Genomic DNA, 55,069 nt, shown 5'->3' on the forward strand with positions numbered 1-55,069 from the left:
CCGAGCTTCGAGACGCCGGCGGAGATCCGCATGGCGAAGACGCTCGGCGCCGATCTCGTCGGCATGTCGACCGTGCCGGAGGTCATCCTGGCGCGGCGCCACGACATCCGGGTGGCCGCGCTCTCCATCGTCACCAATATGGGCGCCGGCCTGCATGGCGGAGCTCCGCATCACAGCGAGACGCGCGACGTCGCCGCGATGGCCTCGCGCTCCCTGCGCCGCCTGATACGCGGCTTCCTTTCGGAGCTTTGAGATGTCGGACGACAATCACGCCAGCGGGGCGCTGGCCAGGCGGGCCCTCGCGCTGCTCGACCTCACTGTTCTCGCCGATGACGCGACGGCGGACGGCGCCCGCGATCTGTGCCGCCGCGCCGTCTCCGGCCCGGTGCCGGTGGCCGCGGTCTGCCTCTGGCCGCGCTTCGTCGCGGTGGCGCGCGAGGCACTCGGCGACAGCCCGGTCAGGATCGCAACGGTGGTCAATTTCCCGGATGGAGACACGCCGATCGCGCCGGTGATCCGGGAGACCGAGGCGGCGCTGCAAGCCGGCGCCGACGAGATCGACCTCGTCCTGCCCTGGCGTGCGGTGCTCGCTGGGCAGGTGACGGCGGCGGCCGCGATGGTCCGCAACGTCAGGATGCGCTGCGGCGACAAGCTGCTGAAGGTCATCCTGGAGACCGGCGAATACCCCGATCTCGACAAGGTCCGGATCGCCGCGGAGCTGGCCATCGCCTCGGGTGCCGACTTCATCAAGACCTCGACCGGCAAAACCGCCCATTCCGCCAGCATCCCTGCGGCCCGGATGATGCTCAGCGTCATCGCCATGACGGCCCGTCCGGTCGGATTGAAGCCCTCCGGCGGCATCCGCACGCTCGCCGATGCCAGGGGCTATCTCGACCTTGCCGATGCGACGATGGGTGCGGGCTGGGCGACGCCGCAGCGCTTCCGCTTCGGCGCGAGCGGCCTCTACGGCGCCCTGGTTGCCGCGATCGCCGGCGGCGACGCCGCCGGCCCGAAGGCGGGAACCTATTGATGCGGCTCACGCAGGAGATCATCGCGGCCAAGCGCGACGGCGGCGAATTGCCGGACGCCGACATCCGCCAGCTCATCGCCGGGCTGACCGACGGCTCGGTCAGCGAGGGGCAGGCGGCGGCCTTCGCCATGGCCGTGTTCTTCAGGGACATGACCGTGAAGGAGCGGGTGGCGCTGACGCTCGCCATGCGCGATTCCGGCACGGTGCTGAACTGGGACGATCTGCCGGGCCCGGCTCTCGACAAGCATTCGACCGGCGGCGTCGGCGACACGGTGAGCCTGCCGCTCGCGGCCGCCGTCGCGGCCTGTGGCGGCTATGTGCCGATGATCTCCGGCCGCGGCCTCGGCCATACCGGCGGCACGCTCGACAAGCTCGACGCCGTGCCCGGCTATGTCACGCAGCCCGACACCACGCTGTTCCGCAAGGTGGTGCGCGAGGCGGGCTGCGCCATCATCGGCCAGACCGCCGATCTGGCGCCTGCCGACAAGCGCCTCTACGCCATCCGCGACGTCACGGCGACGGTCGAATCGCTGCCGCTGATCACCGCCTCGATCCTGTCCAAGAAGCTCGCGGCCGGCCTGCACGGCCTTGCCATGGATGTGAAGTTCGGCTCCGGCGCCTTCCTGCCCGAGCCGGCGAAGGCGCGCGCGCTGGCGCAGGCGCTCGTCGGCGTCGCCAACGATGCCGGCCTGCCGACCACGGCGCTGCTCACTGCTATGGACGAGCCTCTGGCGAGCGCCGCCGGCAATGCGCTCGAGGTCGCCTATGCGCTCGATCACCTGACCGGCCGCCGCCGCGAGCCGCGCTTCCATGAGGTCACCGTCGCGCTCGGCGCCGAGATGCTGCTGCTCGGCGGCCTGGCGGCGGATCTGGAACAGGCCCGCGGCCGGATCGAGCAGGCTTTCGCCTCGGGCGCTGCGGCGGAACGCTTCGCCCGCATGGTCGTGGCGCTCGGCGGCCCGGCCGACCTGCTCGATGCGCCGGCAAAGCATCTTGCCGCGGCGCCGCTGGTGAAGCCGGTCTTCGCGGCTGCGGCGGGCGAGGTCTCTGGCATCGACACGCGCGCCCTGGGCCTCGCGGTCGTCGCACTTGGCGGCGGCCGGGTGCGGCCGCAGGACGGCATCGACCATGCCGTGGGCCTCACGGAAATGGCCGGCATCGGTGACGCCGTCGGGCCGGACCGGCCGCTCGCCATCGTCCATGCGCGCAGCGAGGACGCTGTCCTTGCGGCGAGCGAGCGCTTGCGCAAGGCCTATCGGATCGGAGAGGGTGCGGCACGGGGCGAACTGGTCGCCGCGCGGATCACGGAAAGAACACGGGCATGAGTCTGCTTCTGGCCATGACGGGCTGGCATGTCGAGGATTGGCGCGCGCGCTTCCAGGCGCTGCTGCCGGAGATGCCGATCGTGGTGCTGGGCGAGCCCTTCGACCGCCGCGCCGTGCATTACGTCGCGAGCTGGAAGCACCCGGCCGGCAGCCTGACCGGTCTGCCCAATCTCGCCGCGATCTTCTCGCTCGGCGCCGGCGTGGATTTTCTCTTCGCCGACGACAAGCTGCCGGAAGTGCCGATCGCACGCGTGGTCGACCCCGACCTGACGACGCGGATGAGCGAATATGTCGTGCTGCATTGCCTGATGTATCTGCGCCAGCAGCACCGCTACATGCGCCAGCAGCAGGCGAAGCTCTGGGAGGACGACCGCAACCAGCCGGCGGCGCGCTCCGTGCGCGTCGGCATCATGGGTCTGGGCGAGCTCGGCCTCGACGCGGCGGCCAAGCTCAAGCTCATCGGTTTCGATGTGGCCGGCTGGAGCCGCTCGCCGAAGAGCGCGGAGGGCTTGCAGACCTTCTCCGGCGAGGACGGGCTGAAGGCGTTCCTGGCCCGGACCGACATCCTCGTCAGCCTGGTGCCGCTGACGCCGCAGACGCGCGGCATCCTCAATGCCGAGCTGTTCGCCGGGCTCGCCCGGGACGGCCGGCTCGGCGGGCCGTTCCTGATCAATCCCGGCCGCGGCGGGCTCCAGGTCGCGGACGACATCGTCGCCGCGCTCGATGCCGGCACGCTCAAGGGCGCGACGCTCGACGTCTTCGAGACCGAGCCGCTGCCGGTGGAGTCGCCGCTCTGGAGCCATCCGGGCGTGACCATCACGCCCCACAACGCCGCGATGTCCGAGCCGGAGGCCATCGCCTCGCTGGTCGCGGCGCAGATCAGGCGTCTGGAGGCGGGCGAGCCGCTGCTGCACGCGGTCGATCCGGCGCGCGGATACTGAACGCGGCACGGCTTCACCGAACCGTCGTCCGGCTGTTGTCGGCCTGCCATCCGGGCGCGCGAAGCGGGCTGACCTCGTTCAGCCCGGAGTATCCCATGCGCGCCTCGCTCGCCGTCGCCCTGCTTCTGTCGTCGACCATGCTCGCCGGGGCCGAGACCCCGCAGAAGGAGTTTCCCGCCAAGTTCCTCGGCCAGGCGCTGCTGCCGGCGGCGACGATCATCCCGGCCCCGGCCGATGCTCCCGCCGACCTCAGGGTCTCCGGCAAATTCGTCACGCCGGGCAAGCGCGTCGAGGCGGTCGGCTCGGTGACGGGCACTTCGGGCGGCCGACCGACGGGCCTGTCGACGCCCTTCGCCGGCCAGCCGGTGCAGGGCTTCTCAGGCATCCGCTCGCTGGGCAATGGCGAGTTCCTCGTGCTGACCGACAACGGCTTCGGCGCCAAGGCGAACTCGCCGGATGCGATGCTGTTCTTCCACCGCCTCAGGGCCGATTTCGAGAAGGGCGTGATCGAGCGTCTCTCGACCACCTTCCTGCGCGACCCCGACAAGAAGATTCCCTTCCGCATCGTCCATGAGGGCACACAGCAACGCTATCTGACGGGCGCGGATTTCGACCCCGAGTCGATCCAACCGATCGGCGGCAAGTACTGGATCGGCGAGGAGTTCGGCCCCTACCTCATCCGGGTCGACGCCGACGGCAAGGTCGAAGCGGTGTTCGAGACGCAGGTCGACGGCAAGCCGGCCCGCTCGCCCGACCACTATGCGGTGACGACGCCTGGCGCGCCCGAACAATCCGTCGTCTTCAACATCCGCCGCTCCAACGGCTTCGAGGGCATGGCCCAGTCGCCGGATGGCCGCTTCCTTTACCCGCTGCTCGAAGGACCATTCTGGAACGCCGAGGCCAGGACCTATGAGGAGCGGGATGGCAAGGCCGTGTTGCGCATCCTCGAATTCGACGTCGCCAATGAAAAATGGACCGGCCGGTCCTGGTTCTTCCCGCTCGAGCAGAAGGGCAACGCCATCGGCGACTTCAACATGATCGATGCCACGACGGCGCTGGTCATCGAGCGGGACAATGGCGAGGGGACCGCCGACAGGGCCTGCCCGGCCGGCCAGAAGGGCCCGGACTGCTTCCACGATCTCGCCCGGTTCAAGCGCATCGTGAAGATCGAGATGACCGACGCCAATGTCGGCAAGCCGGTGCGCAGGATCGGCTATGTCGACCTGATGAAGATCGCCGATCCCGACGGCAAGGCGAAGCAGGGCAGCAAGGACGGCGTCTTCACCTTCCCCTTCTTCACCATCGAGAATGTCGATGTGGTCGACCGGGCGAACGGCGTGATCGTCGTCGGCAACGACAACAACCTCCCCTTTTCCTCCTCGCGCGATCCGAAGAAGGCCGATGACGACGAACTCGTCCTGCTGTCCGTAAAGGAACTGCTCGACGCGAAGTGAGTGCGCTCCTTTCTGGAGGACGGGCTTGGAACCGGCGGCCGGCTCTGCCTGGCCGTCAGGTGTTGCCGGTCTGTTCTTGAAGGGGTGCCGCGTCGGGCGTATAATGATGGTGACCAAGCGCCTCGTGCGCGAGGCGCAGTGGTTGGATGATCGTCACCGATGGAGGTGATCATGATGACCGCGAAGATGAAGGCCGGACGGACGCAGGACTGGCTTAACCTGATCCTCGTCGCGCTGCTGTTCTTCTCGCCCTGGTTCATGGGCTATGCCGACGATGTCATGCCGACGCGCAACGCCTGGATTGTCGGCGTGGTGCTCGCCTTGATCGCGGTCGCCGCGATCTCGGCCTTCGCCGAATGGGAAGAGTGGCTGACCCTGGCGCTCGGGCTATGGCTGGTGGCCTCGCCCTGGATGCTCGGCTTCACGACCCATCTCCCCGCCTTCTGGAGCCATGTCGCCGTCGGTCTGCTGACCGCGGGGATTTCGGCCTGGGCGGTGTGGGACTACCGGCACGAGCCGCACGCGACGGCCTGAGAGCGTCGCTCTCGTTGCGGCTCCGGCGCGGCCTAGTTGCGGAGCGCGCCGGGGCCGGCGACCGCCGCCGGCGGGCATTTGCCCGAAATGATCATGCCCAGGACCTCGTCCTGGGTGACGTCCGCCGTGCGGGCCGTGCCGACGACCCTGCCGTTCTTCATCACGGTGACGCGGTCGGCGAGGTCGAAGACATCGTGCAGGTCGTGGCTGATCAGGAAGATGCCGATGCCCTGCTTCTTGAGCTGCAGGATCAGTTCCGCCACCTGCTTCGTCTCGGCCGGGCCGAGCGCCGCGGTGGGCTCGTCCATGATCAGCACGCGCGCGTTGAAATAGATCGCCCGGGCGATGGCGACCGACTGGCGCTGCCCGCCGGAGAGCGCCTTCACCGGCTCCTTGAAGCGGCGGAAATGCGGGTTGAGGCGGCCCATCACCTTGCGGGTCTCCGACTCCATCGTCGCGTCGTCCAGCGTGCCCCAGCCCGTGAGGAGTTCGCGTCCGAGGAAGATGTTGGCGGCGGCATCGACATTGTCGGCGAGCGCCAGCGTCTGGTAGATCGTCTCGATGCCGTGGCGCTTGGCGTCGCGCGGGCTTGCGATCGCGACCTCCCGGCCATCGACCCGGATCATGCCCGCATCGGCCTTGTAGGCACCCGACAGGATCTTGATCAGCGTCGACTTGCCGGCCCCGTTATGCCCGAGCAGGCCGACGACCTCGCCCGGCATCAGGTCGAGGCTCGCGCCGTCGACCGCCTTGATGCCGCCAAAGGCGATCGAGATGTCGCGCATCTCGATCAGCGGCGCGCCCCGGTCGGCAAGGGGTTCGGCGAGACCAGCCGGTTCCGCGATGCTCATCGCTCTCTCCAAGATATCGGCCCGAAAAGTGGAACCCACTTTTCGGAGAATGCCGATGACCGATAAGGGGCCAGATCGCCGGACATGGCGGCCTAGCCCAGCCGCTTGCGGTAGAGGCCGTCGAGCCAGACCGCGATGACGAGCACGATGCCGACGACGATGTTCTGCAGCGGCGCATCGACGCCGATCAGCACCATGCCCGATTGCAGCGACTGCATCACCAGCGCCCCGAGCATCGCGCCGACGATGGTGCCGACGCCGCCCGCCAGCGAGGTGCCGCCGATCACCGCCGCGGCGATGACATAGAGCTCGTCGAGCGTGCCGGCGGCATTCGTCGCAGCGTTGAGCCGCGCGGTCGAAATGCAGGCGGAGATGCCGGCCAGCGCCCCCATCAGCCCGAAGACCAGCATCAGCACCTTTCGGGTATTCACGCCCGAGAGCTGCGCTGCTTCGGGATTGCCGCCGATGGCGAAGACATAGCGGCCGAAGCGCAGGCGGTTGGCGAGGAAGGTCATGGCGATGCCGACCGCCAGCGCCACCAGCACCGGCACCGCAAGGCCGTGGCCGATGGTCAGCCCGCCTTCCGGCCAGGTGCCGCCCTTCGCCTCGACCAGGCGCCGGGCGATGCCGGCCGGCAATGCGTAGGAATTCGCCATCGTCACCGTCGCGATGACCGCTCCGCAACCGATCGCGGCGATCAGGATCTCGGCCCAGAGCGGGCGCAGCGCGAAGCCGAAGCGCTTGCGCCGTCTGCGGATCAGCGCGGCGGCGGCGCAGATCGCCAGGCAGGCCGCGATGCCGATGGCCCAGGAGGCGGTCGTGCCGATCGCGCCCTCGACGCCGCCGCCGAGCGGGCGGAAGCGCGAATCCATCGGCGCGATCGTCTGGCCCTGCGTCACCCACCAGGCGGCGCCGCGCCAGATCAGGAGCCCGCCCAGCGTGACGATGAAGGAGGGGATGGCGAGATAGGCGATCAGCGCGCCCTGCAGCAGGCCGACGAGCCCGCCGAGGCAGACCGCGACCAGCAGGCTGACGATCCAGGTCGCCGGATGCTCGAAGCCCCAGATGCCCGGCAGCAGCCGGACCTGCACGAGCCCGACCACCATGCCGACGAAGCCGAGCATGGAACCGACCGAAAGGTCGATGTTGCGTGTCACGATGACGAGCACCATGCCGCAGGCCATCACGGCGATGGAGGCGGTCTGGACCAGGAGGTTCCAGAGATTGCGCGAGGACAGGAAGGCGCCGTCCGAGAGCCAGTCGAAGCCGAGCCAGATCACGGCGAGCGCCGCGACCATGCCGATCATGCGCGGATCGAACTCGATCTCGCGCAGACGGTCGGCGAGGCTGCGGCGCTCCAGCGCCGGGCTTGCCGGCGCAGGGACCGTTTCAGTCACAGGCCTTGACCTTGCCCGGCGCGACGCCCTGGCAGACCGCCGATTTCGGTGCCCAGCCGGCATCGATCACGACGTTGAGGTTCTCCTTCGTCACCGGCACCGGCGTCAGGAACAAGGCCGTCATCTTCTGCTTGGACGGCCCCTTGTCCCAGGCCACCGACTTCGGGATCTCGTTGAGCTTGGCGCCGCCGGCAAGCTTGAGCGCGATCTCCGCGGCGTTGCGCCCGAGCTCGCGCGCATCCTTCCAGATCGTCACGGTCTGGGTGCCGAGCGCGATGCGGTTCAGCGCCGCCCGATCGGCATCCTGGCCGGAGACCGGCACCGAGCCGGCCAGGCCCTGCGCATCGAGCGCCGCGATGGCGCCGCCGGCCGTTCCGTCATTGGCGGCGATCACCGCGTCGACCTTGTTCTGGTTGCGCGTCAGGATCTGCTCCATGTTGCGCTGGGCGTTGGCCGGCAGCCAGCCATCGGTGAAGGCTTCGCCGACATTCTTGATCTTGCCGCCGTCGATGGCCGGCTTCAGCACCTCGATCGAACCGTGGTAGAGGAAATTGGCGTTGGGATCCTGGCTCGAGCCCTTGATGAAGACATAGTTGCCCTGGGGCTTCACCTTCTCGATGGCCCGCGCCATCATCCGGCCGACCTCGACATTGTCGAAGGTCAGATAGAACACCTTCGGGTTCTCGATGAGCCGGTCGTAGCCCACGACCGCGATCCCCTCGTTCACCGCCTTCTCGACGGCGGGGCGGATCGCCTGGGCGTCCTGCGCCAGGATGATCAGCGCCTTGGCGCCGCGCGCGATCAGGCTCTCGACATCGGTGAGCTGCTTGGCGGGCGAGGATTGCGCATCGGCCGACAGATAGGTGCCGCCGGCCTTCTCGATCGCGGCCTTGATCGCAGCCTCGTCCGTCTTCCAGCGCTCCTCCTGGAAGTTCGACCAGCTGACCCCGACGACCGGGCCCTTCGACTGGGCGAAGGCGCTGGCGTGAAGGGAAAGGGCGGCGATGGCGATGCCCGCCGCAACGACGAAACGCTTCATCTCGATGACCTCCTGAGCTTCCTCTGCCGCAGACTCTCAGGCTTCTCCGAGCCCCAAAGGCGTCCGGCTTCCGAAGCTCAGCCCAGCCTTCACAGGCTGTCAAGCAGACGAAGGGAGGGCTCTCGCAGCGTCAGGCCGAGCTCAGACCACGCGCTTGTCCGGCGAATCGCAGAGGTCGTTCTGGATGCAGCGCCCGCATTCGGGCCGGAGCGCCTTGCAGGTGTAGCGCCCGTGCAGGATCAGCCAGTGATGGGCATGGCGGCCGAATTCCGGGGGGATCGCCTTCTCGAGGCCGAGCTCGACCTGCAGCACGTTCTTGCCGGGCGCTATCCGCAGCCGGTTCGCGACCCGGAAGACATGGGTGTCGACGGCGTGGGTGATCTGGCCGAAGGCGATGTTGAGCACGACATTCGCCGTCTTGCGGCCGACGCCCGGCAGGCTCTCCAGCGCCTCGCGCGTCGTCGGCACCTGCCCGCCGAATTCGGCGATCAGCTTCTCGCTGAGCGCGATCACGTTCTTCGCCTTGTTGCGATAGAGCCCGATCGTCTTGATGGCGTCGCGGACCTTGTCCTCGCCGAGCGCCAGCATCTTCTGCGGCGTGTCGGCGATGGCGAAGAGCGGGCGCGTCGCCTTGTTGACGCCGGCATCGGTCGCCTGCGCCGAAAGCACCACGGCGACCAGCAGCGTGAACGCGTTGACCGATTCCAGCTCGCCCTTGGGCTCCGGGTTCGCGGCCCGGAAACGCTCGAAGATCTCGCGGATCTCGGCCGGCTTGCGGGCGCGCGGCCGAGGTCCCGCCAATGTGATGCGCTTGGCTGCGGCGACCTTGCGCGGGGCACTGTTCTGCTGGTCCATCACGGCGTTATAATCTGCCAATGGACCTCGACAAGAGCCCCGCCGACGACAGGAGCGACGCCGCCAGGCGCCCGGTCTTCGACGCGACCATCACGCCGCATCGCTCGCTCGGCCAGCAGGGCTTCCGCATCGTGATGACGCTGGTCTGCCTGGCGAGCGTGGTGTCCTCGATCCCCTTCGTGGTGCTTGGCGCCTGGCCGGTGGCCGGCTTCTTCGGCATCGACGTGCTGGCGCTGTTCATCGCCTTCCACGTCAATTTTCGCCATGCCCGCGCCTTCGAGCGCATCGTGGTGACGCCGTTGGAGATCCTGCTGCGCAAGGTCTCGCATCACGGCCGGGAGAAGGTCTGGCGCTCCAACCCGGCCTGGACCCGGCTCGAGAGGCAGACCGACGAGGATTACGGCCTGCTCGGCCTCACCCTCGTCTCGCGCGGCCGGAGCGTCGCGGTGGCGGCCGCGCTCTCGCCGCAGGAGCGGGCAAGCTTCGCCGATGCCCTCGGCACGGCGCTGGCGAGCGCGCGCCGCGGTGTGGATTACGATCCGCTTCGATGAGGTTCGGCTGCCCGTTCTTGCCAGCTTTCGGGTGGGAGCGGCATGGTGCGCGCCCTAGATTCGCATCATGACGATGGATGCGAGGTTAGCCATGAACGCCCAGGCTCCGATGAAAACGGCGATGACTCCGACGCGCTTCTCGAATGCGGTGTTGGCGCGCGCCGCCGAGGCGATGCCGTCCGAGGCGGATTTTCCCGCGGTCGTGCCGGGCTCCGATTACGATACGGTGCGGCGCATCCTCGCCTTCATCACCCATAACTGGCGCGAGCAGCCGACGATCGAGGCGATCGCGGAAGCCGCCGGGGCGACACCGACCGATGTCCATCACCTCTTCCGGCGTTGGTGCGGGCTCACTCCCAAGGCCTTCCTGCAGGCGATCACGCTGGACCATGCCAAGGGCCTGCTCGCCTCCTCGGCCAGCATCCTCGACACGGCGCTCGAGGTCGGCCTCTCCGGTCCCGGCCGGCTGCACGATCTCTTCGTCACCCACGAGGCGATGTCGCCGGGCGAATGGAAGCTCGGCGGCGAGGGGCTGAAGCTCTCCTATGGCTTCCATGGCTCGCCCTTCGGCGAGGCGCTGGTCGTGGTGACGGATCGCGGCCTCGCCGGCCTCGGCTGGGTCTCCAACAGCGTCGACGGCGGCAAGGTCGTCGGCGGCCGCGCCGAGGCGCTGGCCGACATGATGCGCCGCTGGCCCCATGCCGACTACCACTACGATCCGGCCCTGACGGCGCCCTATGCCGGCCGCATCTTCGACCCCCGGGCCTGGTCGGCCGAGACGCCGCTGCGGGTGGTGCTGATCGGCACGGATTTCGAGGTCCGCGTCTGGGAGACGCTGCTGCGGATTCCGGTCGGCTGCGCCACCACCTATGGCGACGTCGCCAACCATATCGGCAGGCCCACTGCGGCGCGCGCCGTCGGCATGGCGGTGGGCAAGAACCCGATCTCCTTCGTGGTGCCGTGCCACCGCGTCATCGGCAAGTCGGGCGCGCTCACCGGCTACCATTGGGGGCTGACCCGCAAGCGCGCCATCCTCGGCTGGGAGGCCGGGCAGGCCGCAGCCGGCTGAGACCGTCTACGGCCGCAGATACATCTCCCAGCAGGGCGCCAGTGCAATCCGCTCGCGCCCTGCGAGCGCACCGGCGAAATGCTGGCGAATGGCCTCGCGGGCGGTGGTGAGCGGGCAGGTCGGCGCCAGGATCGCGTCGACCTGGCGCAGCTGCGCCAGCGTATCGGGTTCGAGATCGGGCGTGCTGCGGCCGGGGTCGACGCCGACCGGCACGGCGGTGGGCGGGGTCCGTTCGAGCAGGAGGTTCATCGGATCGACGAAGTCGAGGGTGAACAGGCTGGCGAGCCGGCGCCGGTTCGCGGCTTCCCAGGCCTTGATCGCACTGATCCCCTGCTGGGCCTCCAGCATCCAGCTCGCCTGGTAGTCGATCTCCGAATACAGGATGTAGGACGGCAGCTGGCCCCTGCGGACGAGGTCGCGATAGCTGTCTGGGAAGGCGGCGTAGTGCTCGAGCATCGCCGCGGCGCGCGCGGCGATCTCCGGCTTCACGCCGACGCGGCCGAGCGGTCCGAGATCGGGCACGGGGAGCCCGGCATAGCCCGGAGCGGCCAGGCCGGCGCGTGCGCCGCGCTCGATGCAGATCACCGCCGAAGGCAGCGCAGTCGCCAGGATCAGCAGCAGCACGGCCGGTCGCAGGCCGTCACCGGTCTTTCGCCACCAGGCGAGGAGAAGCGGCAGCAGGATCGGCCACAGGCCGATGAATTCGAGCGAGCCGGTGTTCTGCGTCTCGAAGAAGGCGAGCGCGGCGAAGCCCGCGAGCATCCAGCCGAGCGGTCCGTCTGCAAGGAGGCGCCACCCGGCGGCGGTCCGCGGCAGCCCGTCGCGCCAGGCGATGAAGGCGAGCAGGCCGATCAGGGCGAGCGCGGGGGCGATGACGTTGAACTTGACGGAGGCGACCGTGAGGAAGCGGGGCAGCAGCGTGCCGGTGTTGAGGCCGAGCAGCGTCAGGATGTCCGCGACATAGGCCGAGGTGATCCCCGTTGCGGCTTCCAGCAGGCCGAGCGCGACGATCACGGCCGCGGCTGCTGCGGCGCCGTCGCGCAGGCGCAGCCTGCCGCTCACCGTCGCGTAGCCCACCAGCAGCGTGCCGGCGACGGCGCCGGTGACCTTCGTCAGGAACAGCGCCAGCATCAGGACCGCCACGAGCGCGATCCGCAGGCCTCGCCGCTGCGCGAAGAGCAGCGTCGCGATCAGCAGGTAGAGCAGCAGCGCGACATGGCGGTTGTAGAAGCCGTAGCCGTCGAACCCGGGCGACGGGTAGAGCGAATGGAGGTTGATCGGCAGGGCCGCGAACAGCAGGAACGGCAGGACGAGCGCGAGCGCCTGCGGTCGCGAGCGCCGCGCGACGTGGCCGGCCAGCAGCGCCAGTACCGGCAGCATGACCGGCAGGAGCGCCCAGTTCACCAGCAGCATCGGCTGGGCCTGTGGAAACAGCTGCTTCAGGCCCGCGGTCAGGTAGAATCCGAGTGGCCCGACGGGAGCAAAGAAATCGATGCTCGGCACCTGGCCGAGATCGATCCGCCAGGCGGCATCGAGATAGACGACGGTATCCCAGGCGTTCGCGCCGAGCGGGAGGCGCAGCGGCAGCTCCAGGGCGAGGGCGGCTGCCGCGGCGAAGGCCGCGATCCACGCTCCGGAAGACAGCAGCAGTCGCCCGGCCACCCTGCCGCTTCGCGTCCGGGAATGTCTCCCGATCTCGCTCATCACCACGCCGAACCCTCCTGGTTCGGCCCGTCCTATGCCAGAGAAACCTTACCAGCAGCCTGACGCGGTCGCCGCAATGCCAGCCGCTAGAGCAGCCCGCGCTTTGCGAGGTGGCGCATCAGATGCGAGGTGCCGTAGGTCCAGGGCTCGCATTCGTCGGTGCGCTTCATGCGATTGACGAGGCTGCCGAGCTCGGGCGCGGCGATGGTGACGATATCCCCGTATTTGTGGGTGAAGCCGCCGCCCGGCGCATCGCGATCCTTGATCGGCGCGAACATGGTGCCGAGATAGAGCGCCGCGCCATCGGGGTACTGATGATGCGGGCCGATCATCTGCGCCGCGAGGTCGGCCGGGTCGCGGCTGATCCTCGCGATGGACGACGAGCCTTCCAGGGTGAACCCGTCCTCTCCCTGCACCATCAGCGTCACGGTCGTGCGGCGGACATGGTCGAGCGTGAAGCTGCCGTCGAAGAAACGGATGAACGGCCCGACGGTAGCTGCCGCGTTGTTGTCCTTGGCCTTGCCGAGCAGCAGCGCCGAGCGGCCCTCGACATCGCGCAGGTTGACGTCGTTGCCGAGCGTCGCGCCGACGATCGCGCCGGTCGAGGCGACGATCAGCACGACCTCGGGCTCCGGATTGTTCCAGCTCGAAGCCGGATGCAACCCCGCATCGGCCCCGCTGCCGACCGTCGACATCGCCGGCGCCTTGGTGAAGATCTCGGCATCGGGGCCGATGCCGACCTCGAGATACTGGCTCCACGCGCCCTGCTTGATCAGCACTTCCTTGAGATGCATGGCCTCCGGGGAGCCCGGCTTCAGCTTGGAGAGGTCGTCGCCGATCAGCTTGCCGATTTCGCTCCGGATCGTCGCGGCTGCGGCCGGGTTGCCCCGCGCCTTCTCCTCGATCACGCGCTCCAGCATCGAGACGGCGAAGGTGACCCCGGCCGCCTTCACCGCCTGCAGATCGAGCGGCGAGAGCAGCCATGGCCGGCTGCGATCGCGCCCCTCGACCGGCGTGTTGGCCAGCACCTCGGCGAGGGAGGCGATCGCCTCGCCCTCGACCGCCCGCAGGGCCTTGGCCGGATCGGTCGATTCGCAGAGGTCGCGGCTGGTGGGGAAATGCGTGGTGACGTCGATCACCTGCCCGTCGCGCACCGTGACGATCGCCGGTCCGCCGTGATCGGGGCGCCAGACTCGACCGGCCAGCACGGCGGCGCCGGCATCCTGCGGCAGGGTGGAGGCGACGGAGAGAGCGAAGTCAGGCATGGCATTGTCCGGAAGCGAGATCGTCAGGACCGGGAGAACAGCCGCTTATGCGCGAATGCGCAAGCCGGTTCGCGACCATAGGCGGATTGCGGCTCCTGTCATCGATTTGTCATTGAACTGTCGCCCGGGCTTCATGCTAGCTTGCGCACCAACGACAAGAACCGCGGCGGAGCCCGCCCGCGGAAGGGAGATCAGTCGATGACCATGAAATCGCGTATTTTGATGTCGGTCGCCGCGTTTGCGCTTGCGGGTGCTTCGCCGGCTTTGGCCCAGACCGAGATCCAGTGGTGGCATGCGCTGACCGGCGCGAACAACGACGTCGTCGTCAAGCTGGCCGAGGACTTCAACGCCTCGCAGAAGGACTACAAGGTCGTCCCGGTCTACAAGGGATCCTATCCCGACACGCTGAACGCCGGCATCGCCGCCTTCCGCGCCGGCCAGGCGCCGCACATCCTGCAGGTCTTCGAGGTCGGCACCGGCACGATGATGTCGGCCAAGGGCGCGATCAAGCCGGTCTACGAGATGATGAAGGAAGCCGGCGAGAAATTCGATCCGAACGCCTATCTGCCGGCGATCACCGGCTACTACTCGACGGCGAAGGGCGAGATGCTCTCGATGCCGTTCAACTCCTCCTCGATGGTGATGTGGTACAACAAGGACGCCTTCAAGAAGGCCGGCCTCGACCCCGCCAAGCCGCCGAAGACCTGGCCCGAGGTGTTCGAGGACGCCAAGAAGCTCAAGGCTGCGGGTTACGACAAGTGCGGCTTCTCGAACGCCTGGGCGACCTGGGCCAACATCGAGCAGTTCGGCGCCTGGCACAACATCCCGCTGTCGACCAAGGTCAACGGCATGGCCGGCTTCGATGCCGTCCTGAACTTCAACAAGAGCCCGGCCTTCCTCAAGCACTGGACCAATCTGGTCAATCTGCAGAAGGACAAGACCTACGACTATTCCGGCCGCACCAACAACGGCGAGGGTCGCTTCACCTCCGGCGAATGCCCGATCTTCCTGACCTCCTCGGGCTTCTTCGGCAACGTCAAGGCCAACGCCAAGTTCGACTGGGGCAACGCCCCGATGCCGTATTATCCCGATGTGCAGGGCGCGCCGCAGAACTCGATCATCGGCGGTGCCTCGCTCTGGGTGATGGGTGGAAAGTCGGCTAAGGAATACAAGGGCGTCGCCAAGTTCTTCACCTTCCTGTCCGATGTCGACCGCCAGGTGAAGCTGCACACCGAGTCCGGCTACCTGCCGATCACCAAGGCGGCCTATGAGAAGGTCAAGGCGTCCGGCTTCTACAAGGACAAGCCCTATCTCGAGACCCCGATCCTCGAGCTGACCAACAAGGCTCCGACCGACAATTCGAAGGGCCTGCGCTATGGCAGCCTCGTCCAGATCCGCGACATCTGGTCGGAGGAACTGGAGGCGGCGCTGAACGGCCAGAAGTCGCCGCAGGCGGCGCTGGACGCGGCCGTCGAGCGCGGCAACCAGATGCTGCGCCAGTTCGAGCGCACCGCGGCTAAGTGAGACGAGGCGAGTGACGGGATGGCGAATGGTGAGTAGGAGAAGATCGATGCTTCCGAAATCCATTCGCCATTCGCCGCTCGCCATTCGCCCATGACGAAGAATGCCTATTTCAAGGGGCTGACGATCCCCTACCTGCTGCTCCTGCCGCAGCTCGCGATCACCGTCGTGTTCTTCTACTGGCCGGCGAGCCAGGCTGTCTGGCAGAGCTTCCTGCTGGAAGATGCCTTCGGCACCTCGACCCAGTTCGTCTGGTTCGAGAACTACCAGACCCTGTTTGCGGACCCGGGTTATCTCAAGGCGTTCATCAACACCGTCGTCTTCTCCAGCTTCGTCTGCGTGCTGTCGCTGTCGATTGCGCTGCTCTTCGCGGTGATGGCGGACCGCCAGATCCGCGGCGCCGAGATCTACAAGACGCTGCTGATCTGGCCCTATGCCGTCGCTCCGGCCATCGCCGGCGTGCTCTGGCTCTTCATGTTCGACCCGTCTCTCGGCATGCTGGCGCGCGGCCTGCAGTCGCTCGGCATCGGCTGGAATCCGCGCCTCAACGGCAACCACGCCATGCTGCTGGTCATCCTGGCCGCGACCTGGAAACAGATCAGCTACAACTTCCTGTTCTTCCTCGCCGGTCTGCAATCGATCCCGAAGAGCGTCATCGAGGCGGCCGTGATCGACGGAGCCCGGCCGATGCGGCGCTTCTGGACCATCGTCTTCCCGCTGCTCTCGCCGACGACCTTCTTCCTGCTTGTCGTCAACATCGTCTACGTCTTCTTCGATACCTTCGGCATCATCGACGCGGTGACCGGCGGCGGCCCGTCGGGCGCGACCGAGACATTGGTCTACAAGGTCTTCTCCGACGGCAAGGGCGGCTCCGACCTTGGCGGCTCGGCGGCCCAGTCGGTCGTGCTGCTGGTGATGGTCATCGCCATGACCGCGATCCAGTTCCGCTTCATCGAGCGCAAGGTGAGCTACTGATGGCGTCCGTGCTCTGGCAGGACCTGACCGCCGAGGAACTGCGCGGCAAGGCGGCGAGGGACGCGATCGTCGTGCTGCCTGTCGCCTCGGTGGAGCAGCACGGCCCGCATCTGCCCGTCGGGGTCGACACGGTGCTGTGCAGCGGCGTCTGCAAGGCCGCGGCCGAGCGCGCGGAGGATGTCGAGCTCGTCGTCGCACCGACCCTGTGGTGCGGCATGGCCGAGCACCACATGGCCTTCGGCGGCACCTTCACCTTCGACATCCCGACCTATCGCGCCGTGCTGCTCGCGCTCCTGAAGAGCATCGAGCGTCACGGCTTCCACCGCGTGCTGATCGTCAACGGCCATGGCGGCAACATCGCTGCGCTGACCGCCTTCCTGCCCGATTTCGCCCGCGAGACCCGGCTGCATGTCGAGGCGACGACCTATTTCATGCTGGCCGAGGCGGCACTCGGCCCGCTGCTCGAAGACCAGAAGGGCGTGCAGCATGCCTGCGAGGTCGAGACCTCGATGATGATGGTGCTGGCGCCGGGCTCGGTGCGCGAGCCGCGCCTCGCCGGCGCATTCGGAGCGTTGGACCGCGCTCCACGCCGACAGCTCGTCTCGCGCCATCGCTCCTTCCATGAGATGACCGAGACGGGCGTGGTCGGCGATGCGCGCCGCGCCAGTGCCGAGAAGGGGCGCGCCTGCCTCGATGCCTGCGCCGAGGCGCTGGCCGGGCTCCTGCGCGAGATGGGGAGGGCCTGATGGTCGAGGACCGCCGCCTGGGCGATGCGATCGCCTATGTCATCCTGACGATCGGCGTGCTGATCGTCGCCTTCCCGGTCTGGCTGACCTTCGTCGCCTCGACCTGGGATGCCGCGACCGTGATCAACGGCCAGATGCCGCTCTATCCGGGGCCGTATTTCTTCGAGAACTACAACCGCATCCTGTTCGTCGGCACCTCGAGCACCACGCGCGAGCCGGTGATCCACATGATGCTGAACTCCTTCATCATGGCGATGGCGATCGCATTGGGGAAGATCTTCATTTCGGTGCTCTCGGCCTATGCGGTGGTCTATTATCGCTTCCCGTTCCGGATGGCGGCGTTCTGGATCATCTTCATCACGCTGATGCTTCCGGTCGAGGTCCGCATCTTCCCGACCTTCAAGATCGTCTCCGATCTCAGGATGCTCGACACCTACCAGGGTCTGGCCATTCCGCTGATCGCCTCCGCGACCGGCACGCTGCTCTTCCGGCAGTTCTTCATGACGATCCCCGACGAGCTGCTGGAGGCCTCGAAGATCGACGGCGCCGGGCCGTTCAAGTTCTTCAGGGACACGCTGATCCCGCTCTCGATGACCACGATCGCGGCGCTCTTCGTCATCCAGTTCATCTATGGCTGGAACCAGTATCTCTGGCCGCTGCTGGTGACGACGAAGGACTCGATGCAGACCATCGTCATCGCCATCAAGAAGATGATCGTCACCGCCGACGCGCTGACCGAATGGCAGCTCGCCATGGCCACCGCCATGCTCGCGATGTTGCCGCCCGTCTTCGTCGTCATCGCCATGCAGAGGCTCTTCGTGAAGGGCCTGGTGGAGACGGAGAAGTAAGTCAGGCAATGGGCAGTCGGCAGTAGGCAGTCGAACGCCCGCCAAGAACCGACTGCCTACTGCCCGTTGCCCACTGCCGAGGATTGAATGGCCCAGGTCACCCTATCGAACGTCAAGAAGGTCTATGCCGGCGGCGTCGAGGCCGTGAAGGGCGTTTCCTTCGACATCCCCGACGGCGGCTTCTGCGTGCTCGTCGGCCCTTCCGGCTGCGGCAAGTCCACGCTGCTGCGCATGGTCGCTGGCCTTGAGACGATCTCGTCGGGCGAGGTCGCGATCGGCAGCCGCGTCGTCAACCAGGTCGAGCCGGCCGACCGCGACATCGCCATGGTGTTCCAGAACTATGCGCTCTACCCGCATATGAACATCTACGACAACATGGCCTATGGCCTGCGCAACCGCGGCACACCGAAAGACGAGATCGACAAGCGCGTCAAGGAAGCGGCGCGCATCCTCGCCATCGAGCCCTATCTGGAGCGCCGGCCGCGCCAGCTCTCGGGTGGCCAGCGCCAGCGCGTCGCCATGGGCCGCGCCATCGTGCGCAAGCCGCAGGTCTTCCTCTTCGACGAGCCGCTCTCCAACCTCGACGCCAAGCTGCGCGTCCAGATGCGCGTGGAGATCAAGAAGCTGCAGCGCTCGCTCGGCGTCACCGCGATCTACGTGACGCACGACCAGGTCGAGGCGATGACGCTCTCCGACAAGCTGGTGGTGATGAATGCCGGGCAGGTCGAGCAGATCGGCCTGCCGGCCGAAGTCTATCGCAAGCCGGCGAGCAAGTTCGTCGCGACCTTCATCGGCTCCCCGCCGATGAACATTCTGCCCGGCGTCGTCGACGGCCACGGCATCGTCGCGCTGGGTGACACGGTCCTGCAGGCGCATGACCTGCGCGACGACCTGCCGGTGCAGACGCCTGTGGAAGTCGGATTGCGGCCCGAGGATGTCGAGATCGTCTCCGACGACGATGCCGGTTCGCTGCCCTTCGATGTCGAGTTCATCGAGGAGCTCGGCGCCACGCAGCTCTTCCACGGCAAGCTCGCCGGCCAGCCCTTCGTCATGCAGGCGGCGACAGGGGATGTTCCGGCGCAGGAAGGCCGGCTCTGGATCACGGTCGATCCCGACAAGGTCCATGTCTTCGACCCGAAGACGGGGGCCAGGCTGGGGAAGGACTGAGCCTCAGGCCGCCAGGTCGGCCACCACCGCGTCGAGCAGCAATGCGCCATCGGGCGTGGCCGCGAGCCGGCCGTCGGCGCGCTCCATCAGCAGCTTCTCGCCGATCAGGCTGGCGACTCGCCTGGCGTTGAGCTCGCGCCCGGCCAGCGCCTTGAACACGGCCGGGTCGATGCCTTCGACGAGGCGAAGCCCCATCAGCAGGTATTCGTCGCCCTGCGCTTCCTCGCCCAGCCGTTCGTCCTCGACCAGTGCTTGGCCATTGGCCTCGACCTGTTCCAGCCAGACCTCCGGCCGCTTCTCGGTCGAATGCGCCATGCGGCCTTCAGCCGTCACCAGCCTTCCATGGGCGCCGGGGCCGACGCCGGCATATTCGCCATAGTGCCAGTAGACCAGGTTGTGCCGGCACTCGGCGCCGGGCCGTGCATGGTTCGAGATCTCGTAGACCGGCAGGCCGTGCCTCGCCGTCACCTCCTGCGTCGTCTCGTAGAGCGCGGCGCCGGCATCGTGATCGGGGATAGCGAGCTTGCCGGCGCGGAACAGCCTCTCGAAGGCGGTGCCGGGCTCGATCGTGAGCTGGTAGAGCGAAAGATGCTCCGCCGCATGGCTGATCGCCAGCTCCAGCTCGGCGCGCCAAAGCGCCGGCGTCTGCGCCGGCGAGCGGGCATAGATCAGGTCGAAGGAATAGCGCTCGAAATATTGCCGGGCGATAGCCACTGCCGCCAGCGCCTCCTCGGCCGAATGCATCCGGCCGAGCGCCTTGAGATCGGCGTCGTTCAGCGCCTGCACGCCGAGCGAGACGCGGTTGACGCCGGCCGCGCGGAAATCGCGGAAGCGGCCGGCCTCGACGCTGGTCGGGTTGGCCTCCAGCGTCACCTCGCAATTCGGGTCGACCGCCCAGTGCTCGCCGATGGCGTCGAGGATCGCGCCGACGGTCCGGCCTTCCATCAGCGAGGGCGTGCCGCCGCCGAAGAAAATCGAGGAGACGGTCCGTCCCGGCACCAGCGCCGCGCGATGCGCGATCTCGCGGCGGAAGGCGGCGATATAGCGCTGCTGGTCCGGCGGCTGCAGCCGGACATGGGAGTTGAAGTCGCAATAGGGGCATTTGGCCAAGCAGAACGGCCAGTGCACATAGACGGCGAAGCCCGCATCCGCCGTCGGATGCAGGATGGAAGGCCGCTCGACGAGGGCGGCCCGGGCGCTCACGCCGGTTTCCTCAGGCAGGCTGCGGCCAGCGCCTGGAAGGCGCGGGCGCGATGCGAGAGCGCGCCCGCGGGATGGCTCCAGTCGCTGCCGTGCTTCTCCTCGCTGCCCATCTCGCCGAAGGTCCGATCATGCCCGTCCGGCTGGAAGATCGGGTCGTAGCCGAAGCCGCTCGCGCCCCGCGCCTGTTCGGTGATGGTGCCGAAGACGCGGCCTTCGAACAGCTCCTGGTGCCCGTCTGGCCAGGCGATCACCAGCGCCGAGACGAAATGCGCCCGGCGCTGCTCGGGCTTGAGGGCGCCGCGCTTGGCAAGCTCGATCTGCACGCGGGCGATCGCCGGCGCGAAATCCTTGCCGGGCCCGGCCCAGTTGGCCGAGAACAGGCCCGGCGCGCCGTCGAGCGCATCGATGCAGACGCCGGAATCGTCGGAGAGTGCCGGCAGGCCGCTCGCCTGGGTGGCGGCGACGGCCTTGATCGCCGCGTTCTCGGAGAACATGGTGCCGTCCTCGACCGGCTCGGGCAGGCCGAGCTCCCCGGCCGAGACGAGCTCGACGCCGTAGGGCGCCAGCAATTCGCGCATCTCCCGCAGCTTGCCCTGGTTGTGGGTCGCGATCACGACCTTGCCGGTGAGGAGGCGATGTCCGCTCATCGTCAGGCCACCGCGGCCTTCTGCAGCGTCACCAGCCTGGACACGCCGTCCTTGGCGAGCTTGAGCAGCGAGAGCAGCTCCTCTTCTGAAAAGGGCGCCCCCTCGGCCGTGCCCTGTACCTCGACGAGGCCGCCGGAGCCGGTGATGACGAAATTCGCGTCGGTCTGTGCGCCGGAATCCTCGACATAGTCGAGATCGATCACGGGCTGGCCCGCGACGATGCCGCAGGAGACGGCCGCGACATGGTCCTTCAGCGGGTTGGTGCCCTTGAGCAGGTTGCGGCCTTCCATCCACTTCAACGCGTCGTGCAGGGCGACCCAGGCGCCGGTGATCGAGGCCGTGCGCGTGCCGCCATCGGCCTGCAGGACGTCGCAGTCGACGACGATCTGGCGCTCGCCGATCGCGGTCAGGTCCACGACGGCGCGCAGGCTCCGGCCGACGAGGCGCTGGATCTCCTGCGTGCGGCCGGACGGCTTGCCGGAGGTGACCTCGCGGCGGGTGCGCTCATGCGTGGCGCGCGGCAGCATCGAATACTCGGCGGTGACCCAGCCCTTGCCGGTGCCGCGCAGCCACGGCGGCCCCTTTTCCTCGACGGTCGCGGCGCAGAGCACCTTCGTCTCGCCGAAGGTCACCATGCAGGAGCCTTCGGCATAGCGCACCACGCCGCGTTCGAGCGTGACCTTGCGCATCTCGTCGGCGGCGCGTTTGGAGGGTCGCATGAAACTGTCCTGTGTGTCGGGAAGAGGCGGCTTGTAGGCCCTCGCAGCCCGCCCGGCAAGGCGCGGGGCATCCGCCCCCTTGATCCGCGCACCCGGCATGACGACAATAGGGAAGTGCGCCGTTTTCGCAGCCGAGGTTCATGAGCGCCCATACGCCCCGCCCCGAGACGACGAGCAGCCTGGTCGAGATCGACCAGCGCTCGCGCGAGATCTTTCGCCAGATCGTCGACGGCTATCTGACGACCGGCGAGCCGGTCGGCTCGCGCAACATCGCCCGGCTGCTGCCGATGGCGCTCTCGCCGGCGACGGTGCGCAACGTCATGACCGATCTCGAGCTCGCCGGGCTGATCTATGCGCCGCACACCTCGGCCGGCCGCCTGCCCACGGAACGCGGCCTGCGCTTCTTTGTCGATGCGATGATGGAGGTCGGCAACCTGACTTCCGAGGAGCGCGCCCGCATCGAGGCGCAGATCCGCGCCGGAGCGACCCATCGCAATCTGGATCAGACGCTGACGGAAGCCTCTACGTTGCTTTCCGGCCTCTCGCGCGGCGCCGGCGTCGTCGTCACGACCAAGGCCGATCCGCGGCTGAAGCACATCGAATTCGTCCGGCTCGACCCCGCCCGCGCCCTCGTCGTGCTCGTCTCGGAGGACGGCGCCGTCGAGAACCGCCTGCTCGCCTTGCCGCCGGGCCTGCCGGCCTCGGCGCTGACCGAGGCCGCGAACTTCCTCAACGCCCGCATTTTCGGCAAGACGCTGGGGGATCTGCGCGGCGAGATCGCGGCGCAGCGCGCCCGGATGGAGCGCGAGCTCGACGCCTTGACCGCCCGCCTCGTCGAAAGCGGCATCGCCACCTCCTCGGGGCCGAGCAGCGACCGCCACCTGATCGTCCGCGGCCAGGCCAATCTGCTCGACGATCTGAAGGCGCAGGAGGATCTCGAGCGCATCCGCATGCTCTTCGGCGATCTGGAGACGCAGACGGACGTGATCGATCTGCTCTCCCGGGCCGAGGAAGGCGACGGGGTGCGCATCTTCATCGGATCCGAGAACAAGCTGTTCTCGATGTCGGGCTCCTCGATGGTGGCGGCGCCCTTCCGCGATGCCGAGCAGCGCATCGTCGGGGTGGTGGGCATCATCGGCCCGACGCGGCTGAACTATGCCCGCATCGTGCCGATGGTCGATTACACCGCCAAGGTGGTCGGCCGCCTCCTCGACGGCAGCCGCTAGGCCCGAGTTGGCTTTAGGGCCGTAAGCGGCTATCGAGCGGGCAAGGCAACCGTTTTCCGCACGTCAGGTCCGACCCATGTCCGAGCAGCTTCCCGACCGTCTCTCCGTGAATCCGGACAGCCCGTTCTACGACGCCGAGGTGCTGGCGCGCGACATCGGCATCCGCTTCAAGGGCGTCGAGAAGACCAATGTCGAGGAATATTGCGTCTCCGAAGGCTGGGTGAAGGTCGCGGCCGGCGCCGCCAAGGACCGCTTCGGCCGGCAGATGACGATCACGCTGAAGGGCCCGGTCGAGCCCTATATCCGCGGCGAAGAAGCCAAGGAAGGCTGAGACCCTGCCGGCTCACGCCGGCCCAAGGTCCTTGTAGAAGAAGGTCGAGCCGCAGGCGGCGCCGTCCGGCATCAGCGCGAAGCGCGGGATGGTGCCCACCTCGGTCCAGCCCAGCCGGTCGTAGAGCCGGCGCGCCGCGCCATGCTCGTCCGTGTCGAGCACCAGGAGGTCGCGGCCGTTCTCCCGCGCGATCGCCTCGGCTCGCCGCATCAGCGCCTCACCGATGCCCTGCCGGCGCGCGCGCGAATGCACCAGCACCTTGGCGATCTCGGCCCGGTGCGGCTGGTTCGGCTTGCTGATCAGGTGGAGCTGGGCCGTGCCGACGATGCCGTCGCCGGTACGTGCGATCAGCAGGATGACCTGCCCGCTTGCGACACCAGCCGCAGTATCGCGCCAGAAGCGCTCGTAATCGGCTGCCGTGTTCCAGTTCATGAAGCCGACCGAGGCGCCGTTGGCGACGCAGTCGCGCAGGATCTCGGCCAACTCCGGGAGCGCGGTTTCGGCGGCAGCGGCGTCGAGGCTTTCGATGGCAAAGGCTTGTGTCGTGGTCGGCGCGTTCATGCGGCGTGTCCTGGAAAGGTGCCGCTCCCCGCGGCGAGGATGACGGCGTAGCGGACGGGCGCAGCGCCCGGATTGCGGTAGGTGATCGGGCCGCGCAGATGCATCTGCAGGCAGTCGCCTTCGGCGAGCTCGTGGCGAATGCCCTCCACCGTCAGGTCGAGACGGCCGCGAAGGACCCAGATCTGCTGGTCGAGGGACGGCGCGCCGGTGGCGCTGTCGAGACGGACCTCGGCGCCTGCCGGCAGCTCGACCTCGACGATCTCGAAGCCGGAGCCGGTGCCGCGCGGCGAGACGTTGCGGCGCAGGTATCCGCTGGCCGGATCGCGCCACGCCGGCTGCTCCGCACGTCGCGCCAGCGGCCCCGTTCCGGCGTCCTCCTCCAGCAAGGCCGAGAGCGAAAGCCCGAGGCCGGAGCCGAGCCTGACCAGCACCGTTGCCGTCGGGCTCGATTCGCCGCGCTCGATCCGGGAGATCATCGCCCGGCTGACCCCGGCCCGTCGCGCGAGGTCGTCCAGCGTCAGCCCGTGGCGCTGGCGGGCCGCCTTGAGCCGCTCCCCGAGCCGCCGGTCGATATCGATATCGGTCTCGAAATCCATAGAAAGAGAATTATTCTTATATATTGGAAATTGCAAGGGCGGCGATGCCATCGTAAGCGGACCCGGCCGCGCCGGGATCGGGCACTGGTTCGTCGCGCCGGCGGGAAAAGCATTCGGGAACCGCGCCGGAACGGGCCTGCCGCTTGGCGCCACGCGGCTTCACTGCTATGGCGCGCGCATGAGCACCCGCACCATCGACAATATTCGCAACTTTTCGATCGTGGCCCATATCGACCACGGCAAGTCGACGCTGGCCGACCGGCTGATCCAGCAGACCGGCACCGTCGCCGCCCGCGACATGAGCGAGCAGATCCTCGACTCGATGGATATCGAGAAGGAGCGCGGCATCACCATCAAGGCCCAGACGGTGCGGCTGGATTACAAGGCCAAGGACGGCAAGGACTACGTCCTGAACCTGATGGACACGCCCGGCCATGTCGACTTCGCCTATGAGGTCTCGCGCTCGCTGGCGGCCTGCGAAGGCTCGCTGCTGGTGGTCGACGCCTCGCAGGGCGTCGAGGCGCAGACGCTGGCGAACGTCTATCAGGCGCTCGACGCCAACCACGAGATCGTCACCGTCCTCAACAAGATCGACCTGCCGGCGGCCGAGCCGGAGCGCATCAAGCAGCAGATCGAGGACGTGATCGGGCTCGATGCCTCCGAGGCCGTGCCGATCTCGGCCAAGACCGGCCTCAATATCGAGGGCGTGCTCGAGGCGATCGTCGAGAAGCTGCCCGCGCCGAAAGGCGATCCCGACGCGCCGCTCAAGGCGATGCTGGTCGACAGCTGGTACGACACCTATCTCGGCGTCGTCGTCCTCGTGCGCATCATCGACGGCGTGCTCAAGAAGGGCATGACCATCCGGATGATGCGGGCCAACGCCTCCTACGGCGTCGACCGCGTCGGCGTGTTCAAGCCCAAGATGCTGGAAGTGAAGCAGCTCGGGCCCGGGGAGGTCGGATTCTTCACCGCCTCGATCAAGGAGGTCGCGGATACCGCCGTCGGCGACACCATCACCGACGAGAAGAAGCCGATCGCCGAGCCGCTGCCGGGCTTCAAGCCGGTGGTGCCGGTGGTGTTCTGCGGCATCTTCCCGGTCGATGCCGCCGATTTCGAGGATCTGCGCAGCGCCATGGCCAAGCTGCGCCTGAACGACGCCTCGTTCTCCTATGAGATGGAGACCTCGGCGGCGCTCGGGTTCGGTTTCCGCTGCGGCTTCCTCGGCCTTCTCCACCTGGAGATCATCCAGGAGCGGCTGGAGCGCGAGTTCAATCTCAACCTGATCTCGACGGCGCCCTCGGTCGTCTACCGCCTGCGCCTGCGCGACGGCTCGACGCTCGAGCTGCACAACCCGGCCGACATGCCGGACGTGATGAAGATCGAGGCGATCGAGGAGCCCTGGATCCGCGCCACCATCTTCACGCCGGACGAGTATCTCGGCTCGGTGCTGAAGCTCTGCCAGGACCGCCGCGGCCTGCAGATCGATCTCGGCTATGTCGGCTCGCGCGCCAAGGTGGTCTATGACCTGCCGCTCAACGAGGTCGTCTTCGACTTCTACGATCGCCTGAAGTCGATCTCGAAGGGCTATGCCTCCTTCGACTACCAGATCACCGATTATCGCGAGGGCGACCTCGTGCGCATGTCGGTGCTGGTTAATGCCGAGCCCGTCGACGCGCTGTCGATGCTGGTCCACCGGACGCGAGCCGAGTCGCGCGGCCGCGCCATGTGCGAGAAGCTCAAGGAGCTGATCCCGCCGCACATGTTCCAGATCCCGGTCCAGGCGGCGATCGGCGGCAAGATCATCGCCCGCGAGACCATCCGCGCGCTGCGCAAGGACGTCACCGCCAAGTGCTATGGCGGCGACGCCACCCGCAAGCGCAAGCTTCTCGAGAAGCAGAAGGAAGGCAAGAAGAAGATGCGGCAGTTCGGCAAGGTCGAAATCCCGCAGGAAGCCTTCATCGCCGCCCTCAAGATGGACGATTGACGGCAGCCGTCCCCGCGGCCCTCGGCCGCCGGGAGCCCAGGTTGCGCCGGCCTGCGCTCAGATCGGTTCGGCGCCGAGCTTCGCTTGCCAATGGCCGAGGCGTTCCTTGAGGATGCGGTCGCGGATATAGGCGAGGCTTTCCTCCTCCAGCCGTTCCAGCTCCTCCAGACGAAACGCCTCCGGCCCATGCGCGTCCCAGGCTGCCTGCAGCCCGTAATGCGTGTGGCTGCGATGGCGCAGGGTGAAGCGCAGGCGGTTCTCGATGCTGGCGAGATCGGGCGCGCGGCCGACCCAGCTTTGGCCGCTCGATTCGCAGCGCAGCAGGTAGATGCCCGCGACGGTCTTGCGTTCCTTGTAGGCGGCAACGGCCGCTCGTCTCTCGTCGTTTCGCATCGCTGCCGCCGTTCCGTGTCCGCTCCCGAGGATCATTATAATCCGGGTAAAAATTCTTCAAGCTATTTTATCCGGGCAATTTCTTTCCGCCGCGAATGGTGTCGTCGGCAGCTGCGGCGGCGGCGGCCGGTTGGCCTGCCTCCGCGCTTGATCCGCGCGGCGGCCTGTCGGAATGTCCTGCCATGAGCGAAAGCGAACCGGTTCTTCTCTTTGGCGATCTGTCCGGCAAGACCGCGCTGGTGACGGGGGCGTCCGGCGGCCTCGGGCTGCATTTCGCCCGGCTGCTGGCGCGCTACGGCGTCGCGGTGACGCTCGCCGCGCGGCGCAAGGCCGCGCTCGACAGCGCCTGCGCCGCCATCGCCGATGCCGGAGGCGACGTGCAGGGCCTGGCGCTCGACGTCGCCGATGCCGGCTCCGTCCGCCAGGCGCTTCACGGCCGCTCCTTCGACATCCTGGTCAACAATGCCGGGGTCAGCGGCGCGGCACGCGCGGCTGACCTTTCCGAGAGCGAATGGGATCAGGTCCTCGATACCAATCTCAAGGGCGTCTTCCTGGTGGCACAGGCTGTCGCGCAGGGCATGCGCGCCTCGGGCCGGGGCGGAGCGATCGTCAATATCGCCTCGATCCTCGGTCACCGCGTCGCCGGCGGCGTCAGCGCCTATGCCGCCTCCAAGGCGGGGGTGATCCAGCTCACCAAGGCTCTGGCACTGGAATGGGCCCGTGACGGCATCCGGGTCAACGCGCTCTGCCCCGGCTACATCGAAACCGACATCAACCGGGAATTCTTCGCGACCGAGCCGGGGCAACAGCTGATCCGCCGCATCCCCCAGCGCCGCCTGGGCCAGCCTGAAGAACTCGACGGGGCGCTGCTCCTGCTCGCTTCGCAGGCCGGCAGCTATATCACCGGCTCGACCATCGCGGTCGATGGCGGCCACCTGGTCTCGTCGCTTTAGGGCAGACGGCCCGGCGCTAGGCGGCCCGGTCGAAGCTGTCGGTGCGGGCGAGGTCCCAGTTGCGGCGGTAGAAGCTGTGCTGGCAACGTCCGTCCGTCAATTCGCCGGGCTCCAGGAAGACGTGGAGATCCGAGAACAGCCTGATCTCGGTGGTGCTGACGCGGCGCACGAGATGGTGCGGGCCGAGTTCCGACGGGTGGCTCAGGCCCGCCGCAGCCAGCATGTCCGCGAGCGCATGCACCGTGTTGGCGTGGAAGCGGTGGACGCGCTGCGCCTTGTCCGGCACCACCAGCGCGCGCTGGCGCACGGCATCCTGCGTGGCGACGCCGGTGGGGCAGCGATTGGTGTTGCAGGACAGCGATTGCACGCAGCCCAGCGCGAACATGAAGCCGCGCGCCGCATTGGCCCAGTCGGCGCCGATGGCGAGTACGCTGGCGATGTCGAAGGCGCTGACGATGCGGCCGGCGGCGCCGATCCTGACCTTGTCGCGCAGGCCCGCGCCGGTCAGCACATTGTGGACGAAGAGCAGGCCTTCGCGCATCGGCAGGCCGATATGGTCGCTGAACTCGACCGGGGCGGCGCCGGTGCCGCCCTCGGCACCGTCGACGACGATGAAATCGGGCACCACGCCGCTTTCCAGCATCGCCTTGACGATGCCCATGAATTCCCAGGGGTGGCCGAGGCAGAGCTTGAATCCGACCGGCTTGCCGCCGGAAAGGTCACGCAATTGCGCGATGAAGCCCATCATCTCCAGCGGCGTCGAAAAGGCGCTGTGGCTCGGCGGCGAGATGCAGTCGCGCCCCACCGGCACGCCGCGCGTCGCGGCGATTTCCGGCGTCACCTTCGCCCCCGGCAGGATGCCGCCATGGCCGGGCTTGGCGCCCTGGCTGAGCTTGATCTCGATCATCTTGACCTGCGGCTCCTGCGCCTGCCGGGCGAAGCGATCCGGGTCGAAGCGGCCCTTGTCGTCGCGGCAGCCGAAATAGCCGCTCGCGACCTCCCAGACGATGTCGCCGCCGCCCTCGCGGTGATAGGGGCTGATGCTGCCCTCGCCGGTGTCGTGGCTGAATCGGCCCAGGCGCGCTCCGGTATTGAGCGCCCGGATGGCATTGGCCGAGAGCGAGCCGAAGCTCATCGCCGAGATGTTGAACACCGAGGCGGAATAGGGCTGCGCGCATTGCTCGTTGCCGATGCTGATGCGAAAGCCCGCCGGGTCCGAGGTCGGCACCGGCCGGGTCGAATGGCCGATGAACTCGTAACCGTCGCGATAGACGTCGAGCAGCGTGCCGAAGGGGTGGTCGCCGGCGAGGTCCTTGGCGCGGCGGTAGACCAGCGAGCGCTGCGAGCGCGAGAACGGCGCCGCTTCCTCGTCCGCCTCGAACAGGTACTGGCGCAGCTCCGGCCGGACGAGCTCGGCAAGCCAGCGGATATGCCCGATCACCGGATAGTTGCGGCGGATCGAGTGCTCCGGCTGGCTCAGATCCCACAGGCCCAGCAGCGAGAGCAGCACCGCAAGGCTCGCCGGTAGCCAGACCCAGCCATGGCGAAAGGCGAGGGGGACGAGGATCAGGGCCGCCAGGACGCACAGGACGAGCGTCGTGAAGCGGCTCAGGCGCAAGGTCATCGGGAAGCCTCAAGGCAGGGTCGAACGCTTCCGGTTTAGAGCATGGCGAGGCTGGCGGTGCCAGAGGCGGGGGCTCGATGCTCAGTCTGGCGACGGGTTCGTCAGTACCGCAGGAACCCGATTGAGAACCACGGGATTGCGGCGACGACGATGAGACCGACGAGGAGGGCGAGCATGTAGCCCCAGATGTATTTGAGGCCGTCGTCGGGATTGATCTTGGAGATGGCGCAGGCGCCGTAGTAGCCGACGCCGAAGGGCGGGGCGAAGAGGCCGATGCCCATGGCGAAGATCACGACCATGGCGTAGTGGACCTCGTGGATGCCGGCGGCCTTGGCGATGGGGAAGACGAGCGGGCCGAACAGCACCATGGCGGGGATGCCCTCGAGCACGGAGCCGAGCACGGTGAAGGCGAGGATCGAGATGCCGAGGAAGCCCCAATGGCCGCCGGGCACCGAGGCCATGGCCTGGGCGAGGTCGCGCGAGAAGCCGGACTGGGTCAGGCCCCAGGCCATGGCGGTGGCGGCGCCGATGATGAAGATGATCGCGCCGGTCAGCGACGCGGTCTCGACCAGCATTCTGGGCAGGCGGCGCCAGTCGAACTGGCGGTAGAGGAAGAGCCCGGCCAGGACCGCATAGGCGATGCCGATGGTCGAGACCTCGGTCGCCGTGGCGACGCCCTCGACCACCGCGGCACGGATGACGAAGGGGAGCGCGATGGCCGGCGCCGCGATCAGCGCGAGCCGGGCGATGACGCGCTTGGGCTGGCGCGCGACATGGCTGAGGTCTTCGCCGCGATAGCGCCACCAGACGACGCAGCACAGCGCCGCGCCGAGCACCACGGCCGGCAGCATGCCGCCGGTGAACAGGGCGGCGATCGAGACCCCGGTGACCGAGCCGATGGTGATCAGCACGATCGAGGGCGGGATGGTCTCGGTCTGGGCGCCGGTGGCGGAGAGCAGCGCCACCAGATCGCCCGGCTTGGCGCCGCGCTTCTGCATCTCGGGGAAGAGCACCGGGGCGATCGCGGCCATGTCGGCGACCTTGGAGCCGGAGATGCCGGAGACCAGGTACATCGCGCCGATCAGCACATAGGAGAGCCCGCCGCGGACATGGCCGAGCAGCGAGGCGAGGAACTGGATCATCGCCTTGGCCATGCCGGTCATCTCGATCAGGGCGCCGAGGAAGATGAACAGCGGCACGGCGAGCAGGATGAGATGGCTCATGCCCTCGTCGAGACGCCCGACCATGACCAGCATCGGGGTCGAGGTGGTGAGCGCGAGATAGCCGAAGGTGGCGAGCGCGAAGGAAAACGCGATCGGCACGCCGGAAAAGACGTTGAGCGCGACGACCCCGACGAAGAACACGATCAGGTTGAGCTTGCCGAGCGGCTTCAGCATCGGTCCGGCCAGCCAGAACAGGCCGATCAGCAGCGCGGTCAGGGCGGCGGCGGCGAGCACCGGCTTCCAGGCGCCGAAGCGGACGAGGCGCAAGAGCGCGACGACGAGCATCAGGCCGATGCCGATCGGCAGCGCCGCGGCGCGCCAGGCATTGGAGATCTCCAGCGCCGGGGTGACGATGAAGCTCTCCTCCTGGGCGTAGTCGAGCGCATGCGGCAGGATCATCACCAGGAAGGCGATCGCCGCCGTGATCGCGACCGCCTCGAGCAGCAGCCGCGTCCGCGGCGAAACCCGCGTCACCAGCCCGGTCATCCGCATGTGCTCGCCGCGCTGCAGCGCCAGCACGGCCCCCAGCATCGACAGCCACAGGAACAGGATCGAGGCCAGTTCGTCAGACCACACCAGAGGCGCATGGAAGACATACCGCGCCGCGACCCCCGCCCCGAGGATCACAACCTCCGAAACGACGAGAACGGCCGCGACGAACGAGACGAGGAAGCCGACGATGCGCTCGAGGCCGCTCGCCATTCGTCCGAAGGCGGTCGCGGAAAGATCGGCCGGCGTGGCCAGGCTGGCGCCGTGAGCATCCATTGAGACGTTTCCGATTGTCGTGTTTTGAGTCCTTATAGGCTGGCCGGCGTCCCGGCGACTAGCCGTAACGTCGAGTACTCCGATTGCGCATGGGCGCACCTCGCCCGGGCGTGGCTCCGCCTTCGCCGGCGCCCGTCCGGCAGCCCTGCCGGGTTGCATTCCCGGAAACAAAGAGAGAACATAGGGGCATGTCACTCGCCGAAGCAGCCCTCAACCCGCCGCCTGCCCGGCCGGACGTCACCCGCGCCGTCTGCCGTGGCGCGAGCCGGCATCTGCGCGAGCGCGGCTACGCTATCGTCAAGGAAATGACCTTCGCCAATGGCCGGCGCGGCGACATCGTCGCGCTGTCGCCGGCGGGCGAGCTCTGGGTGGTCGAGGTCAAGTCGGGCCTCGCCGACTACCGGGTCGACGGCAAATGGCCGGATTACCGCGACTATTGCGACGGCTTCCTGTTCGCGGTGGCGCCGGAATTCCCGCAGGAGGTCCTGCCGGAGGATGTCGGGCTGATCGTCGCCGACGCCTATGGCGGCGAATTGCTGCGCGAGCCGCCCCGGCATCCGCTCGCGCCGGCGCGCCGCAAGATGCTGACCATCGCCTTCGCCAAGCTTGCGGCCGGGCGGCTGGCGCTGCTCGAGGACCCGCCCGGCCTATGAAGCCGTCGCGGGCATGGCCGTCTGCGCCTCCTGGCGGACCGTCGCCGGGCGGCCCAGATCGGCCTCTGCCACCAGAAAGTCGATGAAGGCGCGCACGCGCGCCGGCAGCTTGCCGCCATGGCCGACATAGACGGCGTGGATCTCCTCGACATCGCCGGGGTTGAAGGGCTCCAGCACGGGCACGAGCCGCCCCGCAGCGATGTCGGGGCCGATATGGAACAGCGCGAGCCGCGTGAGCCCTTGCCCGGCAAGCGCGAGTTCGCGCGCGCTTTCGCCGTCGCCGACGGTGGCGCGTCCATGCGCCGGGAGCTCGTGGCGCCGGCCATCGATCAGGAACGGCCAGCTGTCGCTGTGGCGGATGAAGTTGAAGGTCACGAGGTCATGCCCTGAGAGATCGTCCGGATGAGCCGGCGCCGGGCGGCGCCTCAGATAGGCCGGCGCGGCGACGATCGCCATGCGGCTTTCCCCGAGCTTGCGCGCCATGAGTTGGGACGGGCGCATCGGCCCGACCCGGATCGCGACGTCGGCGCGCTCGTCCATCAGGTCGATCACGGCGTCGCTCAAGGTGATGTCGAGCTCGACGCCCGGATGGGCCCGGGTGAAGCGCGGCACCAGCGGCAGCAGGTGGTGCCGGCCGAACGGCACATTGGTGTTGACCCTGAGCCGTCCGCGCGGGATCTGGCAGGCGGCGACCGCGCGCTCGGCCTCGTCCAGATCGGCGAGCACGCGCAAGGCATGCATGTGGAAGGTGGTGCCTTCCTCCGTCAGCATGAACTTGCGCGTCGAGCGGACGATCAGGCGCACGCCGAGCCGCGCCTCCAGCCGCGCCACCAGCTTGCTCACTGCCGAGGGCGTCATCCTGAGGGCCCGGGCGGCCGGCGAGAAGCCGCCGAGCGCGACGACGCGCGCGAACACCTCCATCTCGCCGGAGCGGTTGATCTCGGAACGGGGCATGGTGAGTTGATCTCACAAATGATGGTCCGTCCGGCATACTAATTCACAGCCGCATCAGCCGCTATCTCCGGGGCCGATTTCGTACCCGGAGGCTTCCATGCCCATTGCCCTCTATGCCCTGACCGTCGGTGCCTTCGGCATCGGCGTCACCGAATTCGTCATCATGGGCCTGCTCCTGCAGGTCTCGGGCGACCTCGGCGTCTCCATTCCGGTCGCCGGCCTGCTGATGACCGGCTATGCGCTCGGCGTCTTCGTCGGCGCACCCGTCCTGACCATCGCGACGCGCAGCCTGCCGCGCAAGACGACGCTGCTCGTGCTGATGGCGATCTTCACCCTTGGCAATCTGGCCGCCGCATTGGCGCCGAGCTTCGCCTGGCTGATGACGGCGCGCATCGTCACCGCCCTGGCGCACGGCACCTTCTTCGGCGTCGGCTCGCTGGTGGCGACGAGCCTCGTCGCGCCCGAGCGCAAGGCGTCCGCGATCGCGATCATGTTCACCGGCCTGACCCTCGCGACCTTGCTGGGCGTGCCCTTCGGGTCCTGGCTCGGTCTCGCCTACGGCTGGCGTTCGACCTTCTGGGCCGTCACCGCCATCGGTATCGTCGCCTTCCTGGTGCTGGCGACGCTGGTTCCGTCCGACAGGGAGCGCATCGAGCCGGCGCCGATCGCCGAGGAACTCAAGGTCCTCGCCCGGCCGCAGGTCCAGCTGGGACTGGTCATGACCGTGCTCGGCTTCGGCGGCATCTTCGCGATCTTCACCTTCATCCAGCCGATCCTCATCGAGCTCGCCGGCTTCAGCGAGGCGGCGGTCTCGCCGGTCCTGCTCGTCTTCGGCGCGGGCCTCGTCGTCGGCAACCTGCTCGGCGGCCGCTGGGCCGACCGCAGCCTGGCGCCGGCGCTGATCGGCACCCTCGTGCTGATGACGCTGGCGATGTTTGCTTCGGGCTTCGCCTTCCACAGCCAGGCCGGTGCCGTCGTAGCGGCCTTCATGCTGGGCGCGGCGGCCTTCGCCACGGTCCCGCCGCTGCAGATGTGGGTGCTCCAGCAGGCCGGCGGCGCCGGCCAGGGCCTGGCCTCCAGCCTGAACATCGCCGCCTTCAATCTCGGCAATGCCCTCGGCGCCTGGCTTGGCGGGCTCGTGATCACGCAGGGCCTTGGCCTGGGCGCCATCCCGCCGGTCGCCGCGCTGGTGCCGCTCGTCGCATTGGGTCTGGCGGCATTCGCGGTGAAGCTGGAGCGCCGGACGGTGCGGGCCGCCTGCGCCTGACGGTCGCGATCAAACAAAAAACCTGCCGGACGGCCGGTCCGGCAGGTTTTCGCTTGTCGTGATGACGGGTTCAGCGCGGCGCGCGCTTGGCCAGGATACGCTGCAGCGTGCGCCGGTGCATGCCCAGGCGCCGTGCCGTCTCGGAGACGTTGCGGTTGCAGAGCTCGTAGACGCGCTGGATGTGCTCCCAGCGCACCCGGTCGGCCGACATCGGTTTTTCCGGCGGCGAGGGGCGCGCGTCGCGAGCGGCTGCGAGCGCGGCGTGGATCTCGTCGGCATCGGCCGGCTTGGCGAGGAAATCGAAGGCGCCGAGCTTCACGGCGCTGACGGCCGTCGCGATGTTGCCGTAGCCGGTCAGCACGACGCCACGGGCGTCCGGGCGGCGTTCCTTCAGCCTGGCGATGACGTCGAGCCCGTTGCCGTCGCCCAGCCTGAGATCGATCACGGCGAAGGCCGGTGCCGCTTCCTCGAGCGCGGCGAGCCCGGCCGCGACGCTGTCGGCGGTCCGCACGCTGTAACCCCGGCCTTCCATGGCGCGGGCGAGACGGGTCAGGAACGGCTTGTCGTCGTCGACCAGCAGCAGGGACATGTCCTCGCCCGTTCCGGGTCTGTTGCTCGCACTGTCGACGCCTTGCATTGCCATCTCCTTGCCGCTTGTCCATGCGCGCTGCGGTTGCGCGGATTCGAAGGTTCAAGACGACGCCGGCATGGCCGCCGCCGCTCAACCTCGTTCATGTAATGCCGACGACGCGCTTTCGGTACCCCCGATGACGGGCAGGTCGGCCTCGAAGACCTCGCGCGGCCAGACGATGCGGATCGATGCCCCGCTGTCGGGCGCCGGGCGGTTCGAGAATTCGAGCGAGGCGCCGCCGCGTTCGAGCAGCGTCTTGGCGATGAAGAGCCCGAGGCCGAGCCCACCGCCGGCCCGGTTCTCGGCCGAACCGCGTGACAGATAGGGCTCGCCGGCCCGCATCAGCACGTCGGGCGGGAAACCCGGCCCGTCATCGGCGATGGTCAGCGTGACCTGGCTGCTGCTCCATCCGGCCTGGATCGAAACTGTTGAGCGGGCGAAGTCCACGGCGTTGTCTACGATATTGCCGAGGCCGTAGATCATGCCCGGATTGCGCCGGCAGACCGGCTCGGGCTTCTCGCCCCGCATACTGATCTCGAACGGCACGCCGAAGGGCCGCTGCGGGCCGGCCGCTTCCTCGATCAGCAGGCGCAGCGTCAATTGGTCGAGCGGGCCGGCATCCTCGTCCTGCAGGCTGGAAAGCTTTGCGAGGATGCCGCGGCAGCGCTCCACCTGTTCGCGCAGCAGGGCGATGTCCTCGGCCATCTCGCCCTCGGGCGGCGCGAGCCGGGTGAGTTCGCGCGCGACGAGCGCGATGGTGCCGAGCGGCGTGCCGAGTTCATGCGCAGCCGCCGCCGCGAGTCCGTCGAGCTGCGAGAGATGCTGCTCGCGCGCCAGCACCAGCTCGGTCGCCGCCAGCGCGTCGGAGAGATCGCGCGCCTCCTTGGCGACGCGCCAGGCGTAGATGCCGGTGAAGGCGAGGCCCAGCACGAGCGCGACCCAGTTTCCGAGCTGGTAGTAGAACGGCAGCACCGGCCGGTCGGGCCCGGCCCAGGGCAGCGGCAGGTGAAAGCGGCTGAGCAGGGTCGCGAGCGCCGCGGCAAGCAGTCCCAGAGCGAGTGTGCGTTGCGGCGGCAGGGCCGTCGCCGAGATCAGCACCGGGGCGAGGAACAGGAGGGCGAAGGGGTTCTGCAGCCCTCCGGTCATGTAGAGCAGGGCGGCGAGCTGGACGATGTCGAAGGCGAGCAACGCGGTGGCGGGGCCGTCCTTCAGGCGGTGGCTCAGCGGAAAGCGCACGCGCAGCGCGATGTTGAGCCAGGCCGAGATGGCGATGACGCCGAAGCACCAGCCGAAGGGCAGGAGGAAGCCGAGGCCGAAATGGACGCCGGCGACGGCGACGCTCTGCCCGGCAATGGCCAGCCAGCGCAGCCGCACCAGGGTGTCGAGCCGCAGATGCCGGCTCGCGCGCGCCGGGGCCGGCGCCGTCAGGTCCAAAGTCGTCACCGTGCCCAAGCCCTTGCGATCACAGGTATTCCGCAGTCGTGCCGCGGGCCGCGCGGGAGGTTTTCGTCGTCGCCCGTCCACATGTCAGAGAATCTTAGCCTTTAGCCGGGTTGAATGAGAACAAAATCAACTTAAGGTGCGTAGCTCGCTGCGGCGCACCAACACATGCTGCGCCGCCAGAGGACATTGAAATCGTATGTACGGGGCCGCCATGTCGTTTGCCTACCATGCCTACGAAGCGGTTCACATGATGGTGGGCCCGATGCGGGGCGTCTCGGACGCGGTCCAGCTCGCGTTCAAGAACCCGGCCAATCCGCTCACCTATACGCCGCTCGGGCGCACGGTCGCGGCGTCCTGCGAGCTGTTCGAGCGCATGACGCGCCGCTACGGCAAGCCGGCCTTCGGCCTGCACGAGACCACGATCAACGGCGTCAAGGTCCCTGTCGAGGAGCGTGTCGTCTGGGAGCGGCCTTTCTGCCGGCTGGTCTATTTCGACCGCAAGATTCCCGGCCGGCGCAAGCCGCAGCCGAAGGTGTTGCTCGTCGCGCCGATGTCCGGCCACTACGCCACGCTGCTGCGCGGCACGGTTGAGGCCTTCCTGCCCGGTCACGAGGTCTACATCACCGACTGGGTCGATGCGCGTCTCGTGCCGCTCTCGGAAGGGCGGTTCGATCTCGATGACTACATGGACTACGTCATCGACATGCTGCACACCCTCGGCCCCGACACGCATGTCATGGCGGTGTGCCAGCCGGCCGTCCCCGTGATCGCCGCGATCGCGCGGATGGAGGCGGAAGGCGACGACAGCGCGCCGCGATCGATGACGCTGATGGGCGGGCCGATCGATACCCGCCGCTCGCCGACCGCCGTCAACCAGCTCGCCATGGAGCGCGGCATCGACTGGTTCCGGCGCAACTGCATCACCGTCGTGCCCCTTCCGCATCTGGGAGCCTTCCGCCAGGTCTATCCCGGCTTCATGCAGCTCTCCGGCTTCATGGCCATGAACATGGACCGCCACGTCACCGCGCATTACGAGATGTTCAAGCACCTCGTCTCCGGCGACGGCGATTCCGCCGAGAGGCATCGCGACTTCTACGACGAATACCTCGCGGTCATGGACATGACGGCGGAGTTCTACCTGCAGACGATCGAGACGGTCTTCGTCAAGCATGCCCTGCCGAAGGGGGAGATGACGCATCGCGGCAAGCCGGTCGACCTCACCGCCGTCCGCCGCGTCGCGCTGATGACGGTCGAGGGCGAGCTCGACGATATCTCCGGTGTCGGCCAGACCAAGGCCGCGCATGATCTCTGCGTCAACATCCCGGCCGACAAGCGGGTGCACTACCTTCAGCCCAAGGTCGGCCATTACGGCGTGTTCAACGGCTCGCGCTTCCGCGCCGAGATCCAGCCGCGCATCTCGGACTTCATGGTCAGCCTCGACATGGAGGCCGCCAAGGGCCGCCGTGGCGAAAGCGCCCAGGAGCAGCGCAAGGCCCTGAAGGTCGTCGGCTGAGGCCCCGGCGCGGCGGCCGGGCCTCTTTCCCGCCGCCCGCGAATCCCGCACAATCGCGCCCGCATGCGCATCTCCCTGTTCAAGCGCCAGCCGGACCCCGACCGCCTCGAGGTGGTCCATGCCGGCCGGCGCTATCCCGTCCTGGTGAAGCGGCGCGCCAATGCGCGGCGGATGACCCTGCGCGTGTCGCAGGCGACCGGCGAGGTCACGCTGACCCTGCCGGAGCGGGTCGATTTCGCCGCCGGTCGGAGCTTCGCCGAGAATCACGGCGGCTGGATCGCGGCGCGCATCGCGAAGCGCCCGATGGCCGTGCCGTTCGAGCCGGGGCAGATGGTCCCGCTGCGTGGCGCGCCGCACCGCATCGTCCACTGGTCGAAGGCGCGCGGCCTCACCCAGGCGACGACGGACAGGGATGGTGCCCCGATCATCGCCGTTGCTGGTGAGGGCGCCCATGTCCCGCGCCGGGTGAAGGATTTCCTGAAACGGCTTGCGCTCGAGGATCTGGAGCAGGCGGTACGCCGGCATACCGCCAATCTCGGCATCCCCGCGCGCAGGATCACGATCCGCGACACGACGAGCCGCTGGGGTTCCTGCTCCTCGCAGGGCCATCTCAATTTCTCCTGGCGGCTGATTCTCGCCCCGGCCTTCGTGCTCGACTATCTCGCGGCGCATGAGGTCGCTCATCTCAAGGAGATGAACCATTCGCACCGCTTCTGGGCGCTGACGCACAAGCTCTGCCCGCGCACCGAAGAGGCTGAAGCCTGGCTCAAACGCCACGGGGCGGGGTTGCACGGCTTCGGCTGAGGCTTTGCCGGCAGCGACGCGGGCCACATTTCCGCCGTTAACCACTTTCTGAAAATTGCGCCCGCACACTGACCCCCGATTCGCCTTCAGTGTGAGTACGTCCATGGGTCAGGTCATCGCGTTTCGTCGCCCGTCGCCAGCGCTTCCGGTCGGGCAGCCCGTACTGGGCCTGATGTCCGCGGTCGATTTCGCCTTGCGCGACCTGGCCGAGATCATGCCGCATATCACGCTCGATGCCGCGCGCGAGCAGGCCGAGGCCTGCCGCGCCATGCTGGCCGAGGCCTTCAACGCCGAAATCGACGCCGAACTCGACGGCTGAAGCCGCGTCCGGGCGGCTCTGCATGGCCCCCCGGCTCTCGCGAGGCTTGTCCGGGCGCGAGAATCGTCGAACTTCTCTCGTCAAAGAGCGGGCCTGAATCGGTGGCCGGCCGCGGGAGATGTGCGGATGTTCCTCACCAACAGCGACATGGTCGACCTCGTCGATCTGCGGCACCGGCTGCATCGCCGCCCCGAGATCTCGGGCGAGGAACGCGAGACCGCGGCCACCATCGTCGATTTCCTGAAGCCGACGCAGCCGAACCGCATCGTCACCGGCCTCGGCGGCCATGGCGTCGCGGCGATCTACGAAGGCGCCGAGCCCGGGCCGACCGTGATGGTCCGCGCCGAGCTCGATGCGCTGCCGATCGAGGAGATCTCCGACAGCGATCATCGCTCGGAGATCCCCGGCAAGGGCCATCTCTGCGGCCATGACGGCCATATGACGATCCTCGCCTCGCTGGCGCGCGGGCTCAACCGCAACCCGCCGCGGCGGGGCCGCGCCGTCCTGCTTTTCCAGCCGGCCGAGGAGACCGGCGCAGGCGCCGCCGCCGTCATCGCCGATCCGAAATTCGCCGAGATCGCGCCCGACTACGCCATATCCCTGCACAACCGCCCCGGCGTGCCGGTCGGCCAGGCGCGCATCTCGGAGGGCGCGGCCAATTGCGCCTCGCGCGGCATCAAGATCGTGCTCACCGGCGAGACCACCCATGCCTCGACGCCGGAGCATGGCCGCTCGCCGGCACCGGCCATCGCGACATTGATCCCCGCGCTCACCGCACTGGGTCCGGGCGGCCCACTCGATGCGCAGTTCCGGCTGGTCACGGTCACCCATGTCGCGATCGGCGAGGAGGCCTTCGGCATCGCGCCGGGCCATGGCGAGCTCTGGGCGACTTTGCGCACCGTCGACGACGCCCAGATGGGTGCGCTCTGCGAGGCGGCGGAAATGCTGGCACGCGAGGCGGCCCTTGCGGACCGGCTGTCGCTCGAGATCAGCTATCACGACATCTTCCATCATTGCGAGAACGAGCCCGAGGTCGTCGCCATGCTGCGCCGAGCTATGGACGAGGAGAACGTCCCGCACGGCCCGGCGAAGCCTTCGCGTGGCTCCGAGGATTTCGGTCTGTTCGGCCGCAAGGCGAAATCGGCGATGTTCCTGCTCGGCTCGGGCGATACCGCCCATCTGCACAACCCCGACTACGACTTCCCGGACGATGCGATCGCCACCGGGGCCCGCGTCTTCATGCGGGCACTGCGCAACATCCTCGGCGAAGCGCGCCCGGCCTGAGGAGACGGCGATGACCGCGAACTGGACGGAAGCCGCTGCGTGCGCGGCCGGGATCGCCGCCGGATGGCAGCGCGAGGTCGGGCCGGGCGGCGCAATCGTGCTGTTTGACCGTGACGGCGTCCGCGAGGCTTTTGCCGGCGGGCTCGCCAGCATCGAGCACGGCCTGCCCTTCACGCCCCGGACGGCGAACCGCTTTGCCTCGATCAGCAAGCATGTGCTCGCCATCGCGTTGCTGCGCGAAGAGGTGCCGCTCGATGCTCCGCTCGGCCGCTGGTTGCCTGAACTGCCGGCACCGCTGGCCGAAGTCCCGCTCGTTCGTGCCCTCGACATGACCGGTGGCCTGCCGGACATGATGGAAGCCTTCTGGCAGCAGGGCGTGCCGTTCACCGCGACCCTGAGCGCCGACGAAATCCATGCCCTCGCCTGCCGCTTCCCTTCGCTCAGCACCCAGCCGGGCACGGAGATGGCCTATTCCAACACCGGTTGGCGCCTTGCCCAGCGCGTGCTCGAAAAGGTCACGGGCAAGCCTTACGGCGAGACCGTCGCCGCGCTGTCCGGCGAACTCGGCCTCGCCTTCCGCCTGCCCTATGACGACGCGGAGATCGTGCCCGGTCTCGCCACCGGCTATTGGCGCGACGGCGAGAGCTGGCGTCGCGGCCATTACGGCTTCCATTTCTCCGCTTCCGGCGGCATCGCCGGCTCGGCCGCCGATCTCGCCGGCTGGTGCTCTGCCCTGCTGGCCGGGCGCGGGCCGCTCGCCGGCATGCTGGAGCGGCTGACCGCGCCGCGCCATTTCGCCGACGGCAGCGAGAGCGTCTACCGGCTCGGGCTGGTCTGCAGCCGTCTCGGCGGCTTCGACGTCGTCGGCCATGGCGGCTCGCTGACCGGCTATCGCAATCACGTCCTAACCGCGCCCGAACTCGGTGTCGGCGTCGTCGTGCTGACCAATCGCGAGGAAGAGGCGCTCTGGCCGGCGCTGACGGTGCTCGCCGCGTTGCTGGGCGAGCCCCTGCCGGTCGCCGCGGACGCCCCGCCCGGGCTGTTCGCCAGCGAGGAGGGTCCGTTCTGGGCCGAGCTCGCCGCCGATTCGATCGGCTTCATGGGCGGCTATGAGCGGCTCGTCTCCGATGGTGAAGGCGGCCTGCGCAGCCTGCCGGCCTATCTCGACATCCGCCTGCGGCGCGATGGGGCGGACCGCCTGACCGGGCAGATCGGCGGCGTCCGGCGCTCGCTGCGGCGCGTGCCGGCCGACACCGCGCTCGACATCCGCCTGATCGGCCGCTGGCGCGATCCACATTTCGGCACCGTGATCGACATCCGTCCCGACGGCACGGCGCTCTGGCCCTGGCCCCTCGACGGCAGGATCACCCGCTTGACCCCGCTGCCGAACGGGCGCGCCCTTGCCGACCTGATGCACGGCCCCTGGCGGGCGCGACCTTGTCTGTGGCTCGACGGGGAAGGCCGCCTGCGGGTGGCCGGCCACCGGGCGAGAATCTTGCAGATGGACCGTGTCGACTAGGCGCTCCTGAGGGGGAAGCGCCGGCTCGACGAAGACTGGAGGAGGTTCCCATGCGTCTACCCCGCCTTGCTGCGGCTCTCGCCCTGACGGCCGCCACCCTGCTGCCGCTCGCCGCCCGAGCGCAGGCGCAGCCGGCGCCGAACCGTGTGCTGCGGGTCGCGCCGCATGCCGATCTCAAGACGCTCGACCCGGTCGCGGCCTCGATCGTCATCACCCGCATGCACGGGCTGATGATCTACGAGACGCTCTTCGCCTGGGATTCGAACCTGCAGCCCAAGCCGCAGATGGTCGAGAGCTTCGAGACCTCGCCCGACAAGCTGACCTGGACCTTCACCCTGCGCCCCGGCCTCAAATTCCATGACGGCCAGCCGGTGACGACCAAGGACGTCATCGCCTCGCTCGAGCGCTGGATGAAGCGCGACACCATCGGCGGCAAGCTTGCCGAATATACCGAGGGCATGGAGGCGGTCGACGCCAAGACCTTCAAGCTCAGGCTGAAGCGCCCGCTGGCGCTGGTGCCCTTCGCGCTCGGCTCGGCGGTCGGCCAGATTCCGGTGATCATGCGCGAGGCGGACGCCAGGAGCGATCCGATGAAGCCGGTCACCACGACCATCGGCTCCGGCCCGTTCAAGTTCAATCGCGAGGAATGGCGCAGCGGCTCGAAGGTCGTCTACGATCGCAACCCCGACTATGTGCCGCGTTCCGAGCCGGCCGACGGCCTCGCCGGCGGGCGCGTCGTCAAGGTCGACCGCGTCGAATGGCTGATCATGCCCGATGCCGCGACCGCCGCGGCCGCGCTCCAGACCGGCGAGATCGACATCTGGGAGCAGCCGAGCCAGGACCTGATCCCGACCATCGCCTCCAATCGCGACATCAAGGTCGAGCGCTATTCCAATCTCGCCAACCAGGTGATGCTGCGGCCGAACCATCTCTACCCGCCCTTCGACAACCCGAAGGCGCGGCTGGCGCTGGCCTATGCCACCGACCAGGCCGATTTCCTCGCCGCCGGCTTCGGCGACGAGGAATGGTGGAAGCGCTGCAACGCCTATTTCGTCTGCGGCAGCCCCAACGGCACCGAAATCGGCACGGAAGGCTATGCCAAGCCGGATCTGGAAAAGGCCCGCCAGCTCCTGAAGGAGAGCGGCTACAAGGGCGAGAAGCTGCTGCTGACCACCAGCAACGACATCGCGCCGATCGGGCGCATGGCCGAGGTCGCGGCCGCCTCGCTGAAGAAGGTCGGCTTCAATGTCGACGTGCAGTTCGCCGATTGGGGCGCCGTCACCACCCGCCAGCAGAACAAGGGCCGGCCGGACCAGGGCGGCTGGAACCTCTTCGTCACCTATGCCTCGGGCGCGACCATGCAGTCGCCGCTGACCAACATCGGCACCAACATGGCCTGCCAGCGCGCCTGGGCCGGCTGGCCCTGCGACGCCGAGGCCGAGAAGCTGCGCGGCGCCTTCGTCGATGCGCCCGACGATGCCAGCCGCAAAATCGCGCTGGAGGCGCTCCACAAGCGGCTGGCCGAGGTGCAGCCCTATCGCGTGCTCGGGCAGTTCGACCAGCCCTATGCCCGCCGCGCCAATGTCTCCGGCGTGCTGGCGGCGCCGGTCATGCTGTTCTGGAACGTCGAGAAGAAGTGAGGCGGTCGCTCAGGCCGGCGCTGCCGTCGGGATGAAATGCGGCGTGGCGCGCCAGACGAAGTCCCGGCTCGTGCCCGGCGCGAGCCGGAGCACGCCGGGCTTCTCCGCGAATTCGCCCTGCCAGCCGACCGGGCTCGCCATGCCGAACCAGGGCTCGATGCAGAGGAAGGGCGCGCCCGTCGGCTTCGACCAGATGCCGAGGTCCTTGTAGCCCTCCCAGCTCACGGTCAGCGCCCGGATTTCGCGCCCGGCTTCGTCGAGCGCGGCGAAGCGCACAGCCTCGTTGGCGACGTTCGGGATGACGATCGCGTCGCTGGCGAACAGCCCCTCGGCAAGGTCGAGCTCCCGCCCGGTGAAGGGCAGCGGGATCGCCGGGCCGAGCAATCCGCCGTCGACGCCGAGGCCCGGGCCGGGCTCGGGGTTCGGGAAGCTCAGCCTGTGCCGCTCCTTCGGCACGCCGGGCGCCAGCGGCCAGAGAAAGGCCGGGTGGGCGCCGACGCCGCAGATCAGCGCGCTGTCGGCGGGGTTGGTGACGCGCGTCGTCACCGAGAGGACGCCGTCCGCGAGCTCGTAGATCATCCGCAGCACGAAACGGAAGGGATAGATCGCCAGCGTCGCCTCGCTCTCCCGCAGTTCCAGCACCGCCCGGCTCGGGCTCCGCTCGACCCAGGCGAACAGGCTGTCGCGGGCGAAGCCGTGCTGGGTCAGGTGGTAAGAGCGCCCGTCATGGACCAGCATATCCTCGGCGAGGCGGCCGACGATCGGGAAGAGGACCGGCGCATGGCGCGGCCATTCCGGGCCGCCATGCCAGAGCAGGGGGCCGTCCGCGTCGGCGAAGGCGACGATCTCGCCGCCCTGCGCGCGGATGGTGGCGCGCAGCCGGCCGGAGGCAATCTCGTGGGTGTCGGTCATGGCGTCCCTCCGCGGCGGCTCGTGGCTCGTGGATAAGGCAATCGCCCGCCGCTGGGAATCCGCGCCGGCGCCGCGCGAGGCCCTGCCTTGCCGCCAGGCCGCTTGCGGAACGCCGCCGGTTCGGGCGATCTGGCGTCAGGAGGATCGATGAAGCCGCTGACCACACCGACGCGCCGCGCCGTCGCCGCCGGCCTCGTCGCCGCGCCTGCCCTGCTGCGCGGCGCTGCCTGGGCGGCCGGCAGGCCCGTCACGGTCGCCTCGCTGCTTGGAGAGGACAAGCCGGAGACGAGGATCTGGCGGCATATCGCCGAAACCCTGTCGCGGACGGCCCCCGGTCGCTTCGATCTGCGCATCGTCCCCAATGCGGCTCTGGGCGGTGAGAAGGAGGTGGCGGAGGGCCTGCGGCTCGGCTCGATCCAGGCCTCGCTGTCGACCATCTCGGCGCTCTCCGGCTGGGTGCCGCAGGGCCAGATCCTCGACTTGCCCTTCCTCTTCCGCGACCGCGATCATTTGAGGCGCGTGCTCGCCGGCCCGCTCGGAACGGAGCTGAAGGCGCAATATGAGGCGCAGGGCTTCGTCGTGCTCGGCTTCGTCAACTACGGCGCCCGCCACCTGCTCGCCAAGGAGCCGCTGACCACCCCCGCCTCGGTCCGGGGCAAGCGCATCCGCGTGATCCAGAGCCCGCTCCACACCGCGCTGTGGTCCGGCTTCGGCGCCTATCCGACGCCGCTGCCGATCCCGGAAGTCTACAACGCGCTCAGGACCGGCGTCGTCGACTGCATGGACCTGACCAAGTCGGCTTATGCCGGCTTCCGGCTCTATGAGGTCGTGCCCTGCCTGATCGAGACCGGCCATATCTGGGCCAGCGGCGTGGTCATGGTCGCCGCGCCGTTCTGGAAGGCGCTGGCGCCGCAGGACCGCGACGCGCTTGCCGCCGCCGCGAGCGAGGGCGCCGCCCATTTCGACGCGCTGATGCAGGCCGATGAGGGGGCCTCGATGGCACAGGCCGCCGCCGGGGGCGGCAAGGTCTTCGAGCCGGAGGACCGTGCCGGCTGGCAGGAGGGAGCCCGCAAGGTCTGGGCGGCCTTCGCCCCGAATCTCGGCGGCATGGAACGTATCGAGACGATCGCCAGCAGCGCCTGAACGGAGCGAGCATGCCCTTCACCATCGACCATATCGTCATCGCCGTCGCCGACCTCGAAGCCGCCGCGCGCGACTACGAGGCGCTCGGCTTCACCGTCCTGCCCGGCGGCGAGCATCCGCGCGGCTCACGCAACGTGCTCGTGGTTCTGGCCGATGGCGCCTATCTCGAGATCATCGCTTTCCCCAAGCCGGTTCCGGGCTTTCGCTGGTGGGAGGTGTTCCAGGCGGCCGGTCCGGGTTTCGTCGACTATGCCCTCCTGCCCGAGGTCTTCGAAGCGGATGTCGCCCGCCAGCGCGACGCCGGCATCGCGCTCGAAGGTCCGATCGACGGCGGCCGGCTCCAGCCCGACGGCAGCCGCATCGCCTGGCGCTCGGCGCGCCCGGTCGAGCCCGATATTCCCTTTCTCGTCGCGGACGTCACGCCGCGCCACCTGCGCGTGCCGGAAGGTGCGCCGCGGATCCATCGCAATGGCGTCACGGGAATCGCCGCCGTCACCGTCGCGGTGAAGGATCTCGCCGCCTCCACGGCGCGCTACCGGGCCTTGCTCGGGCAGGAGCCCGTCGCCGCCGGCACCGTCCCGGGCCTTGGCTTCGGCCTCGTCCAGTTCCGCATCGGCGAGCAGGTACTGTCGATCGTCGCTGCGCGGGAGGAGGGAGCCGGCCCGGCGCACGCCCTCGCGGCGCGGGGGCAAGGCATCTGCGCGCTGTCCTTCTTCGGGTCCGCCGACGCCGTCCTTGAACCCCGCCTGAGCCACGGTGCGCCGCTCGAAATCGTCGGGCCGCTGCGGTCATGATCCGGTCACGCGCATCGGCGACAAGGGTCCGTTTACATTCGAATCATTCCATTTAACTAATAAAAACAACGGCTTGCGCCTGTCTTCCGGCGCGCCTATCTCTCTTTCGGCCAGTGAATCAGCCGACGGAGAAACCGGAATGGGTGAGGTCAGCGAGGTCGATGTCGCGGCCGTGATCGGGCGGACCGACGAACTCGTCATCCGCGAGATCGTCCGCACCGGAGCGAGCCGGTCCGAACTGCGTCGGGCTCTGGCGCTGGCCAAGGGACCGGACGACCTCGTCGATCCCGCGGCGCTGCCGCCGCGCATGCGGCGGCTCGTCGACCTGCTCGCCATCACATTGCCCGAGCAGGGTCCGAGGCCCTTGCAAGGGCCGCAGCACCGTCTTCCGGGCGCCATGAAGGACATCCATCGTGCCGCGTGATCGCAGCTTGGCGGGGCCGGAACCGGGGCGGTGCTCCTGACGGCCTGTGGCCGGGTGTCGGGCCATGCTCCGCTGCCGGCCTTGTCCGGGCGCGGGCAGGCGCCGAAAGCGATCGGCAGTTCTGTGAGGAGGTGGCGGATGCTGATTCCCGTGCTGGGCCACGTCATGGCGACCGGCGCGCGCGCCTCGCGGCGGTTCTGGAGGCGCTTCAGGCGCCGCTGGCGCTGAAGCGCCGAGCCCGCCGGCAGCGGCGGCGCGTCGCGTCCGGGTCTCGCATTCCCGGCGCGGGTCATGCTAAGCGGCGGCGAAGCTTTGGAGCGGCATGCGAACCATCCTCATCATCGGCATCGGGGCCGGCAGTCCCGACCATATGACGGTCGAGGCGATCGAGGCGCTGAACCGCGCCGATATCCTGTTCATCCCCGACAAGGGCGAGGAGAAGGCCGCGCTTCGGGCCCTGCGCGAGGCGATCTGCGCCCGCTTCATCCGCAATCCCGGCTACCGCACCGTGCCCGTGGAAATCCCGCGCCGCGCCGAGGCGGGCAGCGACTATCACGGTGTCGTCGACGATTGGCACGAGCGCATTGCCGGCCGCTACCGGGCCCTGTTCGACACCGAATTGCAGCACGGGCAGACCGGTGCGCTGCTCGTCTGGGGCGACCCCGCGCTCTACGACAGCACGCTCAGGATCGTGGAGCGCGTCGCCGCTTCCGGTCTCGCCCTCGACTGGCGGGTCTATCCCGGCATCAGCAGCGTGCAGGTCCTCGCCGCGCGCCATCGCATCCCGCTGAACCGGATCGGCGCCCCCGTCCTGCTCACGACCGGGCGACGGCTCGCGCTCGGATTCCCGCCCGATCAGGACAGCGTCGTGGTGATGCTCGACGGGGAGCAGGCCTTCGCCAAGCTCGATCCGGCCGGGTTGGAGATCTTCTGGGGCGCCTATCTCGGCATGCCCGAGGAGATCCTGCTTGCCGGCCCGCTGGCGGAGATCGCTCCGCGGATCGCCGAGGTCAGGGCCGCGGCCCGCACTCGGCATGGCTGGATCATGGACACCTATCTGCTGCGGCGCCGATCCGCGGCTTGACGCCGGGCGCCGCATCCGCCATCGCTCGCGCCGTCTGTCCAGCGCCGGAGCCGTGCTCATGTCCCTCGCCGATCTCGCCGCCACCATCGACGCCGCCTGGGAGAACCGGGCCGAGATCGGCGTCCAGACCAAAGGCGCCGTCCGCGAGGCGGTGGAACAGGCGATCGAAATGCTCGATGCGGGCGAGGCCCGTGTCGCCGAGAAGCAGGGTGCCGACTGGGTCGTGCATCAGTGGCTGAAGAAGGCGGTGCTGCTCTCGTTCCGCCTGACCGACAACATGATCATCGCCAACGGCCCGGGCGAGGGCGTGTTCTGGGACAAGGTGCCGTCGAAATTCGAGGGCTGGGGCGAGAACCGCTTCCGCGCCGCCGGCTTCCGCGTCGTGCCGCCGGCCGCCGCGCGCAAGGGCTCGTACCTCGCTTCGGGCGTGGTGCTGATGCCGTCCTTCGTCAATATCGGCGCCTATGTCGATTCCGGCACCATGGTCGACACCTGGGCGACGGTCGGCTCCTGCGCCCAGATCGGCAAGAACGTGCATCTCTCGGGCGGCGTCGGCATCGGCGGCGTGCTCGAGCCGCTGCAGGCCAACCCGACCATCATCGAGGACAACTGCTTCATCGGCGCTCGCTCCGAGGTGGTCGAGGGTGTGATCGTCGGCGAGGGCTCGGTGCTCTCGATGGGCGTCTTCATCTCGGCCTCGACCAAGATCGTCGACCGCGCCACCGGCCAGGTCCATATCGGCAAGGTGCCGCCCTATTCGGTGGTCGTGCCGGGCTCGCTGCCGGGCAAGCCCTTCCCGGACGGCACGCCGGGGCCGTCGCTGGCCTGCGCCGTGATCGTTAAGACGGTCGATGCCCAGACGCGCTCCAAGACCGGCATCAACGAGCTGCTGCGAGACTGAGCGCCGGAGCCGCCATATCCGGCGGCTCCGAGATCGAAGCCTTGCTTCGCCGGAAAGGGACGCAGCGCGACTTCAGCCGACCGGCGAGGGCGCGCCGGAGCCCTGCGCCGCCGGCGGAGCGTCCGTGGCGGGAGCCGCGGCGTGGGCGTCGGCCAGCGCATCGCGCAGCTTCTGCTCCTGCGACCGGTCGAGCGAGGTCTTGAGCACGGTGCCGCCGGTGCCGCGCAGGGCCTCCAGCACCTTGTCGCCGGTCATCTTCTTGACCAGCACGAACAGCGCGGCGTTGCCCGGCTGCAGGCTGCCGGCGAGGTCCTTCATGAAGGCGTCGTCGACGCCGTAATCGGTGAGCGCGCCGCCGAGCGCGCCGGAAGCGGCCCCGAGCGCCGCTCCGAAGATCGGCATCAGGAAGATCGCGCCGATCAGCAGCCCCCAGAACGAGCCCGAGACCGCGCCGAGGGCGGTGGTGTTGAGCAGCTGGTTGAGCTTCACCTTGCCGCCTTCGTGCATGACGGCGATGGCGGCGTCGCCGATCTCGATCAGGTATTCCTTCTGCAGCCCGAGGAGCTTCTGGCGCATCTCCTCGGCGCGGGCCTCGGTCGGATAGACGATGACGACGAGATCGGACATGGCGCGACTCCTGCTGCGGAAGCGGGCGAAGCCTGCACGGAAGAGATGACAGGCAGATGGAAACGCGGGCCCGGCTGCGCCGGTTCCCTCATTCCAGGGCTGCGGCCTTGGCGGCCTCTGCCGCCCCGCCGCGCAGCGGCAGCTCCTTCATCAGCCCGAGCGAGAGCAGCGCCAGCGCGAAGCCGAAGGCGGCGGCGCCGAAGACGTAGCGGAACAGCATCACCATGGTCTCGCGATCGACCGTCCCGAGCTTCAGCGCCTCGGGCGAGAGCTGGCCCGTCTCGCCGCCGACGCCGCCGAGCACGATCGCACCGAAGACCGCGACGATGAGCGCGCCGCCGATCTGGCGGAAGAAGTTGGCCACCGCGGTCGCCGTGCCGAGCTGATGCGGCCGGACCGCATTCTGGATCGAGACGGTGGCGACCGGCAGCAACGTGCCGAGGCCGACGCTGACGACGGCCAGGATCACGCAGAACGGGGCGAGCGGAATCCGGCCGGAGAACACGGCCAGCACCGCGGCGCCGGCGCAGGCGACCATGAGCCCGACCATCGGGACGCGCTTGTAATGGGTGAGCTTCGTCATCGCGCGCCCGGAGCTGGTGGCGCCGATCACCGTTCCGCAGGTCAGCGGCAGCAGCCCGAGGCCGGAATGCGTCGCGCTCAGCCCCATCACCGTCTCGAAATAGAGCGGCAGATAGATGGTCAGGCCGATGAAGGCGCCCATGGCGAGGCCGGCGGCCACGGTGCCGAACCGCACGACCTGGTTGTTCATGACGTCGAGCGGGATCAGCGGCTCGGCCGCGACGCGCTGGCGCCAGGCGAAGAGCGACCATAGCACCAGCGTCGCGCCCACCAGCCCGGCGATCGGCAGCGACCGCCAGGGATAGGCAGTGCCGCCCCAGGAGAGGGCGAGCAGCAGCGAGAGCGTGCCCGCCGTCATCAGCAGCGCGCCGAGCACGTCGAGCTTGTGCGGGCGCTCGTGGCGCGGCAGCCGCTTGAGCGCCGCGCTCGACATCCAGTAGGCGCCGATGCCGAGCGGCAGGTTGATCCAGAAGATCACCGACCAGTGCAGCTTCTCGGCGAGCACGCCGCCGAGGACGGGCCCGATCAGCGACGAGGACAGGAAGACGCTGGCGAAATAGACCTGATAGCGGCCCCGCTCCTTCGGCGGCACCATGTCGGCGACGATGGTCTGCGCCAGCGCGATCAGGCCGCCGCCGCCGAGGCCCTGGACGAACCGCGCGAGGATCAGCGCCCACAGATTCGGCGCCAGCGCGCAGGCCAGCGAGCCGACCATGAAGACGACGATGCCCGAGAGCAGCACCACGCGCCGCCCGTGGATGTCGGCCAGCTTGCCGTAGAGCGGCGTGACGGCCGTCGAGGCGAGCAGATAGGTCGTGACGATCCAGGGCAGGTGGGCGACGTCGCCGAGATCGGTCCCGATGGTCGGCAGGGCGGTTGCCACGATGGTCTGGTCGAGCGCGGCCAGGAACATCGCGACCATCACACCGATCAGGATCGAGCGGATGTCGGCATGCGTCAGCGGCGCGGCATGCGCCTGGGTTTCGACCCGCTTGTCCATGGAGCCTGCAGTCAAACTTGCGTCAGGGGAATGGCTGCAGGTTAAATCCGCCGCGCGCCATGCGCTATGGGCGGGGCGTCGGGTCGGCTCTGCGATGGAGACGGATCGGCGTCAGCCCGCCACCGCCGCCGGGTCCATCCACATCACTTCCCAGACGTGCCCGTCGAGGTCGCGGAAGCCGTGGCCATACATGAAACCGTGGTCCTGCGGGTCGTTATAGGTCGAGCCGCCGGCGGCGAGCGCCGCCTTCACGATCGCGTCAACCGCCTCGCGGCTCTCGCGCGACAGGCAGGTCAGCACCTCGACGCTCCGCTCGGTGTCGGCGATCGGCTTGGGCGAGAAGCTCGCGAACTTCTCATGCGTCAGCAGCATCGCGAAGATCGTGTCGCTGATCACCATGCAGGCTGCGGTCTCGTCGGTGAACTGCGGGTTGAAGGAAAAGCCGAGCGCTTCGAAGAAGGCCATCGAGGCGGGCAGGTCCTTCACGGGCAGGTTGAGGAAGATCATCTGGGCCATGGCTTGTCCTCAGGCGGTGGGTCGGCGGATCTTGTCGGGTGACGGGATGCGGCCTTCGCGAAGGCCGCGCGGAGCTGGGGCTGCTGTGCCGCACGGGCCGCTCGCCGGACCGGCGGTCGCGGCCCCTCCTCAGGAGTTCATGTTGATATCAACGCTTCGTGTCAAGCCGGTTGGACCATAGGTGGCTTGACGCGCGCCGCGGCCGGGGCGGCTATGATAGGATGTCGCGCAAGGGAGCCGGACGATGCCGTTGCTGAACCTGCGGAACGCCATGCTGCTGGTCATCGACCTGCAGGAGCGGCTGATGCCGGCGATCGATCAAGGCGGCCTCGTCGTCGCCAACACGGCCCGCCTGCTCGAGGCGGGTCGTCTGCTCGGCGTGCCTGTGGTGGTGACCGAACAGAACCCGGCCAAGCTCGGTCGGACCGTTCCGGAGCTCCCCGGCCTGCCGCCCGCCATCGCCAAGATGGCCTTCGATGCCTGCGCCGAGCCGGCCGTGCTCGAGGCGCTCGGCGGCGACAGGGAACTGGTCGTCTGCGGCTGCGAAGCGCATGTCTGCGTCGGCCAGACGGTCGTCACCTTGCTGGAGCATCGCCGCCGCGTCGTGGTGGTGGAGGATGCGGTCGGCTCGCGGGCTCCCCGATCGCACGCGGCCGCGCTGCGCCGCATGGCGGCCCATGGCGCCGAGCTGGTCACCACCGAGATGGTGCTGTTCGAGTGGCTGCGGACCGCGGCCCATCCGCAGTTCCGGGTGATCTCGCAGCTGATCCGCTGACCGCTCGCGCCGGCGTCAGAGCGGCTTGCGGATCGCCCTGGCGATGACGCCGACGATGCCCTCGCGGAAGAGCAGCACGCAGGCGACGAAGATCACCCCCTGGATGACCGTGACCCAGGCGCCGAAGGTGGCGAGGTAGTTCTGCATGGCGACGATGACGGCGGCGCCGACGATCGGCCCGAACACGGTGCCGAGCCCGCCGACCAGCGTCATCAGCACCACCTCGCCCGACATGGTCCAGTAGACGTCGGTGAGCGATGCGAGCTGGAAGACGATCGCCTTGGTCGCGCCGGCGAGCCCGGCGAGCGCGGCGGAGAGCACGAAGACCATCAGCTTGTAGCGGTTGGCGCGGTAGCCGAGCGAGATGGCGCGGGGCTCGTTGTCGCGGATCGCCTTGCAGACCTGGCCGAAGGGCGAGTGGATGATGCGGTAGATCAGCAATAGCCCGCCCATGAAGATCGCGGCGACGAGCCAGTAGAGGGCGCGGTCGTCGGCGAGGCTGACGAGTCCGAAAAGCTTGCCCCGCGGCACCGCCTGGATGCCGTCCTCGCCGCCGGTGAAGCGCGGCGCCTGCAGCGAGAAGAAGAACACCATCTGGGCCAGCGCCAGCGTGATCATCGCGAAATAGATGCCCTGTCGCCGGATGGCGAGCGCGCCGAAGACGGTGCCGAGCAGCGCCGCGACGGCGGTGCCGAGCAGGATGGCGAGCTCGGGCGTCAGGCCCCAGTTCTTGGCCGTATAGGCCGAGACATAGCTCGCCATGCCGAAATAGGCGGCATGTCCGAAGGAAAGCAGGCCGCCATAGCCGAGCAGAAGGTTGAAGGCGAGCGCGAACAGCGCGAAGCAGAGCACCTTCATCACGAAGACGGGATAGGCGACGAAGGGCGCGATCACCAGCAGCGCCGCAATGGCGACGAACAGGTTGCGGTGCAGCCTGGCGGTGCCGTCGTCGGTTTCGGCGAGCGCGGTACCCGCGGCGGCTTCGGTGGAGGCGAGATCGGTCATGTCCTTGTCCTTCTCGCGTCAGGCCGGGCGGCCGAACAGGCCGGCGGGCTTCACCAGCAGGACCAGCACCATGATGACGAAGATCACGGTCGAGGAGGCCTCCGGGTAGAAGACCTTGGTCAGGCCCTCGACCAGGCCGAGCCCGAAGCCGGTGACGATGGCGCCCATGATCGAGCCCATGCCGCCGATCACCACCACGGCGAAGACGACGATGATCAGGTCGCCGCCCATGTTGGGATTGACCGAGTAGACCGGTGCGGCGAGCACCCCGGCGAAGGCGGCGAGCGCCACGCCGAAGCCGTAGGTCAGCGTCACCAGCAGCGGCACGTTGATGCCGAAGGCCTGGGTCAGCGTCGGGTTCTCGGTCGCCGCGCGCAGATAGGCGCCGAGCTTGGTCTTCTCGATCAGGAACCAGGTCGCGAGGCAGACCACGACGGAGGCGACGATCACCCAGCCCCGATAGTTCGGCAGGAACATGAAGCCGAGGTTCTGGCCGCCGGCGAGCTGCGGCGGGATGCCGTAGGGCAGGCCCGACGAGCCGTACTGGTTGCGGAACAGGCCCTGGATGATCAGCGCCAGGCCGAAGGTCAGGAGCAGCCCGTAGAGATGGTCGAGATGGGCGATGCGCTTCAGCAGGAGCCGCTCGATCGCGATGCCGATGGCGCCGACCACGATCGGCGCCAGCACCAGCGCGACCCAGTAGTTCAGCCCGAGATAGTTCAGCGCCATCCAGGCGACGAAGGCGCCCATCATGTACTGGGCGCCATGGGTGAAGTTGATGATGTTGAGCAGCCCGAAGATCACGGCGAGGCCCAGCGACAGGATCGCGTAGAACGAGCCGTTGATCAGGCCGAGAAGGACCTGGCCGAACAGCGCCTGGGGCGGGATTCCGAGTAGCTCGAACATGCGTGGCTCAGATCGTCTCGACGTCGGGGTTTGCGGTGCCGGCTGTGCCGCCGGGCGCCGACGCAGCGTCGATCGCCGCGGCGGCTGGTCCGGACCGGGGCCGGAGTCGGGGGCCCGGCCTGGCCGGGCCCCGGCCGGTCACTTCTTGACGAGCGCGCAACCACTCTCGGCGAGCGGCTGGAAGGCGTCCTTGCCGGGCAGGGTCGAGATCAGCTTGTAGTAGTCCCACGGGCCCTTCGATTCCGACGGCTTCTTGACCTCGTAGAGATACATGTCGTGCAGCACGCGGCCGTTGACCTCGATCGAGCCCTTGCCGAAGAGCGCGTCGTCCGTCGGCATCTCCTTCATCTTCGCCACGACCGTCGCCGTGTCCTTGCTCTTGGTCGCCTCGACCGCCTTGAGATAGTGCAGCAGCCCGGCATAGACGCCCGCCTGGACCATGCTCGGCATCTTGCCGCCGTTGAGCTTGGCGAAGCGCTGCGACCAGGCGCGGGTCTGCTCGTTCTTGTCCCAGTAGAACGCCTCGGTCAGCACGAGGCCCTGCGCCGCCTGCAGGCCGAGCGCGTGCACGTCGGTAATGAAGGTGAGGAGGCCGGCGAGCTTCTGCCCGCCCTGGGTGATGCCGAACTCGCCTGCCTGCTTGATCGAGTTGATGGTATCGCCGCCGGCATTGGCAAGGCCGATGACCTTGGCCTTCGAGGCCTGCGCCTGCAGCAGGAAGGAGGAGAAATCGGTGCCCGGGAAGGGCGTCTTCACCGAGCCCAGAACCTTGCCGCCCGCCTTGGTGATGACCGCGGTGGCGTCGCGCTCCAGCGCATGGCCGAAGGCGTAGTCGGCGGTGAGGAAGAACCAGGTGTCGCCGCCGGCCTTGACCAT

The 55,069-nt window shown here is 68.5% G+C and carries 55 protein-coding genes (2 of these 55 cut by a window edge); 31 read left to right on the plus strand and 24 right to left on the minus strand.

The annotated features are described in order from the left end of the window. The 6 genes from BGO20_RS02005 to BGO20_RS02030 form a co-directional block, all read left to right on the plus strand. Positions 1-252: the final stretch of a purine-nucleoside phosphorylase gene (locus BGO20_RS02005; protein WP_291663047.1), read on the plus strand. It extends 561 nt beyond the left edge of the window; the window shows 252 of its 813 coding nt (coding positions 562-813); its start codon lies off the left edge, out of view; its stop codon occupies positions 250-252. A gap of 1 nt (position 253) precedes the next feature. Next, positions 254-1,030: a deoxyribose-phosphate aldolase gene (gene deoC, locus BGO20_RS02010; RefSeq protein WP_291663048.1), complete on the plus strand. Its 777-nt coding sequence runs from the start codon at positions 254-256 to the stop codon at positions 1,028-1,030. Beyond that, positions 1,030-2,355, plus strand: a complete 1,326-nt coding sequence (deoA, locus tag BGO20_RS02015) for a thymidine phosphorylase (RefSeq protein ID WP_291663050.1) — start codon at positions 1,030-1,032, stop codon at positions 2,353-2,355. Before deoC ends, deoA begins: the two co-directional genes overlap by 1 nt. After that, the gene (locus BGO20_RS02020; protein WP_291663052.1) at positions 2,352-3,296 is read left to right on the plus strand and encodes a 2-hydroxyacid dehydrogenase; all 945 of its coding nucleotides are present in this window, start codon (positions 2,352-2,354) and stop codon (positions 3,294-3,296) included. Before deoA ends, BGO20_RS02020 begins: the two co-directional genes overlap by 4 nt. Positions 3,297-3,391: 95 nt before the next feature. Then, a complete protein-coding gene (locus BGO20_RS02025) occupies positions 3,392-4,750 on the plus strand; it encodes an esterase-like activity of phytase family protein (protein WP_291663053.1) in 1,359 nt (452 codons plus the stop codon). 171 nt (positions 4,751-4,921) lie between these two features. Then, the gene (locus BGO20_RS02030) at positions 4,922-5,284 is read left to right on the plus strand and encodes an SPW repeat protein (RefSeq protein WP_291663055.1); all 363 of its coding nucleotides are present in this window, start codon (positions 4,922-4,924) and stop codon (positions 5,282-5,284) included. 32 nt (positions 5,285-5,316) lie between these two features. On the opposite strand, the gene BGO20_RS02035 is transcribed toward BGO20_RS02030, so the two are convergent. From BGO20_RS02035 to nth, 4 genes are all read right to left on the minus strand, one after another. Then, positions 5,317-6,135, minus strand: a complete 819-nt coding sequence (locus tag BGO20_RS02035) for an ATP-binding cassette domain-containing protein (protein WP_291663056.1) — start codon at positions 6,133-6,135, stop codon at positions 5,317-5,319. A gap of 92 nt (positions 6,136-6,227) precedes the next feature. Next, on the minus strand, positions 6,228-7,532 hold the full coding sequence (locus tag BGO20_RS02040) for a sugar ABC transporter permease (RefSeq protein ID WP_465245982.1): 1,305 nt from the start codon (positions 7,530-7,532) through the stop codon (positions 6,228-6,230). Continuing rightward, positions 7,525-8,571: a D-xylose ABC transporter substrate-binding protein gene (xylF, locus tag BGO20_RS02045; RefSeq protein ID WP_291663060.1), complete on the minus strand. Its 1,047-nt coding sequence runs from the start codon at positions 8,569-8,571 to the stop codon at positions 7,525-7,527. Before xylF ends, BGO20_RS02040 begins: the two co-directional genes overlap by 8 nt. Positions 8,572-8,712: 141 nt before the next feature. Next, the gene (nth, locus tag BGO20_RS02050) at positions 8,713-9,426 is read right to left on the minus strand and encodes an endonuclease III (RefSeq protein ID WP_298921968.1); all 714 of its coding nucleotides are present in this window, start codon (positions 9,424-9,426) and stop codon (positions 8,713-8,715) included. 20 nt (positions 9,427-9,446) lie between these two features. On the opposite strand from nth, the gene BGO20_RS02055 reads away from it, so the two are divergent. Both BGO20_RS02055 and BGO20_RS02060 read left to right on the plus strand, forming a co-directional pair. Further along, a complete protein-coding gene (locus BGO20_RS02055; protein WP_291663063.1) occupies positions 9,447-9,977 on the plus strand; it encodes a DUF2244 domain-containing protein in 531 nt (176 codons plus the stop codon). Positions 9,978-10,149: 172 nt separating this feature from the next. Next, positions 10,150-11,046 (plus strand): methylated-DNA--[protein]-cysteine S-methyltransferase, encoded by an 897-nt coding sequence (locus BGO20_RS02060; RefSeq protein WP_291663498.1) that lies wholly within the window; start codon positions 10,150-10,152, stop codon positions 11,044-11,046. Positions 11,047-11,052: 6 nt separating this feature from the next. On the opposite strand, the gene BGO20_RS02065 is transcribed toward BGO20_RS02060, so the two are convergent. Together BGO20_RS02065 and BGO20_RS02070 are read right to left on the minus strand one after the other, a co-directional pair. Continuing rightward, positions 11,053-12,708, minus strand: a complete 1,656-nt coding sequence (locus tag BGO20_RS02065; RefSeq protein ID WP_291663065.1) for a hypothetical protein — start codon at positions 12,706-12,708, stop codon at positions 11,053-11,055. Between the two features lie 128 nt (positions 12,709-12,836). After that, positions 12,837-14,015 (minus strand): fumarylacetoacetate hydrolase family protein, encoded by a 1,179-nt coding sequence (locus tag BGO20_RS02070; protein WP_291663066.1) that lies wholly within the window; start codon positions 14,013-14,015, stop codon positions 12,837-12,839. A gap of 204 nt (positions 14,016-14,219) precedes the next feature. Here BGO20_RS02070 and ugpB point away from each other — a divergent pair, with 204 nt between their 5' ends. The 5 genes from ugpB (at position 14,220) to BGO20_RS02095 (ending at position 19,272) form a co-directional block, all read left to right on the plus strand. Next, entirely contained in the window at positions 14,220-15,539 is a 1,320-nt protein-coding gene (gene ugpB, locus BGO20_RS02075; RefSeq protein WP_465245987.1) for a sn-glycerol-3-phosphate ABC transporter substrate-binding protein UgpB, read from the plus strand. Between the two features lie 90 nt (positions 15,540-15,629). Next, the gene (ugpA, locus tag BGO20_RS02080) at positions 15,630-16,511 is read left to right on the plus strand and encodes a sn-glycerol-3-phosphate ABC transporter permease UgpA (RefSeq protein WP_291663069.1); all 882 of its coding nucleotides are present in this window, start codon (positions 15,630-15,632) and stop codon (positions 16,509-16,511) included. Further along, complete coding sequence (locus tag BGO20_RS02085) at positions 16,511-17,257, plus strand: creatininase family protein (protein ID WP_291663071.1); 747 nt, start codon at positions 16,511-16,513, stop codon at positions 17,255-17,257. The genes ugpA and BGO20_RS02085 overlap by 1 nt, the downstream gene beginning before the upstream one ends. Further along, positions 17,257-18,105 carry a sn-glycerol-3-phosphate ABC transporter permease UgpE gene (gene ugpE / locus BGO20_RS02090; protein WP_291663073.1) on the plus strand — a complete coding sequence of 283 codons (849 nt, stop codon included), beginning with the start codon at positions 17,257-17,259 and terminating at the stop codon, positions 18,103-18,105. Before BGO20_RS02085 ends, ugpE begins: the two co-directional genes overlap by 1 nt. Positions 18,106-18,192: 87 nt before the next feature. Continuing rightward, positions 18,193-19,272 (plus strand): sn-glycerol-3-phosphate import ATP-binding protein UgpC, encoded by a 1,080-nt coding sequence (locus BGO20_RS02095; RefSeq protein ID WP_291663074.1) that lies wholly within the window; start codon positions 18,193-18,195, stop codon positions 19,270-19,272. A gap of 3 nt (positions 19,273-19,275) precedes the next feature. Here BGO20_RS02095 and hemW read toward each other — a convergent pair whose 3' ends face one another. The 3 genes from hemW to rph are packed head-to-tail and all read right to left on the minus strand — an operon-like array spanning position 19,276 to position 21,841. After that, entirely contained in the window at positions 19,276-20,475 is a 1,200-nt protein-coding gene (hemW, locus tag BGO20_RS02100) for a radical SAM family heme chaperone HemW (RefSeq protein ID WP_291663076.1), read from the minus strand. Continuing rightward, a complete protein-coding gene (gene rdgB / locus BGO20_RS02105; protein ID WP_291663078.1) occupies positions 20,472-21,122 on the minus strand; it encodes an RdgB/HAM1 family non-canonical purine NTP pyrophosphatase in 651 nt (216 codons plus the stop codon). Before rdgB ends, hemW begins: the two co-directional genes overlap by 4 nt. 2 nt (positions 21,123-21,124) lie before the next feature. Next, positions 21,125-21,841, minus strand: a complete 717-nt coding sequence (gene rph, locus BGO20_RS02110) for a ribonuclease PH (RefSeq protein WP_291663081.1) — start codon at positions 21,839-21,841, stop codon at positions 21,125-21,127. Between the two features lie 140 nt (positions 21,842-21,981). On the opposite strand from rph, the gene hrcA reads away from it, so the two are divergent. Next, positions 21,982-23,067 carry a heat-inducible transcriptional repressor HrcA gene (gene hrcA / locus BGO20_RS02115; protein ID WP_291663082.1) on the plus strand — a complete coding sequence of 362 codons (1,086 nt, stop codon included), beginning with the start codon at positions 21,982-21,984 and terminating at the stop codon, positions 23,065-23,067. A gap of 76 nt (positions 23,068-23,143) precedes the next feature. Then, positions 23,144-23,398, plus strand: a complete 255-nt coding sequence (locus BGO20_RS02120; protein WP_291663084.1) for a DUF3297 family protein — start codon at positions 23,144-23,146, stop codon at positions 23,396-23,398. Between the two features lie 12 nt (positions 23,399-23,410). Here BGO20_RS02120 and BGO20_RS02125 read toward each other — a convergent pair whose 3' ends face one another. Next, the gene (locus BGO20_RS02125; protein WP_291663085.1) at positions 23,411-23,959 is read right to left on the minus strand and encodes a GNAT family N-acetyltransferase; all 549 of its coding nucleotides are present in this window, start codon (positions 23,957-23,959) and stop codon (positions 23,411-23,413) included. Then, positions 23,956-24,555, minus strand: a complete 600-nt coding sequence (locus BGO20_RS02130) for a helix-turn-helix domain-containing protein (RefSeq protein ID WP_291663086.1) — start codon at positions 24,553-24,555, stop codon at positions 23,956-23,958. The genes BGO20_RS02125 and BGO20_RS02130 overlap by 4 nt, the downstream gene beginning before the upstream one ends. A 178-nt stretch (positions 24,556-24,733) precedes the next feature. On the opposite strand from BGO20_RS02130, the gene lepA reads away from it, so the two are divergent. Then, complete coding sequence (gene lepA, locus BGO20_RS02135) at positions 24,734-26,539, plus strand: translation elongation factor 4 (RefSeq protein WP_291663087.1); 1,806 nt, start codon at positions 24,734-24,736, stop codon at positions 26,537-26,539. Between the two features lie 57 nt (positions 26,540-26,596). On the opposite strand, the gene BGO20_RS02140 is transcribed toward lepA, so the two are convergent. Beyond that, positions 26,597-26,932, minus strand: a complete 336-nt coding sequence (locus tag BGO20_RS02140; RefSeq protein WP_291663088.1) for a GIY-YIG nuclease family protein — start codon at positions 26,930-26,932, stop codon at positions 26,597-26,599. 182 nt (positions 26,933-27,114) lie between these two features. Between BGO20_RS02140 and BGO20_RS02145 the strand changes: the two genes are divergently transcribed. Then, a complete protein-coding gene (locus tag BGO20_RS02145; protein ID WP_291663089.1) occupies positions 27,115-27,885 on the plus strand; it encodes an SDR family NAD(P)-dependent oxidoreductase in 771 nt (256 codons plus the stop codon). Positions 27,886-27,901: 16 nt separating this feature from the next. Here the strand turns inward: BGO20_RS02145 and BGO20_RS02150 are convergent, their stop codons facing one another. Together BGO20_RS02150 and BGO20_RS02155 are read right to left on the minus strand one after the other, a co-directional pair. Beyond that, positions 27,902-29,509, minus strand: coding sequence for an FMN-binding glutamate synthase family protein (locus tag BGO20_RS02150; RefSeq protein ID WP_291663090.1), 1,608 nt, complete (start codon positions 29,507-29,509; stop codon positions 27,902-27,904). Between the two features lie 101 nt (positions 29,510-29,610). Beyond that, complete coding sequence (locus BGO20_RS02155; protein WP_291663499.1) at positions 29,611-31,434, minus strand: TRAP transporter large permease; 1,824 nt, start codon at positions 31,432-31,434, stop codon at positions 29,611-29,613. Between the two features lie 251 nt (positions 31,435-31,685). Between BGO20_RS02155 and mmcB the strand changes: the two genes are divergently transcribed. After that, entirely contained in the window at positions 31,686-32,150 is a 465-nt protein-coding gene (mmcB, locus tag BGO20_RS02160; protein ID WP_291663091.1) for a DNA repair putative endonuclease MmcB, read from the plus strand. Here mmcB and BGO20_RS02165 read toward each other — a convergent pair. After that, positions 32,145-33,104 carry a LysR family transcriptional regulator gene (locus BGO20_RS02165; protein WP_291663092.1) on the minus strand — a complete coding sequence of 320 codons (960 nt, stop codon included), beginning with the start codon at positions 33,102-33,104 and terminating at the stop codon, positions 32,145-32,147. The genes mmcB and BGO20_RS02165 overlap by 6 nt on opposite strands. A 97-nt stretch (positions 33,105-33,201) precedes the next feature. On the opposite strand from BGO20_RS02165, the gene BGO20_RS02170 reads away from it, so the two are divergent. Further along, on the plus strand, positions 33,202-34,371 hold the full coding sequence (locus BGO20_RS02170) for an MFS transporter (RefSeq protein WP_291663093.1): 1,170 nt from the start codon (positions 33,202-33,204) through the stop codon (positions 34,369-34,371). A gap of 70 nt (positions 34,372-34,441) precedes the next feature. On the opposite strand, the gene BGO20_RS02175 is transcribed toward BGO20_RS02170, so the two are convergent. Then, entirely contained in the window at positions 34,442-35,008 is a 567-nt protein-coding gene (locus BGO20_RS02175) for an ActR/PrrA/RegA family redox response regulator transcription factor (protein ID WP_291663094.1), read from the minus strand. Positions 35,009-35,092: 84 nt separating this feature from the next. Then, on the minus strand, positions 35,093-36,436 hold the full coding sequence (locus tag BGO20_RS02180; RefSeq protein ID WP_291663501.1) for an ActS/PrrB/RegB family redox-sensitive histidine kinase: 1,344 nt from the start codon (positions 36,434-36,436) through the stop codon (positions 35,093-35,095). Between the two features lie 220 nt (positions 36,437-36,656). On the opposite strand from BGO20_RS02180, the gene BGO20_RS02185 reads away from it, so the two are divergent. From BGO20_RS02185 to BGO20_RS02210, 6 genes are all read left to right on the plus strand, one after another. Then, complete coding sequence (locus BGO20_RS02185; protein WP_291663095.1) at positions 36,657-37,958, plus strand: polyhydroxyalkanoate depolymerase; 1,302 nt, start codon at positions 36,657-36,659, stop codon at positions 37,956-37,958. 63 nt (positions 37,959-38,021) lie between these two features. Beyond that, positions 38,022-38,762 (plus strand): M48 family metallopeptidase, encoded by a 741-nt coding sequence (locus BGO20_RS02190; RefSeq protein WP_291663096.1) that lies wholly within the window; start codon positions 38,022-38,024, stop codon positions 38,760-38,762. Between the two features lie 103 nt (positions 38,763-38,865). Next, on the plus strand, positions 38,866-39,081 hold the full coding sequence (locus BGO20_RS02195) for a hypothetical protein (RefSeq protein ID WP_291663097.1): 216 nt from the start codon (positions 38,866-38,868) through the stop codon (positions 39,079-39,081). A 126-nt stretch (positions 39,082-39,207) separates the two neighbouring features. After that, positions 39,208-40,365, plus strand: coding sequence for an amidohydrolase (locus tag BGO20_RS02200; RefSeq protein WP_291663098.1), 1,158 nt, complete (start codon positions 39,208-39,210; stop codon positions 40,363-40,365). Positions 40,366-40,375: 10 nt separating this feature from the next. Then, positions 40,376-41,884: a serine hydrolase domain-containing protein gene (locus BGO20_RS02205; RefSeq protein ID WP_291663099.1), complete on the plus strand. Its 1,509-nt coding sequence runs from the start codon at positions 40,376-40,378 to the stop codon at positions 41,882-41,884. A gap of 50 nt (positions 41,885-41,934) precedes the next feature. Then, positions 41,935-43,524 (plus strand): ABC transporter substrate-binding protein, encoded by a 1,590-nt coding sequence (locus BGO20_RS02210; protein WP_291663100.1) that lies wholly within the window; start codon positions 41,935-41,937, stop codon positions 43,522-43,524. A 9-nt stretch (positions 43,525-43,533) separates the two neighbouring features. On the opposite strand, the gene BGO20_RS02215 is transcribed toward BGO20_RS02210, so the two are convergent. Further along, positions 43,534-44,436, minus strand: coding sequence for an aldose 1-epimerase family protein (locus BGO20_RS02215; protein ID WP_291663101.1), 903 nt, complete (start codon positions 44,434-44,436; stop codon positions 43,534-43,536). Between the two features lie 147 nt (positions 44,437-44,583). Here BGO20_RS02215 and BGO20_RS02220 point away from each other — a divergent pair, with 147 nt between their 5' ends. The 5 genes from BGO20_RS02220 to dapD all read left to right on the plus strand — a co-directional run bounded on the left by BGO20_RS02220 (position 44,584) and on the right by dapD (position 48,782). After that, positions 44,584-45,579, plus strand: coding sequence for a TRAP transporter substrate-binding protein (locus tag BGO20_RS02220; protein WP_291663102.1), 996 nt, complete (start codon positions 44,584-44,586; stop codon positions 45,577-45,579). 11 nt (positions 45,580-45,590) lie between these two features. Then, positions 45,591-46,373 carry a VOC family protein gene (locus BGO20_RS02225; protein ID WP_291663103.1) on the plus strand — a complete coding sequence of 261 codons (783 nt, stop codon included), beginning with the start codon at positions 45,591-45,593 and terminating at the stop codon, positions 46,371-46,373. Positions 46,374-46,512: 139 nt separating this feature from the next. Further along, positions 46,513-46,797: a hypothetical protein gene (locus tag BGO20_RS02230; protein ID WP_291663104.1), complete on the plus strand. Its 285-nt coding sequence runs from the start codon at positions 46,513-46,515 to the stop codon at positions 46,795-46,797. A 322-nt stretch (positions 46,798-47,119) separates the two neighbouring features. Then, positions 47,120-47,881: a precorrin-6A synthase (deacetylating) gene (cobF, locus tag BGO20_RS02235; protein ID WP_291663105.1), complete on the plus strand. Its 762-nt coding sequence runs from the start codon at positions 47,120-47,122 to the stop codon at positions 47,879-47,881. 58 nt (positions 47,882-47,939) lie between these two features. Beyond that, complete coding sequence (gene dapD / locus BGO20_RS02240; RefSeq protein ID WP_291663106.1) at positions 47,940-48,782, plus strand: 2,3,4,5-tetrahydropyridine-2,6-dicarboxylate N-succinyltransferase; 843 nt, start codon at positions 47,940-47,942, stop codon at positions 48,780-48,782. 72 nt (positions 48,783-48,854) lie between these two features. Here dapD and BGO20_RS02245 read toward each other — a convergent pair whose 3' ends face one another. From BGO20_RS02245 to BGO20_RS02255, 3 genes are all read right to left on the minus strand, one after another. Then, positions 48,855-49,409 (minus strand): DUF1269 domain-containing protein, encoded by a 555-nt coding sequence (locus BGO20_RS02245; protein ID WP_291663107.1) that lies wholly within the window; start codon positions 49,407-49,409, stop codon positions 48,855-48,857. A gap of 88 nt (positions 49,410-49,497) precedes the next feature. After that, complete coding sequence (locus BGO20_RS02250) at positions 49,498-50,991, minus strand: MDR family MFS transporter (protein WP_291663108.1); 1,494 nt, start codon at positions 50,989-50,991, stop codon at positions 49,498-49,500. A gap of 111 nt (positions 50,992-51,102) precedes the next feature. After that, positions 51,103-51,507 (minus strand): VOC family protein, encoded by a 405-nt coding sequence (locus BGO20_RS02255; protein ID WP_291663109.1) that lies wholly within the window; start codon positions 51,505-51,507, stop codon positions 51,103-51,105. Between the two features lie 244 nt (positions 51,508-51,751). Between BGO20_RS02255 and BGO20_RS02260 the strand changes: the two genes are divergently transcribed. Continuing rightward, positions 51,752-52,282, plus strand: a complete 531-nt coding sequence (locus BGO20_RS02260) for an isochorismatase family protein (protein ID WP_291663110.1) — start codon at positions 51,752-51,754, stop codon at positions 52,280-52,282. A gap of 15 nt (positions 52,283-52,297) precedes the next feature. On the opposite strand, the gene BGO20_RS02265 is transcribed toward BGO20_RS02260, so the two are convergent. The 3 genes from BGO20_RS02265 to BGO20_RS02275 form a co-directional block, all read right to left on the minus strand. Then, positions 52,298-53,287 carry a branched-chain amino acid ABC transporter permease gene (locus tag BGO20_RS02265; protein ID WP_291663111.1) on the minus strand — a complete coding sequence of 330 codons (990 nt, stop codon included), beginning with the start codon at positions 53,285-53,287 and terminating at the stop codon, positions 52,298-52,300. Positions 53,288-53,305: 18 nt separating this feature from the next. After that, positions 53,306-54,193: a branched-chain amino acid ABC transporter permease gene (locus BGO20_RS02270; protein ID WP_291663112.1), complete on the minus strand. Its 888-nt coding sequence runs from the start codon at positions 54,191-54,193 to the stop codon at positions 53,306-53,308. 138 nt (positions 54,194-54,331) lie between these two features. Beyond that, positions 54,332-55,069 carry the 3' portion of an ABC transporter substrate-binding protein gene (locus BGO20_RS02275; RefSeq protein ID WP_291663113.1) on the minus strand. Its footprint extends 468 nt past the window's final position, so 738 of the gene's 1,206 nt are visible here — the last part of the coding sequence; its start codon lies beyond the right edge, outside the window; its stop codon occupies positions 54,332-54,334.

The sequence above is a fragment of the Allobosea sp. 67-29 genome, from assembly GCF_001898115.1.
Classification (GTDB): domain Bacteria; phylum Pseudomonadota; class Alphaproteobacteria; order Rhizobiales; family Beijerinckiaceae; genus Allobosea.

Bases quoted from the DNA above. Each gene is read 5' to 3' on its own strand.
- BGO20_RS02120 (WP_291663084.1), top strand. From the start codon at position 23,144: ATGTCCGAGCAGCTTCCCGACCGTCTCTCCGTGAATCCGGACAGCCCG.
- BGO20_RS02170 (WP_291663093.1), top strand. From the start codon at position 33,202: ATGCCCATTGCCCTCTATGCCCTGACCGTCGGTGCCTTCGGCATCGGC.
- BGO20_RS02220 (WP_291663102.1), top strand. From the start codon at position 44,584: ATGAAGCCGCTGACCACACCGACGCGCCGCGCCGTCGCCGCCGGCCTC.
- BGO20_RS02140 (WP_291663088.1), bottom strand. From the start codon at position 26,932: ATGCGAAACGACGAGAGACGAGCGGCCGTTGCCGCCTACAAGGAACGC.
- BGO20_RS02150 (WP_291663090.1), bottom strand. From the start codon at position 29,509: ATGACCTTGCGCCTGAGCCGCTTCACGACGCTCGTCCTGTGCGTCCTG.
- BGO20_RS02250 (WP_291663108.1), bottom strand. From the start codon at position 50,991: ATGGACAAGCGGGTCGAAACCCAGGCGCATGCCGCGCCGCTGACGCAT.
- BGO20_RS02270 (WP_291663112.1), bottom strand. From the start codon at position 54,193: ATGTTCGAGCTACTCGGAATCCCGCCCCAGGCGCTGTTCGGCCAGGTC.
- BGO20_RS02255 (WP_291663109.1), bottom strand. From the start codon at position 51,507: ATGGCCCAGATGATCTTCCTCAACCTGCCCGTGAAGGACCTGCCCGCC.
- BGO20_RS02185 (WP_291663095.1), top strand. From the start codon at position 36,657: ATGTCGTTTGCCTACCATGCCTACGAAGCGGTTCACATGATGGTGGGC.
- BGO20_RS02085 (WP_291663071.1), top strand. From the start codon at position 16,511: ATGGCGTCCGTGCTCTGGCAGGACCTGACCGCCGAGGAACTGCGCGGC.
- BGO20_RS02060 (WP_291663498.1), top strand. From the start codon at position 10,150: ATGCCGTCCGAGGCGGATTTTCCCGCGGTCGTGCCGGGCTCCGATTAC.
- dapD (WP_291663106.1), top strand. From the start codon at position 47,940: ATGTCCCTCGCCGATCTCGCCGCCACCATCGACGCCGCCTGGGAGAAC.
- hrcA (WP_291663082.1), top strand. From the start codon at position 21,982: ATGAGCGCCCATACGCCCCGCCCCGAGACGACGAGCAGCCTGGTCGAG.
- BGO20_RS02215 (WP_291663101.1), bottom strand. From the start codon at position 44,436: ATGACCGACACCCACGAGATTGCCTCCGGCCGGCTGCGCGCCACCATC.
- BGO20_RS02200 (WP_291663098.1), top strand. From the start codon at position 39,208: ATGTTCCTCACCAACAGCGACATGGTCGACCTCGTCGATCTGCGGCAC.
- lepA (WP_291663087.1), top strand. From the start codon at position 24,734: ATGAGCACCCGCACCATCGACAATATTCGCAACTTTTCGATCGTGGCC.
- ugpB (WP_465245987.1), top strand. From the start codon at position 14,220: ATGAAATCGCGTATTTTGATGTCGGTCGCCGCGTTTGCGCTTGCGGGT.
- BGO20_RS02205 (WP_291663099.1), top strand. From the start codon at position 40,376: ATGACCGCGAACTGGACGGAAGCCGCTGCGTGCGCGGCCGGGATCGCC.
- BGO20_RS02025 (WP_291663053.1), top strand. From the start codon at position 3,392: ATGCGCGCCTCGCTCGCCGTCGCCCTGCTTCTGTCGTCGACCATGCTC.
- BGO20_RS02070 (WP_291663066.1), bottom strand. From the start codon at position 14,015: ATGCCTGACTTCGCTCTCTCCGTCGCCTCCACCCTGCCGCAGGATGCC.
- BGO20_RS02145 (WP_291663089.1), top strand. From the start codon at position 27,115: ATGAGCGAAAGCGAACCGGTTCTTCTCTTTGGCGATCTGTCCGGCAAG.
- nth (WP_298921968.1), bottom strand. From the start codon at position 9,426: ATGGACCAGCAGAACAGTGCCCCGCGCAAGGTCGCCGCAGCCAAGCGC.
- BGO20_RS02230 (WP_291663104.1), top strand. From the start codon at position 46,513: ATGGGTGAGGTCAGCGAGGTCGATGTCGCGGCCGTGATCGGGCGGACC.
- BGO20_RS02245 (WP_291663107.1), bottom strand. From the start codon at position 49,409: ATGTCCGATCTCGTCGTCATCGTCTATCCGACCGAGGCCCGCGCCGAG.
- ugpE (WP_291663073.1), top strand. From the start codon at position 17,257: ATGGTCGAGGACCGCCGCCTGGGCGATGCGATCGCCTATGTCATCCTG.
- BGO20_RS02035 (WP_291663056.1), bottom strand. From the start codon at position 6,135: ATGAGCATCGCGGAACCGGCTGGTCTCGCCGAACCCCTTGCCGACCGG.
- BGO20_RS02175 (WP_291663094.1), bottom strand. From the start codon at position 35,008: ATGCAAGGCGTCGACAGTGCGAGCAACAGACCCGGAACGGGCGAGGAC.
- ugpA (WP_291663069.1), top strand. From the start codon at position 15,630: ATGACGAAGAATGCCTATTTCAAGGGGCTGACGATCCCCTACCTGCTG.
- BGO20_RS02020 (WP_291663052.1), top strand. From the start codon at position 2,352: ATGAGTCTGCTTCTGGCCATGACGGGCTGGCATGTCGAGGATTGGCGC.
- BGO20_RS02190 (WP_291663096.1), top strand. From the start codon at position 38,022: ATGCGCATCTCCCTGTTCAAGCGCCAGCCGGACCCCGACCGCCTCGAG.
- BGO20_RS02030 (WP_291663055.1), top strand. From the start codon at position 4,922: ATGATGACCGCGAAGATGAAGGCCGGACGGACGCAGGACTGGCTTAAC.
- BGO20_RS02055 (WP_291663063.1), top strand. From the start codon at position 9,447: ATGGACCTCGACAAGAGCCCCGCCGACGACAGGAGCGACGCCGCCAGG.
- BGO20_RS02125 (WP_291663085.1), bottom strand. From the start codon at position 23,959: ATGAACGCGCCGACCACGACACAAGCCTTTGCCATCGAAAGCCTCGAC.
- BGO20_RS02155 (WP_291663499.1), bottom strand. From the start codon at position 31,434: ATGGCGAGCGGCCTCGAGCGCATCGTCGGCTTCCTCGTCTCGTTCGTC.
- BGO20_RS02130 (WP_291663086.1), bottom strand. From the start codon at position 24,555: ATGGATTTCGAGACCGATATCGATATCGACCGGCGGCTCGGGGAGCGG.
- BGO20_RS02095 (WP_291663074.1), top strand. From the start codon at position 18,193: ATGGCCCAGGTCACCCTATCGAACGTCAAGAAGGTCTATGCCGGCGGC.
- xylF (WP_291663060.1), bottom strand. From the start codon at position 8,571: ATGAAGCGTTTCGTCGTTGCGGCGGGCATCGCCATCGCCGCCCTTTCC.
- deoA (WP_291663050.1), top strand. From the start codon at position 1,030: ATGCGGCTCACGCAGGAGATCATCGCGGCCAAGCGCGACGGCGGCGAA.
- BGO20_RS02210 (WP_291663100.1), top strand. From the start codon at position 41,935: ATGCGTCTACCCCGCCTTGCTGCGGCTCTCGCCCTGACGGCCGCCACC.
- rph (WP_291663081.1), bottom strand. From the start codon at position 21,841: ATGCGACCCTCCAAACGCGCCGCCGACGAGATGCGCAAGGTCACGCTC.
- deoC (WP_291663048.1), top strand. From the start codon at position 254: ATGTCGGACGACAATCACGCCAGCGGGGCGCTGGCCAGGCGGGCCCTC.
- cobF (WP_291663105.1), top strand. From the start codon at position 47,120: ATGCGAACCATCCTCATCATCGGCATCGGGGCCGGCAGTCCCGACCAT.
- BGO20_RS02225 (WP_291663103.1), top strand. From the start codon at position 45,591: ATGCCCTTCACCATCGACCATATCGTCATCGCCGTCGCCGACCTCGAA.
- rdgB (WP_291663078.1), bottom strand. From the start codon at position 21,122: ATGAGCGGACATCGCCTCCTCACCGGCAAGGTCGTGATCGCGACCCAC.
- BGO20_RS02165 (WP_291663092.1), bottom strand. From the start codon at position 33,104: ATGCCCCGTTCCGAGATCAACCGCTCCGGCGAGATGGAGGTGTTCGCG.
- BGO20_RS02260 (WP_291663110.1), top strand. From the start codon at position 51,752: ATGCCGTTGCTGAACCTGCGGAACGCCATGCTGCTGGTCATCGACCTG.
- mmcB (WP_291663091.1), top strand. From the start codon at position 31,686: ATGTCACTCGCCGAAGCAGCCCTCAACCCGCCGCCTGCCCGGCCGGAC.
- BGO20_RS02195 (WP_291663097.1), top strand. From the start codon at position 38,866: ATGGGTCAGGTCATCGCGTTTCGTCGCCCGTCGCCAGCGCTTCCGGTC.
- BGO20_RS02265 (WP_291663111.1), bottom strand. From the start codon at position 53,287: ATGACCGATCTCGCCTCCACCGAAGCCGCCGCGGGTACCGCGCTCGCC.